Annotated in this window: 52 protein-coding genes (2 of these 52 running past the window's edge); 20 read left to right on the plus strand and 32 right to left on the minus strand. The window is 68.8% G+C overall.

Features of this window, described 5'->3' with window-relative positions; all coding sequences use genetic code 11:
- The 9 genes from AC1HFH_RS16205 to AC1HFH_RS16245 form a co-directional block, all read right to left on the minus strand.
- Positions 1-152, minus strand: partial view of an ESX secretion-associated protein EspG gene (locus tag AC1HFH_RS16205; RefSeq protein WP_480243612.1) — the 5' portion only. Its footprint begins 613 nt before the window's first position; the window shows 152 of its 765 coding nt (coding positions 1-152); it begins with the start codon at positions 150-152; the stop codon falls past the left edge of the window.
- Positions 145-1,329, minus strand: a complete 1,185-nt coding sequence (locus AC1HFH_RS16210; protein ID WP_480243613.1) for a WXG100 family type VII secretion target — start codon at positions 1,327-1,329, stop codon at positions 145-147. Before AC1HFH_RS16210 ends, AC1HFH_RS16205 begins: the two co-directional genes overlap by 8 nt.
- Entirely contained in the window at positions 1,326-1,811 is a 486-nt protein-coding gene (locus AC1HFH_RS16215) for a hypothetical protein (protein WP_480243614.1), read from the minus strand. The genes AC1HFH_RS16210 and AC1HFH_RS16215 overlap by 4 nt, the downstream gene beginning before the upstream one ends.
- A gap of 68 nt (positions 1,812-1,879) precedes the next feature.
- Positions 1,880-2,443: a DUF3558 domain-containing protein gene (locus tag AC1HFH_RS16220; protein ID WP_480243615.1), complete on the minus strand. Its 564-nt coding sequence runs from the start codon at positions 2,441-2,443 to the stop codon at positions 1,880-1,882.
- Between the two features lie 362 nt (positions 2,444-2,805).
- The gene (locus AC1HFH_RS16225) at positions 2,806-3,261 is read right to left on the minus strand and encodes a helix-turn-helix domain-containing protein (protein WP_480243616.1); all 456 of its coding nucleotides are present in this window, start codon (positions 3,259-3,261) and stop codon (positions 2,806-2,808) included.
- A 1-nt stretch (position 3,262) separates the two neighbouring features.
- A complete protein-coding gene (locus AC1HFH_RS16230; RefSeq protein WP_480243617.1) occupies positions 3,263-3,496 on the minus strand; it encodes a hypothetical protein in 234 nt (77 codons plus the stop codon).
- Positions 3,497-3,611: 115 nt separating this feature from the next.
- The gene (locus tag AC1HFH_RS16235) at positions 3,612-4,628 is read right to left on the minus strand and encodes an NADPH:quinone oxidoreductase family protein (RefSeq protein ID WP_480243618.1); all 1,017 of its coding nucleotides are present in this window, start codon (positions 4,626-4,628) and stop codon (positions 3,612-3,614) included.
- Between the two features lie 46 nt (positions 4,629-4,674).
- A complete protein-coding gene (locus AC1HFH_RS16240; RefSeq protein WP_480243619.1) occupies positions 4,675-5,040 on the minus strand; it encodes a MerR family transcriptional regulator in 366 nt (121 codons plus the stop codon).
- 450 nt (positions 5,041-5,490) lie between these two features.
- Positions 5,491-6,474 carry a GlxA family transcriptional regulator gene (locus AC1HFH_RS16245; protein ID WP_480243620.1) on the minus strand — a complete coding sequence of 328 codons (984 nt, stop codon included), beginning with the start codon at positions 6,472-6,474 and terminating at the stop codon, positions 5,491-5,493.
- Between AC1HFH_RS16245 and AC1HFH_RS16250 the strand changes: the two genes are divergently transcribed.
- Positions 6,461-8,311: a CDGSH iron-sulfur domain-containing protein gene (locus AC1HFH_RS16250; protein WP_480243621.1), complete on the plus strand. Its 1,851-nt coding sequence runs from the start codon at positions 6,461-6,463 to the stop codon at positions 8,309-8,311. The two genes, AC1HFH_RS16245 and AC1HFH_RS16250, sit on opposite strands and share 14 nt — an antisense overlap.
- A 45-nt stretch (positions 8,312-8,356) precedes the next feature.
- Here the strand turns inward: AC1HFH_RS16250 and AC1HFH_RS16255 are convergent, their stop codons facing one another.
- The 6 genes from AC1HFH_RS16255 to AC1HFH_RS16280 are packed head-to-tail and all read right to left on the minus strand — an operon-like array spanning position 8,357 to position 15,925.
- A complete protein-coding gene (locus tag AC1HFH_RS16255; RefSeq protein WP_480243622.1) occupies positions 8,357-9,859 on the minus strand; it encodes a flavin-containing monooxygenase in 1,503 nt (500 codons plus the stop codon).
- Positions 9,856-11,247, minus strand: a complete 1,392-nt coding sequence (locus tag AC1HFH_RS16260) for a cytochrome P450 (RefSeq protein ID WP_480243623.1) — start codon at positions 11,245-11,247, stop codon at positions 9,856-9,858. Before AC1HFH_RS16260 ends, AC1HFH_RS16255 begins: the two co-directional genes overlap by 4 nt.
- Before the next feature lie 9 nt (positions 11,248-11,256).
- Positions 11,257-12,285 (minus strand): NAD-dependent epimerase/dehydratase family protein, encoded by a 1,029-nt coding sequence (locus tag AC1HFH_RS16265; RefSeq protein WP_480243624.1) that lies wholly within the window; start codon positions 12,283-12,285, stop codon positions 11,257-11,259.
- 15 nt (positions 12,286-12,300) lie between these two features.
- Positions 12,301-13,983, minus strand: a complete 1,683-nt coding sequence (locus AC1HFH_RS16270) for a fatty acid CoA ligase family protein (RefSeq protein WP_480243625.1) — start codon at positions 13,981-13,983, stop codon at positions 12,301-12,303.
- Entirely contained in the window at positions 13,980-14,891 is a 912-nt protein-coding gene (locus AC1HFH_RS16275; RefSeq protein WP_480243626.1) for a beta-ketoacyl-[acyl-carrier-protein] synthase family protein, read from the minus strand. Before AC1HFH_RS16275 ends, AC1HFH_RS16270 begins: the two co-directional genes overlap by 4 nt.
- Positions 14,888-15,925 carry a 3-oxoacyl-ACP synthase III family protein gene (locus tag AC1HFH_RS16280; protein WP_480243627.1) on the minus strand — a complete coding sequence of 346 codons (1,038 nt, stop codon included), beginning with the start codon at positions 15,923-15,925 and terminating at the stop codon, positions 14,888-14,890. The genes AC1HFH_RS16275 and AC1HFH_RS16280 overlap by 4 nt, the downstream gene beginning before the upstream one ends.
- Positions 15,926-16,253: 328 nt before the next feature.
- On the opposite strand from AC1HFH_RS16280, the gene AC1HFH_RS16285 reads away from it, so the two are divergent.
- The 6 genes from AC1HFH_RS16285 to AC1HFH_RS16310 all read left to right on the plus strand — a co-directional run bounded on the left by AC1HFH_RS16285 (position 16,254) and on the right by AC1HFH_RS16310 (position 25,041).
- A complete protein-coding gene (locus tag AC1HFH_RS16285) occupies positions 16,254-17,636 on the plus strand; it encodes a cytochrome P450 (protein WP_480243628.1) in 1,383 nt (460 codons plus the stop codon).
- A 4-nt stretch (positions 17,637-17,640) separates the two neighbouring features.
- Positions 17,641-19,014: a wax ester/triacylglycerol synthase domain-containing protein gene (locus tag AC1HFH_RS16290; protein ID WP_480243629.1), complete on the plus strand. Its 1,374-nt coding sequence runs from the start codon at positions 17,641-17,643 to the stop codon at positions 19,012-19,014.
- Between the two features lie 163 nt (positions 19,015-19,177).
- On the plus strand, positions 19,178-20,542 hold the full coding sequence (locus AC1HFH_RS16295) for a hemolysin family protein (RefSeq protein WP_480243630.1): 1,365 nt from the start codon (positions 19,178-19,180) through the stop codon (positions 20,540-20,542).
- Positions 20,535-21,569 carry a hemolysin family protein gene (locus tag AC1HFH_RS16300; protein ID WP_480243631.1) on the plus strand — a complete coding sequence of 345 codons (1,035 nt, stop codon included), beginning with the start codon at positions 20,535-20,537 and terminating at the stop codon, positions 21,567-21,569. Before AC1HFH_RS16295 ends, AC1HFH_RS16300 begins: the two co-directional genes overlap by 8 nt.
- 240 nt (positions 21,570-21,809) lie before the next feature.
- Positions 21,810-23,435, plus strand: coding sequence for a GMC oxidoreductase (locus tag AC1HFH_RS16305; RefSeq protein ID WP_480243632.1), 1,626 nt, complete (start codon positions 21,810-21,812; stop codon positions 23,433-23,435).
- Between the two features lie 181 nt (positions 23,436-23,616).
- Positions 23,617-25,041, plus strand: a complete 1,425-nt coding sequence (locus AC1HFH_RS16310) for a sugar porter family MFS transporter (RefSeq protein ID WP_480243633.1) — start codon at positions 23,617-23,619, stop codon at positions 25,039-25,041.
- A 9-nt stretch (positions 25,042-25,050) separates the two neighbouring features.
- On the opposite strand, the gene AC1HFH_RS16315 is transcribed toward AC1HFH_RS16310, so the two are convergent.
- From AC1HFH_RS16315 to AC1HFH_RS16340, 6 genes are all read right to left on the minus strand, one after another.
- Complete coding sequence (locus AC1HFH_RS16315) at positions 25,051-25,752, minus strand: TetR/AcrR family transcriptional regulator (RefSeq protein ID WP_480243634.1); 702 nt, start codon at positions 25,750-25,752, stop codon at positions 25,051-25,053.
- Positions 25,753-25,851: 99 nt separating this feature from the next.
- Positions 25,852-28,056, minus strand: coding sequence for an acyl-CoA dehydrogenase family protein (locus AC1HFH_RS16320; RefSeq protein ID WP_480243635.1), 2,205 nt, complete (start codon positions 28,054-28,056; stop codon positions 25,852-25,854).
- A gap of 1 nt (position 28,057) precedes the next feature.
- A complete protein-coding gene (locus AC1HFH_RS16325; RefSeq protein WP_480243636.1) occupies positions 28,058-28,936 on the minus strand; it encodes an SDR family oxidoreductase in 879 nt (292 codons plus the stop codon).
- A gap of 29 nt (positions 28,937-28,965) precedes the next feature.
- Positions 28,966-29,847, minus strand: coding sequence for a MaoC/PaaZ C-terminal domain-containing protein (locus tag AC1HFH_RS16330; RefSeq protein WP_480243637.1), 882 nt, complete (start codon positions 29,845-29,847; stop codon positions 28,966-28,968).
- Positions 29,844-30,284: a type II toxin-antitoxin system Rv0910 family toxin gene (locus tag AC1HFH_RS16335; RefSeq protein WP_480243638.1), complete on the minus strand. Its 441-nt coding sequence runs from the start codon at positions 30,282-30,284 to the stop codon at positions 29,844-29,846. Before AC1HFH_RS16335 ends, AC1HFH_RS16330 begins: the two co-directional genes overlap by 4 nt.
- A 32-nt stretch (positions 30,285-30,316) precedes the next feature.
- On the minus strand, positions 30,317-31,507 hold the full coding sequence (locus AC1HFH_RS16340; protein WP_480243639.1) for a lipid-transfer protein: 1,191 nt from the start codon (positions 31,505-31,507) through the stop codon (positions 30,317-30,319).
- A gap of 499 nt (positions 31,508-32,006) precedes the next feature.
- On the opposite strand from AC1HFH_RS16340, the gene AC1HFH_RS16345 reads away from it, so the two are divergent.
- The 5 genes from AC1HFH_RS16345 (at position 32,007) to AC1HFH_RS16365 (ending at position 36,293) form a co-directional block, all read left to right on the plus strand.
- Positions 32,007-33,035, plus strand: coding sequence for an AraC family transcriptional regulator (locus tag AC1HFH_RS16345; RefSeq protein ID WP_480243640.1), 1,029 nt, complete (start codon positions 32,007-32,009; stop codon positions 33,033-33,035).
- Between the two features lie 74 nt (positions 33,036-33,109).
- Entirely contained in the window at positions 33,110-34,483 is a 1,374-nt protein-coding gene (locus tag AC1HFH_RS16350) for an Nramp family divalent metal transporter (RefSeq protein WP_480243641.1), read from the plus strand.
- Complete coding sequence (locus tag AC1HFH_RS16355) at positions 34,450-35,223, plus strand: helix-turn-helix domain-containing protein (protein WP_480243642.1); 774 nt, start codon at positions 34,450-34,452, stop codon at positions 35,221-35,223. The genes AC1HFH_RS16350 and AC1HFH_RS16355 overlap by 34 nt, the downstream gene beginning before the upstream one ends.
- 72 nt (positions 35,224-35,295) lie before the next feature.
- Positions 35,296-35,655 carry a DUF3703 domain-containing protein gene (locus AC1HFH_RS16360; RefSeq protein WP_480243643.1) on the plus strand — a complete coding sequence of 120 codons (360 nt, stop codon included), beginning with the start codon at positions 35,296-35,298 and terminating at the stop codon, positions 35,653-35,655.
- A 206-nt stretch (positions 35,656-35,861) separates the two neighbouring features.
- Complete coding sequence (locus tag AC1HFH_RS16365) at positions 35,862-36,293, plus strand: hypothetical protein (RefSeq protein WP_480243644.1); 432 nt, start codon at positions 35,862-35,864, stop codon at positions 36,291-36,293.
- A 133-nt stretch (positions 36,294-36,426) separates the two neighbouring features.
- On the opposite strand, the gene AC1HFH_RS16370 is transcribed toward AC1HFH_RS16365, so the two are convergent.
- Positions 36,427-37,917: a flavin-containing monooxygenase gene (locus AC1HFH_RS16370; RefSeq protein ID WP_480243645.1), complete on the minus strand. Its 1,491-nt coding sequence runs from the start codon at positions 37,915-37,917 to the stop codon at positions 36,427-36,429.
- A 100-nt stretch (positions 37,918-38,017) separates the two neighbouring features.
- Positions 38,018-38,896 (minus strand): LysR family transcriptional regulator, encoded by an 879-nt coding sequence (locus tag AC1HFH_RS16375; RefSeq protein WP_480243646.1) that lies wholly within the window; start codon positions 38,894-38,896, stop codon positions 38,018-38,020.
- Positions 38,897-38,974: 78 nt separating this feature from the next.
- Between AC1HFH_RS16375 and AC1HFH_RS16380 the strand changes: the two genes are divergently transcribed.
- Together AC1HFH_RS16380 and AC1HFH_RS16385 are read left to right on the plus strand one after the other, a co-directional pair.
- Positions 38,975-39,925, plus strand: coding sequence for an EamA family transporter (locus AC1HFH_RS16380; RefSeq protein ID WP_480243647.1), 951 nt, complete (start codon positions 38,975-38,977; stop codon positions 39,923-39,925).
- Complete coding sequence (locus AC1HFH_RS16385; protein ID WP_480243648.1) at positions 39,922-40,866, plus strand: SDR family oxidoreductase; 945 nt, start codon at positions 39,922-39,924, stop codon at positions 40,864-40,866. The genes AC1HFH_RS16380 and AC1HFH_RS16385 overlap by 4 nt, the downstream gene beginning before the upstream one ends.
- Before the next feature lie 140 nt (positions 40,867-41,006).
- Here AC1HFH_RS16385 and AC1HFH_RS16390 read toward each other — a convergent pair whose 3' ends face one another.
- Positions 41,007-42,053 (minus strand): alpha/beta fold hydrolase, encoded by a 1,047-nt coding sequence (locus tag AC1HFH_RS16390; protein ID WP_480243649.1) that lies wholly within the window; start codon positions 42,051-42,053, stop codon positions 41,007-41,009.
- A gap of 248 nt (positions 42,054-42,301) precedes the next feature.
- Here AC1HFH_RS16390 and AC1HFH_RS16395 point away from each other — a divergent pair, with 248 nt between their 5' ends.
- Positions 42,302-43,894, plus strand: a complete 1,593-nt coding sequence (locus AC1HFH_RS16395) for an FAD-binding oxidoreductase (protein ID WP_480243650.1) — start codon at positions 42,302-42,304, stop codon at positions 43,892-43,894.
- Between the two features lie 120 nt (positions 43,895-44,014).
- On the opposite strand, the gene AC1HFH_RS16400 is transcribed toward AC1HFH_RS16395, so the two are convergent.
- Positions 44,015-45,007, minus strand: a complete 993-nt coding sequence (locus AC1HFH_RS16400; RefSeq protein ID WP_480243651.1) for an LLM class F420-dependent oxidoreductase — start codon at positions 45,005-45,007, stop codon at positions 44,015-44,017.
- A 301-nt stretch (positions 45,008-45,308) separates the two neighbouring features.
- Here AC1HFH_RS16400 and AC1HFH_RS16405 point away from each other — a divergent pair, with 301 nt between their 5' ends.
- Positions 45,309-45,725: a hypothetical protein gene (locus AC1HFH_RS16405; protein ID WP_480243652.1), complete on the plus strand. Its 417-nt coding sequence runs from the start codon at positions 45,309-45,311 to the stop codon at positions 45,723-45,725.
- A gap of 59 nt (positions 45,726-45,784) precedes the next feature.
- Here the strand turns inward: AC1HFH_RS16405 and AC1HFH_RS16410 are convergent, their stop codons facing one another.
- Complete coding sequence (locus AC1HFH_RS16410; protein WP_480243653.1) at positions 45,785-46,657, minus strand: helix-turn-helix domain-containing protein; 873 nt, start codon at positions 46,655-46,657, stop codon at positions 45,785-45,787.
- Between the two features lie 93 nt (positions 46,658-46,750).
- Here AC1HFH_RS16410 and AC1HFH_RS16415 point away from each other — a divergent pair, with 93 nt between their 5' ends.
- Positions 46,751-47,542 carry an SDR family oxidoreductase gene (locus tag AC1HFH_RS16415; protein WP_480243654.1) on the plus strand — a complete coding sequence of 264 codons (792 nt, stop codon included), beginning with the start codon at positions 46,751-46,753 and terminating at the stop codon, positions 47,540-47,542.
- A 10-nt stretch (positions 47,543-47,552) separates the two neighbouring features.
- A complete protein-coding gene (locus tag AC1HFH_RS16420) occupies positions 47,553-48,647 on the plus strand; it encodes an NAD(P)H-dependent amine dehydrogenase family protein (RefSeq protein WP_480243655.1) in 1,095 nt (364 codons plus the stop codon).
- Between the two features lie 39 nt (positions 48,648-48,686).
- Here the strand turns inward: AC1HFH_RS16420 and AC1HFH_RS16425 are convergent, their stop codons facing one another.
- The 4 genes from AC1HFH_RS16425 to AC1HFH_RS16440 form a co-directional block, all read right to left on the minus strand.
- The gene (locus AC1HFH_RS16425; protein WP_480243656.1) at positions 48,687-48,875 is read right to left on the minus strand and encodes a hypothetical protein; all 189 of its coding nucleotides are present in this window, start codon (positions 48,873-48,875) and stop codon (positions 48,687-48,689) included.
- Positions 48,876-49,079: 204 nt separating this feature from the next.
- A complete protein-coding gene (locus tag AC1HFH_RS16430; RefSeq protein WP_480243657.1) occupies positions 49,080-49,763 on the minus strand; it encodes a type 1 glutamine amidotransferase domain-containing protein in 684 nt (227 codons plus the stop codon).
- A gap of 50 nt (positions 49,764-49,813) precedes the next feature.
- Positions 49,814-51,400: a succinic semialdehyde dehydrogenase gene (locus AC1HFH_RS16435; RefSeq protein WP_480243658.1), complete on the minus strand. Its 1,587-nt coding sequence runs from the start codon at positions 51,398-51,400 to the stop codon at positions 49,814-49,816.
- A gap of 33 nt (positions 51,401-51,433) precedes the next feature.
- A complete protein-coding gene (locus AC1HFH_RS16440; RefSeq protein ID WP_480247874.1) occupies positions 51,434-52,354 on the minus strand; it encodes an acetoacetate decarboxylase family protein in 921 nt (306 codons plus the stop codon).
- 236 nt (positions 52,355-52,590) lie between these two features.
- On the opposite strand from AC1HFH_RS16440, the gene AC1HFH_RS16445 reads away from it, so the two are divergent.
- Positions 52,591-53,871, plus strand: a complete 1,281-nt coding sequence (locus AC1HFH_RS16445; RefSeq protein ID WP_480243659.1) for an NADH:flavin oxidoreductase/NADH oxidase family protein — start codon at positions 52,591-52,593, stop codon at positions 53,869-53,871.
- Positions 53,872-53,881: 10 nt separating this feature from the next.
- On the opposite strand, the gene AC1HFH_RS16450 is transcribed toward AC1HFH_RS16445, so the two are convergent.
- The gene (locus AC1HFH_RS16450) at positions 53,882-54,652 is read right to left on the minus strand and encodes a hypothetical protein (RefSeq protein ID WP_480243660.1); all 771 of its coding nucleotides are present in this window, start codon (positions 54,650-54,652) and stop codon (positions 53,882-53,884) included.
- 240 nt (positions 54,653-54,892) lie between these two features.
- On the opposite strand from AC1HFH_RS16450, the gene AC1HFH_RS16455 reads away from it, so the two are divergent.
- Positions 54,893-56,194: a DUF2254 domain-containing protein gene (locus AC1HFH_RS16455; protein WP_480243661.1), complete on the plus strand. Its 1,302-nt coding sequence runs from the start codon at positions 54,893-54,895 to the stop codon at positions 56,192-56,194.
- Between the two features lie 37 nt (positions 56,195-56,231).
- Here AC1HFH_RS16455 and AC1HFH_RS16460 read toward each other — a convergent pair whose 3' ends face one another.
- Positions 56,232-57,187, minus strand: the 3' portion of a protein-coding gene (locus tag AC1HFH_RS16460) for a flavin monoamine oxidase family protein (protein ID WP_480243662.1). Its footprint extends 400 nt past the window's final position; the window shows 956 of its 1,356 coding nt (coding positions 401-1,356); the start codon falls outside the window, past its right edge; it ends in the stop codon at positions 56,232-56,234.

Raw genomic sequence — 57,187 nt, forward strand, 5'->3', positions numbered from 1 at the left:
CCGTATCGGGTTCGAACGGTGCTCCGGTGGTGGTGTACCTCGTCCAGGGTGGCGAACCGGCTGGTGTAGCCGAGCGGGAAGGGGAACCGGTCCCGGGCCCGGCCCAGCCAGAGCGCGGCGAAATCGTCTGGTTCCCAGGTCCATTCAGCCATCGTGGGCTTCCCCTCCGATCACGCCGCCCGGGACCGTCTTGGGGATCTCGCCCAGCAGTTCGTTCGTGTTCTCCATATTGCGCAGGTAGTCCGGCAGCTCGTGCTTGTCGTCGTCCGCGCCTTGTCCGCCCCGGCCGCCGCCCATACCGCCCATGCCCATCGGCATGCCGCGACCGGGTGCCCCGGCCGCCGCCGCGGCAGGTGCGAGCCCGCCCGGACCGCCGACACCGCCCGGCATGCCGGGCAGGGAGCGACCGGGCCCGGGTGCATTCGGGCCACCGCTGCCTGGGCCGCCTCCGCCCGGCAGACCGCCGCCCGGGCCGCTGCTCGGAGCGCTGGCCGGGGTACCCGCCGGGGTGGTGCTCGCCGGTGAAGTCTCGGTTTCGGAGGTGGCCGGTGTCGTCGATTCCGTGGAGTCGTCGGTTGTCTCGTTCTCGGTGCCGTCGTCGGTGCTCTCGTCGCCGGTTCCGTCGTCGGTACCGTCCTCGGCCGGATCCTCGGTACCGGGCTCCTCGGCCGCGGGATCCTCTTGGGTGAGGTTCGTCCCGGGCCCGGTGCCATCGCCGTTGCCGTTTCCGTCGTCGTCACCCGGCGCCGGACCGGATTTCGACGGATCGAACTCGAACAACGGCTCGGTCGGACTCACCGGGCTGGACAGCACCGGGATCTGCCCGTCCTGGGCGACGAACTCGGTGACGTAGTTGTTCTGCATGGCCTCGCGGGCCTCGTCACGCTCCCGCTCGATCCGATCCTTGGCCTTCGATCCCTCCCAGATACCGATGTCCCAGCCCTGTGGGTTGTACACCGACACCGAGTCGATCGGTTCGGAGACCCCGGCCTTGGTGCGGGTGATCCCGTCGATCGCCGCATTCACCCTGCCCGCGAGAGCATTCAGTTCCGTGGTGAACCCGGCGGACCGGGTGAGATAGTTGTCGATCGCCTGCCGCGACGCTTCGGCCGCCGGACCCTGCCAAGCCGAGGAACTGGAATGCCTGATCCGCGCCCGGAACTGCTCGGACGCATTACTCCACATATTCGAGAGCTCGGTGTAGTCGTCGGCCGACTGCCGCGCGGTATCCAGCACCAGCGGATCGAACGCCCGGAAAATCGGCCAGTGCTCCCAGCTCTGCGCATTCTCACCCGAGGTGATCTTCGCGGGCTCGTTCTCCCCGGTCACGGCTGACCCACCCCGACACTCGTGATCCCCGGCTGAATCGGGCCGCTGCCGGTGGAGATCCCGCTCTCCGGCATATCTGCCATCAGCCGGTCGTATTCGGCGGCGAAGGCTTCGTCTTGTTCGCGGTAGCGTTGGGCGATGGTGCGGTGGAGGGTTTTCAGGTCCTCGAGGATGACCTTGTGTTCCTCCAGAATATCGTACACGTTGTTATCCGAATCGAAACGTGATCCCGTATTCATAGCTTTGCTTCGAAAACGGCCCACCAGCACCTCCGCGGAAGTCAGACCCTCCACGAGTTCACCCAGACCCCAGTCTTTGCGGTCAGCGATATCTTGGGCAATCACTTGCATCTGCACGATTTCATCGATAAACGCCTGGCAATCTCGCTCTATATAGGCGAACTCCGCAGCGTTGACGACGACATCATCACTGAAACCTACCGACAAATTTCCGTTCGTAGCCTCGCCGATCAAGGCAGCCAACGGTGTATCATCCGACATCGTTCATTCCCCAATATCCAACATGCTAGCCAAACCTGACCGGTATCGAGTCACCGGCCATCAGAAATGGTCGGTGCTAGCATATTCCCCAGTTTCTCGGCGATGTCACACGAATGTCGACCCGCCGAAGCCCGACTTGATGGCGTGTTTGTAATCGAGATCTGCATCGAACCCCCCGCCATCTCGACGTTGAGCAGACAATGTTCTGAGCCACCATTGTCCACTGGTTTCCAGTAGGTGAGTGCAGGCCGTCCGTCCATCGTCAGTTCTTCACCCAGGACCCACTGATCGGACTCACGGATCATCGGTAGCGTGACAGTTGTCACGGTAATCCCGGCACCGAACCCGCTGGACTGCACCCACGTGCAACCCTTCCACTTCCGCTCCACACCGGGGGTGTTCCAATTGTCGTCGACCCGCCCCTTGGTGAGATCCTCCGCATCGATCACTTCCTGCGGCAGATCACACCCATCGAACCCCGTCGGCAGTGGCACGTCGGTCGTCGTAGCCTGACCGACCGCCGGATCCGGGTCTCCCGCCCCCTCCCCGCACCCGGTGAGCACCAGTGCACCCACTGCCAGCAGACCAGCCGTCAATCCGGAACCACGAAGCACGTGAAACCTCTCCCCGCTCACATCGAACAGCGGAACTCCCCGCCCGATCGGCGACCAGCCTACCCCACCGGCCCGCCCGGCACGCGCCGGCGCCGGCTTCCACATGGGTCCGATTCGCCACCGAGAAGGTTGGCAACTCGGCGGTCACAAGCGTCCGCGCCCGCAACTCCTTGCACGCCCTGCCCCGAGCGATCGGCAACAGTGAGAAAGACACTTCCGTAACAGGTTTCGGTAGCAACCATCGGCCGCGACCCGGACGGAGCGGTACCCACCAAGCCTCCGCCGCGGCGAACTCCGGCCGAGCGGGTCGCACGACGACGCGAGAGCGCGGCACGTGTTCGAACGCTTCGAGTCGTGCCCCATCATGCTGCGGAACGATGCCGGTCGGCGACCCGTCGGATCCGCACCATCAGGGCAGCCGAGGGAACCACCTTGCCGTTGAGATATGTGGACAACCGGGATCCGGAGGTGCCGATATCGGCCGCGAACTCGGCATTGCTCAGTCCCGAATCCGCTACGGCGCGGCGGATTTCCTCGGCGACCTGCCGGCGTTCGGATTCTTCGGCGCGACGGCGCGCACGGTCCAGCAAGCTGTCCATGATTTCGGCTACGCCGTAGGGGCGCGAGTACGTCAGGACTTCTTCCAGTTGCCTGGCGGTACGCCCCCATGGGTCGCGGCGCAGCTCCCGGCCTATGCGCCGCCAGTCGTCGAGATCGCCACGCTCCAATGCGGTGTGGATGGCTTCGGTCGGCCAGGTCGACACGGGCGCGGCCGGATCGATGTTCAGGTTACGGAAGTTCAGGGACATCGTCGCCATCTCATGCCATGCCAACCGCTACAGCTCGACACTGCTCGCGGACGCGTTGCCAGTCGTGCCATCGCCGATCGAGATTCCGATAGGCCGGCAGCTGGCCGGTGACCGAGGAATCCGCGGGCCGTGGGTCGGCGAGCTGGCGGGCGACCTGTGTCGAGACCGGGACACCGTCGATCCGCTGGTCTGCATAGTAGAGGTCGAGGTCGTCGAGCACTGCGGCCGCGGTCTCCGTCCCCATCCGTTCCGAGAGAGCCGCGACATCCAGGTAGTCGCGCGTCTGGTTGCGCCCCTTCGGACTCGATCACCTCGAGCGCCATGGGGCAGCGGAACATTGTGGTGAAGCGCAGGCGTTCCTATCGCCAGGGGTCGAGGGCCAGCTTGCCCTGGGTCCGGCCCGCTTCGAGGTGCTGGAGCACGGCCGGCCCTTCGGCCAGGGGGTACACATTGGGGGTGCCGGGCGGGTAGACGCCTCGGGCGATGAGATCCTCGATTTCGACGAGCAACGACTGGTAGATCGTTGGGGCCGCGACCGCCAGCGCGCCGATGTGCAGACCCTTGATCTGAACCTGGCGGGTGAAGACCAGGTCGTGCGTGGTCAGCGTGGCGTCACCGGAAGCGGCGCCGAACACGACGATGCGGCCGGTGAAGGGTTTGGTGACCGACAGGCTGGCCTCGAATGTGGCCTGCCCCACCGATTCCAGAACAAGGTCCACCCCACCGCTCAGCCGGGTGATCTCCTCAGCGAGGTCGGGGCGTCGACTGTTCAGAACCGCGTCGGCGCCGAGGGCTGCGACGGTGTCGTGCTTGTCCGGTGCGGCCGTGGCGACCACCCGCGCACCGTAGTGGCGGGCGAGACGAACGGCAGCCTGCCCGACGCCGCCGGCCGCGGCATGAACGAGCACCACCTCACCCGCCTTGATCTCGCCCAACGGCTTCAGTGCCGCCAATGCGGTAGCCCAGTTCAACACCAGCCCGAGAGCCTGGGCATCGCTCCAGCCGGCCGGCACGGGGAGCACCCCGGCGGCCGGCATCGTCATGTACTGCGCGAAGGCGCCCGGGCCGGCTCCGACGACATGGGTGCCGCGTGGCAGCGGAGCCTCGACGTCCGGGCCGACCCCCACGATCTCACCGGCCGCCTCGAAGCCCGCCACATAGGGTGCCTGCGGGCCTCCTCCGTAGGTGCCATGAGCCTGCATGACATCGGCGAAGTTGACCCCGGCCGCGCCGACGCGGATCAAGTACTCGCCGGGCCCCGGGGCAGGGCGGCGGTGATCCGCCACCAGAGTCAGGTCCTTCGGCCCACGGTTCGACTGCTGGACCAGCGCTCGAACGGTCTGCTCGGCGGCATTCTGCTGCTCGTTGATCTCCATGCACCGACCGTAGGAACCTCACACTTACGTCAAGGTCAAGCGGCAGTCAGAGATCAGCCCGGCGGGCCTCACTCAGGTAGGCGTCGAGTGCCGCCTGCTGATCGCTGAGCGTGGCAATGCGAGCAGCAAGCCGATCGCGGTACCCCTGCACCTCATGCAGGAACTCCGCACACACCACCTCGGCGGCGGCCGGAGAGCCGCCGGTGCGGCCGGGCAGGACTTCCCTGATCAACTTCAGGGGCAACCCGGACTCCAGCAGCGACCGGATGACAAGTACCCGATCGATCGTGGACGGGCAGTAGTCACGGAACCCGTTGCTGAACCGACCAGGGACGATCAACCCCTCGTCCTCGTAGTGCCGCAACGACCGCGCACTCGCACCGCTGACTCTGGAAGCCTCGCCGATCTTCATACCTGAATCCAACGTCCGGCCCCAGCGCAACCTTCCGGCACTCGCGGCGGCGAGTCGACGACCCGCTCGGACGTCGACAACCGCATGCCCCGCAACACCAGATCTCACGAAGCGTGCCGGTGTCCCGAATCGCCATCCCGCCGCGGAGATTCCGCTGAATCTCGCCGGCACACCGTGGCCCTCGACCCTGCGAACGCACAGTGGCGCCGAGTCTCACCGAAGTTCTGCCACGTCAGTCCCGTCCGAGCTTCGATGCGGCCCGGCACGGCATCCTGTTTTCGTCACCTCGGCCCGGTCGACGCGATCAAGCGGCGAACCCCGCCGGCAACGGCACATCGGTAGTCGTCGCCTGACCGAGCGAACTCCGGTTGCCGGTCCTGGCACGCCTGTCCGGCACCGGCTCCTCTGTCGGTGTGCATGAATGCTTCGATCGGCCGGGTCGGGTTCCGGTCATGACGAATACGGTCTCGACTGCGCCGGGCCGGTATGAAACGTCCGGCGGTAGGCCGACGGTGGTACTCCCAGTGTCTCGGTGAGGTGCCGACGCAGCGCCGCGCCGGTTCCGAATCCCACGGCAGCGGCGACCTGATCGACCGGCAGATCAGTGGTTTCCAGCAGGTGACGAGCGTGATCCACGCGCTGCTCGGTCAGCCATCGCCCCGGCGGGACGCCGACCTCGGCCCGAAACCGCCGGCAGAATGTGCGCACGCTCATCCGGGCATGCGCGGCGAGCACGGCGAGTGGCAGGGGCCGGTCCAGGTGCCGGAGTACCCACTCCCGGGTGGCGGCAGTGGTAGCAGCATCGGACTCCGGGACAGGACGTTCGATGAACTGCGCTTGGCCGCCGGGCCGCCACGGAGAGACCACACAGTAACGGGCGACCGCGTTGGCCACCTTGCTGCCGTGATCCCGCCGCAGTAGATGCAGGCACAGGTCGATGCCGGCGGCAACGCCCGCCGAGGTCAGGATCTGCCCGTCGTCCACGAAGAGCACATCCGGGTCGACCTGTACCCGGGGAAACCTCTGCTGGAAATCGGCGGCGTCGCGCCAGTGCGTAGTTGCGGGCCGCCCGTCGAGCAGCCCCAGGGCGGCGAGTGCATACGAGGCGCCACACAGGGACACGAGGCGGGTAGCCGGGCGGAGCCGGTCCAGCGCTTGCGCCAACCCGTCCGGTACCCACACGCGGCCCTTTCCGCTACCACACCGGAAGGGTGGGATCACCACCGTATCGGCCTCGGCCAGTTCCTCGGCGCTGTGCCGAACCGCGATGACGAAGTCCGCATCGGTACGGACCGGAGCACCATCCAGGCTGCAGGTTGCGACCTCGTAGAGCCGCGTGCCGTCGGCACCGGCTGCAGCGCCGAAGATTCGGACCGGAATGCTCAGCTCGAACGGAAACACGCCGTCGAGAGCAAGGACCATGACCCGATGCATTGGCAAGATTGTTGCACATAAAGTCCTTCTTGCCACTCGTCCGAAGGGCGCCGATCTGGAAATCTGCGCAGACGTCGGTGATCTCATGATGGGAACAACAATGCGTACAGAGCTGGAGTCGGTCTTGTCCGGCGCCGCCCGACTGGACCGGCGCCTGGCCCAGTCGATGACCGAGGATTCCGCGGCCGGCACGACCCCCCTGTGGGATACCGTGCTCCGCCCGCTGACCCAGGCCTACCCCGAATCCGCGCAGGCAGCAACGCCGGAGAATCCCGACGACGCTCCAGCCGGCGCCGATATCGCCACCGAGCTGTTCGAACTGGCGTGTGCTCTCACCCGAATCCGGGTCACTGTCGCCGATCCGGCGCCAGGACTGCTGGAAGCGACCGCGGCTGTGCAGCATCTCGCGTTGCTCGCCGCAGCGGACCCCGATATCTGCCGAGCGGAGCTGGCGCGACTGCAGGCCGGGTCGGAACCTCAGATTCGAGTTGCCCCGGACGGGCCGTACCTGGTGACCAACCCCGCCAGGATCACCAACTGGCTGGGCGAACCGCTACCGACGGCCCCGCAGATGGCGTTGTGCCGCTGCGGCGCCTCGGAAACCAAGCCGCTGTGCGACGGCAGCCATGCCCGAGTCGGCTTCACCGGGGACAAGAGCCCGCAGCGCGTGCCGGATCACCGTGACTCCTACGAAGGAGTCGCCGGGACGGTACTCGACAACCGCGGCTTGTGCGCGCATTCGGGGTTCTGCACCGACCGCCTGCCCACGGTGTTTCGAGCCGATGCCGAGCCGTTCGTGGCACCGAGCGGCGGCCGGTCCGACGAGATCCGCCGCGCCGCGCGCACGTGCCCGTCCGGGGCGCTCGCCTACGCGGTCGACGGCCTCGAGGACGAGGTGCCGGTCCGGGCACCCGCCATCGAGGTGTCCAAGGACGGCCCGTACCGGATCACCGGTGGCATCGCGCTCGTCGATGCCGGTCCTCGCAATGCAGGGGCCGCCGCCGAACACTACAGCCTGTGCCGATGCGGTCACTCACAGAACAAGCCGTTCTGCAGTGGAATGCACTACTACGTCCAGTTTTCCGACCCACCACCGGCCGACGAGCCGACACTGTTCGAATGGGCGGGAGGTCTGCCGGCACTGACTCGGATGACGAAGTACTTCTACGAAAAGCATGTACCTTCCGACCCGCTGTTGGGGCCGCTGTTCGCCCGGATGTCACCCGATCACCCCGAGCGCGTTGCGGCTTGGCTCGCCGAAACCTTCGGAGGTCCCGCGCTCTACACCGAACAGTACGGCGGCTACGACCACATGGTCGCAGAGCATGCCGGCAAGTCGCTGACCGAACAATGGCGGGCCCGCTGGGCTCAACTGATGACGCGCGCGGCCGACGACGCCGGGCTGCCGACCGACCCGGAATTCCGCGCCGCGTTCGTCGGCTATATCGAATGGGGTTCCCGCATCGCCGTGGAGAACTCCCGCCCCGGCGCAACACCGCCGGCACACATGCCGGTGCCGCGGTGGTGGTGGGTGTGCAACGCGACACCGGGATCACGAATCTCGGCACTCACGCCCCGGGAATCCGAACCGATGCCCGACCTGCCGCTCCCGGACGAACCGGTGAGCTTCGACCGTCATATCCGGCCGCTGTTCCGGGAGACGGACCGCCGCTCGATGAGCTTCGCCTTCGACCTCTGGTCGCACCGAGACGTCGCCGAACATGCCGAGGCCATTCTGCAGCGGCTCGAGGACGGCTCCATGCCCTGCGACGGTCCGTGGCCCCGAGCCCGTCTCGATGTCTTCGCCCGCTGGATCCGGCAGGGCAGTCCCGGATGACACCCCGTGCCCGGCCGGTGCAGTCGCCGCACCCGTCCTACCGGGTCACCGTCCGGCCATGTCACCGGCCGTCGCCCAGTCCCCCGGCCGCAGCTGCCGCCGGTCGCGGCGCACACTCCACGTCCCGCCCGGCCAGGTCAGGGTGTTGGTGCCGGTTTCGGTGACGAAGTAGCTGGAACAGCCGCCGGTGGACCAGACGCGGTCGGCGAGGATGCGGCGGGCGCGGGCGACGAAACGTTGCTGGGCCGCGGCGGTCGGGGTGTAGCGGGTGACACCGCGGGTGCGCATATGGGTGATGGTGCGGGCGATCAGGCGGGCGGTGGGTTCGATGGCCAGGAATTGGGAGGTGTGCGGCAGGGCGGTGTTGGGGCCGGTGACGCAGAACAGGTTCGGCAGGCCCGCGAAGGCGATGCCGCGGTAGGCGGTGAAGCCGTCGCGGCGGTAACTGCCGTGCAGCGAATGCTGCGGGGTCCGGAAGTCCGGGAAGTTCGGGACGGAGTCCTGGACGTGGTAGCCGGTCGCCCACACGATGGCATCCACTTCGTGTTCGATGCCGTCGGCGGTGCGGATCCCGGACGGGGTGACCGCCACGATCTTCTCGGTGACGAGGTCGACATTGTCGCGGGCGAAGGCGGCGTAGTAGGCGTCGGAGACCATCGGGCGCTTGCAGCCGAACCGATAGTCGGGCCGCAATGCCGCCCGGGTCCGTGGGTCCGGCACCTGCCGCCGCAACGCGCGCAAACACACCGCCTCCAGCACCGGCAGCAGCCGGGTGTGGAACTCGGCCAGGTGCACGAACTCGAGCAGCGTGAAGACCAGGCCGCGCAGCGCCAGCCGCGCGGGCGGGAATCGGCGCAGCAGAGCACGGACCGGGCGGGGGAACGCGCGATCCCCGCGCGGCAGCACCCAGGCCGGGCTGCGCTGCAGGGACACCACATCCGCACCGGATTCGGCGAGTGCGGGCACGATCTGCACGGCGCTGGCACCGGAGCCCACCACGGCGATCCGGCGCCCGGCAGGTTCGAATGCCGGATCCCAGGCGCCCGAGTGCAGCTGTGGTCCGGTGAACGAGTCCCGGCCGGGCACATCCGGATAGGCCGGGACGTGTAGCGAGAAGTAGCCCATGACCACGGCGCGGGCGCTGATCACCCGGCCGTCGGCCAGCCGGACCCGCCAGCGGTGATCGGTCTCGTCGAAATCGGCGCCGACCACGTTGCTGCGCAAGCGCACCTTGTCCCGCAGGCCGAACCGGTCCACCACGTCCTCGGTGTAGGCGCGCAGTTCCGGCTGGGTGGCGAACAGCCGCGACCAGTCACCGGGGAAGAACGAGTACGAGTACAGCACCGAGGGCACATCGACGGCACAGCCCGGATAGACGTTGTCGCGCCAGGTTCCGCCGATCGCATCGGCTCGTTCCAGCAGCAGGACGTCGTCGATGCCGCGACGGCCCAGATCGATGGCGACGGCGAGCCCGCTGAATCCGGTGCCGATGACGGCCACCTCGCAGTACTCGGCGATCTCGCGGTCGATGGAATCGTGATCGCTCACTGCTGGTGTCCTGCTCCCCCGGCAGCCCGCCGGGACTCGATCTGCATCGGCAGGCTCCGCGGATGCACCAGAGCCCCGATCACCGTCTCCTCCGCCACGAATCCCGGTTCGGTGCGCAGCCGCCAGCGCCCGCACAGGGTGGCCAGCTGCAGGGCGACCTGGGTGAGCGCGAAGACATTGCCGGGGCACTGCCTCGCTCCCATACCGAACGGGATGTGCGCACCGCGCGACCGACCGGCCGTCGCTTCTGGCAGCCATCGGTCCGGGTCGAATCGGTCCGGGTCGGCGTGCACGGCCGGGTCGCGATGCACTCCGACGGGGCAGACGAACAGCATCGATCCCTCGGGCAGCCGGTGTCCGCCGAGCGAATAGTCCTGCGGCACATGCCGGACGGTCAGCCATGGCGAATAGACCCGCAGTGTCTCCAGCACGATGCGCTTGGTCACCGGTAGACGGTCCAGGTCGGCGAATTCGGCCGGGCGCCCGGCCAGTACCTCGTCCAGCTCGGCATGCAGTGCTCGTTCGACGTCCGGGTTGCGGGCGATCTCGTACAGCGCCCAGGTGAGCGTCATGCCGATCGCTTCGGTCCCGCCGACGAGGAAGTTCACCAGTTCGTCGTGGACGTGGTCGTCGGTGAGCGGTTGCCCGTCGGCATCGCGGGCCCGGACCAGGGTGTCCAGCAGGTCGCCGTGGTCGAGATCCGGGTCGGCGGCGACATCGGCCCGGTAGGCGGCGATGATGTCGCGGGTGGCGTCGCGGAGTTCGGCCACCAGCGCCAGGAATCGGCGGTTGGCCCGGGTGGGCAGCCGGTCCAGCCAGGCGGGCCGGGCGACCCGGCGCGCCTGCAGTGTCATGACCTCCGGCAGCAGCCGGTGGATCCGTTCCGCGGTCGCTTCGCCGAGGTCGCCCCGGAACAATGCGGCGGCGACGGTCCGCAGCGCGAGGTCGTGCATCTCGTCGTTCGCGGCGATCCGGGCACCGGCATACCAGCTGTCGGCGCGGCGGGCGCCCAGTTCGGTCATCACCGCGGCGTACTGCGCGATCCGCGCCTTGGCGAACGCGGGTGCGAGGAGCCGCCGGGACCGCCGGTGGGCGGCGCCGGAGACGGCGGTGACGCCCTGGCCGAGCAGGAGTTCGGCCCGCTCGATCATCGCCCCCTGATCGGACAGCCCCACCAGGGCTTCCCGGATCAGTTCCGGTTCGGTGACGACATAGGTGCGGTAGCCGGGGATCCGGATCCGGACCAGCGGCCCGATGCCGGACAGGGTGCCCAGATAGTGGTGCGGGTTGGCACCGAACCGGTACCAGTGACCGACCAGGGGTAGGGCGCGCGGGGCCTGGGGAACGGTGTCGGGCCGGTTCCGGACCCGAGTGGCGACGGTACTCACGATGTCTCCTCAGCCCCGGGCCAGCACCGCGTCCACGCCACCGACCGAGTTCACCCAGTCCACGTATCGGGCGAGGCCCTCCGCGCGGCCGACGGTCGGACGATATCCGAAATCCGTGGCAGCGGCGGTGGTGTCGTAGGTGCTGGATACGGTCAGCGCCGCGGTGGTCCAGCTGGACAGCGGCGGCGACCATCGCTGCGCGATCGCCGGCACCCGCCAGATCGTGTCGAACACGGTGATCGCGGCGTCGAGGACCGGTTGCGGCACGGTGCCGGTCGGCGGGGTCAGGTCCAACGCTTCGGCGAGTTCCCGGACGAACGCCCACAGATCGATGTCCTCGGCATCGGCCAGGAAGTAGGCGTTGCCGCCGACCCGATCCGAACGCGCCGCCTGCAGGCATGCCTGCGCGGCGTGCTCGCAGTAGGTGATGGAGGCCAGCACCGGGCGGCCGCCGGACAGGTCCGGCAGCCGCCCGCTCTTCAGTTTCCGCAGCAGCAGGCTCATCCAGCCCGCCGAGCGCGGGCCCCAGATCATCCGGGGCCGCAAGGCGCAGGTGGTGAACTCGGGCGTGTTCGCGGCGAGCACCTGCTGTTCGGCGACCACCTTGGTGGCGACGTACTGGCTCTTCGGCGCGGTCACATACGGTTCGGACTCGTCGATGCCGAACCGGTCGGTCTCGTAGGAGGTCGCCACCGAGGGGGTGCTCACGTAGACGAACCGGCCGACACCCGTTTCCTGCGCGGCCCGCAGCAGTTGCCGAGTGCCGGCGACATTGGCCGCCCAGAACTGTTCGCGGGTACCGATCTCGGCGACCCGGCCGGCACTGTGGTACACCACGTCGACACCGCGGCAGGCCTCCCGCAGCGATTCCGCGTCGGTGAGATCACCGGCGACGGTGCGCAGCCCGGGCACGGTGGACAGGTAGCCGAGGTCGCTGGTGGGCCGGACCAGCGCAGCCACATCGTCGCCGGCCGCAGTGGCCGCGTCGATGATGTGACTGCCGAGGAATCCCGAACCGCCGGTGACGAGAACCTTCATCGTTGTGTTCCTTCGTTATCGGATGGTGCGGCCGGTGACGGGTGCAACGGCGCCGAGTTCAACGGCGGCCCAGCCCGCCAGCTCCTCGCGGCCGATCTTGGCGTTGTGCCGGATGTCCACCGGGAATCCCGGATGCGGCAGGAAGGTCCGGATCGCCCGGGTCCCGGCGCTGCCGCGCGCCAGCGTCCACAGTTCGCGCTGCACCCGGGCCAGCTCCGCCGTGGACAGTTCGGTGCGGGTTTCGAAGCACAGCACCGGAATCTGTTCCCCGGGCGCGCCGACACCGACCAGCGCCGAGCGCGCCACCTCCGGATGGGTGTCGAAGATCTGTTCGCACTGCACCGTGTACAGATCGCCGGCGGCGGTACGGACCCGCTGCGAGATGCGTCCGCAGAACCACAGCCGCCCCTGATCGTCGCGGTGGGCCAGGTCGCCGAGGCGGTGCCAGCGCCGGATCGTGCCGTCGGGCAGCTCCTCGTCGATCTTGTGTGCCGCGTCCGCGGCGGTGTTGCCGTGGTAGCGGCGGCTCACCTGGGTGCCCGAGGCGACGATCTCGCCGATCTCGCCGTCGGGCAGTGCCAGCCCGTCGTACCAGCGGGCGATCGGTTCGTCACCGATGCGGATGATCCGCACCAGTGTGTCGGGTGCCGGGCGGCCGACGCAGACACCCGCACCGATGGTGGTCGCCGCCCGGGTGCTGTCCAACTCGGACCATTCCAGGGTGGTCAGCGGCAGGGCTTCGGTGGCGCCGTAGGTGGTGTACACCCGGGCCTCGGCACCCAGTGCCGACCGGATGTGCTGCAGTGCAGCCAAGTTCGCCGGTGCGCCCATGGAGATCACCCGGACCAGGTCCGGCAGTGTTTCACCGGTCTGATGCAGATGTTCGCCGAGGCGCCGCAGCAGTGCCGGTGAGGCGGTCAGATCGGTTGCCGCGAAACGGCGGGCCACCGTGGTCAGCACGGCCGGGTCGGCCTCGGCGACCCGGACCGGATCGACCGGCCCGAGTACCACGTGCGCACCCTGCAGCAGGTCGAAGATGCCGAACAGCGGTACGGAGGTCAGCGAGACGAACCCGGACGGCCGGGCGTGCAGTTCGTTGACCACCCGCAGCGATGCGGCGAACGCCTCCCGGGTGAACTCGACGCCCTTCGCCGGGCCGGTGCTGCCGGTGGTGAAGGCGATCATCAGCAGTTCGTCCGGCGCCGGGACCGGCATCGGACGTTCCGGTTCCCGGCGCAGCCCGGCCAGTGTCGCGCCGCCCCACAGCGACCGCCCGGCGGTGACGGCGACGCGCACCGAGCCGAAGGTGCGTCGCGCCGCCAGCCGCACCAGATGTGCTTCGGGCACCCCGATGAAGGCTTCGGCGCCGACGCTGCGGAAGCAGTGCAGCATCCGGCGCACACCCATCCCGGGATCCACCACGACCGGCACCGCGCCGATCCGGAACAGCGCGAAGATCACCGCGAACAGGTCCGGGTCGGGCCGCACCATGACGATGGTGCGGGTACCCGTTGTGATCCCGATGCGCAGGAATCCGGCGGCGTAGGAGCGAATCCGGTCGCCGAGCTCGGCGTAGGTCAGGGTGCTGAACTCGGTGCTGCCCGCCGGGCGGCTCACCGCCGGAGCATCGGGGTGCTCGGCGATCTGCCGGTCCAGCCGGGCGGATACGTCCAGGTATCCGATGGCGGCGCCGGTCACCCGTTGTCCCCGGCCGGAATCCGATAGGAGACACACCCGGCCACCGGCCCGGATCCGGCCGCGACCAACAACAGCTGATCCCCGGCACCGACGGTTCCGGTCTGCAGCAGCTGGTGGAAGCCGAGCATCAGCCCGGCGCTGACCGCCGGACGATCGCCGGTATCGGCCTGATGGCAGCGGTCGAATCCGAATTCGGCCGCCAGCGTCGCCGCGAAACCGGGAACCGGATTCCCGGTCACCAGCACGGTTTTACCCGGATCCAGGTCGGGCCGGGTCGCCGCATGGTTCCGCAGCGCGGTGCGGCCTGCTGCGAGGATCCGGTCGCCGTAGTCGTCGGCCACATCCACGGTGATGGTGCGGGCGCCGTCGCGGCCCATCCCGCGCAGATCGAGGTATCCGGCGACACCCGGATGGGTGCCCTCGGCCCGCCGGGCGGGTTCGAGGTGCACCGTGCCGAAGCCCGCTTCCCGGTCGACGCCGGCGGCGATCAGGAACGCCCCACCGGCCGAGGCGAACGGGAACTCGTCGCTCCGGCCGCCCGGATGCGCATCACTGCCGACGATCAGGATGTGCTCCGCGGTGCCGTTGGCGACCAGGGCCCCGGCGGCCTGGATCGCGTTGAGCACGCCACAGGCCCCGTTGCGCAGATCCAGGGAGAATCCGGGCCGTGCCGACCCGTCCTCGTAGTCCGGGTGCATACCGAGTTCGCGCTGGATCAGCGCGGAATTCGCCGGTTCGACGATATTGCTGTCCCGATACACGCCGACATTGATCAGCACGTCCACATCGGCGGCGGTCAGCCCGGCCCCAGCCAGGCAGTCGCGCCCGGCGGACACCGCATGCTCGATGGAACCGGCGGCCGGTTCGACACTGACCGCGCAGTTGCGGATGACGGCTGCGTTGCTCATTTCACCACCTCGCCGATCGTCGCCGACAGCACTCCGAAGACCATTCCGGAGGCGGTGGGAACGAAACAGATCTTGGACCCCGGCGGTACCTCACCGCGGGACATGTAGTCGTGCAGAACCAGGAAATGGGTGCTGGCGCCGGTGTTCCCGTAGCGCTCGACGCGGGCGAGCCGCGGCGGCATCGGCGCGCCGTGGATCTTGCTGCCCGATTCGGCGAGCTTCTCGGTGAAGCCCACACCGAGTTGATGGAAGACGATGTAGTCGAACTGTTCGTCGGCGAAGCTGCTACCGCGCTCGGTCAGCACATCGCGGTGGAAGCGGGCCCAGGTCTCGCGGCGCGGCGCGGCCTGCATGGTCAGGTTGTCGGTGAGCATGATCATGTTCTCGGTGGCGTCGCTCGGCTTGGCGATGCACAACGGCGAGTATTCGGCGCAGGTGATCAGGTCGACGTAGTGGATCGCCTCGGATTCGTCGACGGCCCGGTCCAATACGACGGCGACCGCCGCATCGGCGAGGGTCAGGGCCGCGAACTGGGGATCCCGCGCATCCACCGCCTCGGCCAGCGCACCCTCGGTGACCGGGGAGATCACCTCGGGCGTCACCACCATGCCGTTACGCACCACACCAGCCCGAATCAGGTTGTCGAGCAGGTAGATTCCGGTCATCGTGCCGCCGCAGGCATTTGCGACGTCGTAGCCGGTGGCGTTGTCGGCGCCGATCCGGCGGGCGATCTCCTGCGCCGCCGAGGGTTCGAAGACCATGTGGTGGCCGTCGTGCACGGTGGTACCGCCACAGATGACGACATCCAGGTCGGCGGCGGTCAGGTCCGTACCGGCCAGGCAGTCCCGGGCGGCCGCAGCACCGAGGGTCAGGGTGTCCTCGACAGCACGGTCGACCATGTGCCGGTGCCGGATCCCGGTGATCCGTTCGACGTCGAAATCACCGCCGCTGGACATGCGTTCCAGTACTTCGGATGTGGAGTACTCCCGTGCCGGGAGCGCCGCGCCGAGCGCGCGGATACGCGATTTGTTCATGACAGACTTCCTTCGACAGCCGTGCGGTAGCGGCTCCGGACGGCGGTGGCACCACACCTGTCCCGGGGCTCGAACGCGCATCGATCGGACTGCACCACAAAAGAATCCGATTCGAACCGGGCTACTGACCGGTAGTGCCGACCCTACGGTCGAATCTACGGCGCAGCAAGCCGAACACCGGCAGAATCACCACCCAGTGACCGGCGTCACGGAAAATCTGCAATCGATTGCTCCCCTGAGCCAAATTCCCTACCGGGCATTTCATTTCGAAGCACGAACTCCGGCGTCGGCACTGGTGATCGACCACCGGACGGATACGCTGAATCGGGTGTCCGACCCGCACCACACAGTCCGATCCCTGGACGATCTGCCCGGTCCCCGGGGGCTTCCGCTGCTCGGCAATCTCACCCAGCTCACACCGTCCCGGCTGCATCGGCAGATCCACGATTGGTGCGACGAGTTCGGTACCGTCTTCCGGCTCGGCATGCCTGGCCGTCGCATCTTGGTGGTGGCCGAACCCGCCACGGCCCGCGATGCCCTCCGCCGCCGACCGGACGACTTCCGTCGCCAATCCGATATCGAGTCGATCATGAGCGAGATGGGCGCCGACGGCCTGTTCTCCTCGGAAGGCGCCGCCTGGCGCCGGCGCCGCCGGCTGGCCATGCCGGCCTTCAACGCCGGGCAGCTGTCCCGGTTCGAACCGGCGCTGGCGGAGATCACCGACCGGCTCCGCCGGCGCTGGCTGGCCGGGGCACCGGCGGACCTGCGCGCCGACCTCACCCGCTACACCGTCGATGTGACCGCCCGGCTCACCTTCGACTACGACATCAACACTCTCGAACAGTCCGGCGATGTGATCCAGCAGCACCTCGAACACATCTTCCCGATGCTGAACCGGCGGCTCAACCTGCCGATTCCCTACTGGCGGTTCCTGAAACTGCCGGCCGACCATGCCCTCGACCGCGCCCTCGCCGCACTGCGCACCGAAGTCGATGCGGTCATCGCCCGCGCCCGGTCGGCGGCCCGTGGTGCGCCGACCAATTTCATCGAGGCCTTCCTGCTCGCCCAGGACGGCGGCGAGACGTTCACCGACGACGAACTGTTCGCCGAGGCACTCACCATTCTGATCGCCGGTCAGGACACCACCAGCAACGCGCAGGCCTGGCTGCTGTATCACCTTGCGGGGGCACCCGAGGTGCAGGAGCGGATCCGCGCCGAGGTCGAACGCATCCCGTCGGTGCTGGAGCGCCAACCGTATCTGGAGGCCGTGGTCGCCGAGTCGATGCGCCTGCAGCCGACGACACCGCTGCTGCTGCTCGAGGCAGTGCAGGACACGATGCTGGACGGAATCGCGGTGCCTGCGGGGACATGGGTGGTCATCGATGTCGGTCATCCGGTACGCCAGGCGGCGAACTTCGCCGAACCGGAGACGTTCGACCCGGATCGCTGGCTGGGTGCGGACGACCGCACCCACCGGCCGGAGGTGTCGATTCCGTTCGGTTCGGGTCCACGGTTCTGCCCCGGCCGCGGACTGGCGATGCTGGAGATGAAGAGCGTGACCGCGATGGCGTGCCGGACCTTCGAGGTCGCCGTGCCGTCCGGAACCGAGCCGCCGGGTGACCGATTCGACTTCGCGGTCATTCCGGTCGGATTGCGACTGGATTTCACTCCCCACGCCGACGCCCACCGACCCGCCTCCCAGGAGCACTGAAACCATGCCGCTGGAAAGACTGTCCGCCACCGATGCGACCTGGTTGTCGCTCGAGTCGCCGGATATGCCGATGCACGTGACGTTCGTGCTGGAGTTCGGCTGCCCGGACGCGGAACAGTTCGTGCATCGCGTCCAGGCCCGGTACACCACCCCGCGCCCGGCGGCGCGGCCCTGGAATCTGGTCCCGGTCCCCGGCCGGTTCGCGCGGGCAGCGGCCCTGGTCCGCACCGTCGACGAGATCGATCCGGCGCAGCATTTCCACCGCTGGGAACTGCCGGCGGGCTCCGGACCGGACACGTTGCAGGAGCTGGTCACCCGGATCCACCGCCGGCAGGTGCCATTGCATCGGCCGCCGTGGGAACTGCATTTCGTCACCGGTCAGACACCGGATCGGTTCACCGTGGTGGTCAAGGCCCACCACAGCCTGGTGGACGGGGTCACCCTGCACGACGCCCTCCTCGGCGGGCTGTCCACCGAGCCCACCGAGGATATGGCGGATCGGCCGCTGTTCTTCGAGGTGCCCGCCGCGGCGCCGGCTCGCCGCCGGGCGGTACGGCGAATCGGCGCGGCCACCGGAGTACTGCGCGGGATCGCCGCCGCCGCTCGCGACAACCGCCGCCGCCGGCGCGGCCTGCCGGCCACCACCCAGTTCGGCTACCGGCAGCCGCCGTCGCTGCTCGACGGGCCGATCACCGGCGACCGCGACCTCGCGCTGCGCCGCTACCCGCTCGACGAGTTCCGGCGAGCCGCCCGGGCGGCCGACTGCACGGTCAACGACCTGCTGCTCTACCTGGTGTCGACCGCCCTGCGCGAATGGCTCGGTGCGCACGATGCCCTGCCGCACCGACCACTCACCACCGGAGTTCCGACGGACCTCCGCGCGGGCACCGACCAGCGGGCCGGTACCCGGGCCGGGTTGATGTTCACCTCGCTGGCCACCGATATCGCCGACCCCCGCGAGCGGCTCGCAGCCGTCACCGCCGCCGTCGCACAGACCAAGGCGCACTACGCGGCCATGACCGCGGACGAGATCATCGGCTACGGACTGGCGACCACCGCGCCATGGATCATCGGCCTGCAGCGGGGCCGCGCACGCACACCCGCCTCGCATCCGATGGGCATCTCCAATATTCCCGGGCCACCCGAGCCGCGCTACTGGGGGCCCGCTCGGCTCGACTCACTGCACCCGGTGTCGTTGCTGCTGCACGGCAACACGCTCAACATCACCTGCGCGGGCTACGGTGGCGAGCTGTTCCTGGGCATCCTCGCCGCCACCGACCGGCTGCCACCGGTCGGCCTGCTGGCCGACGCCCTGGACACCGCGCTCGCCGAACTACCCGCCGCGGTGGCGGCGGCTCCCGGATCACGACACGGCTGACCCTCGTGCCGGTGCGGCCTCGCGATCGATCCACTGCCATGCCATAAGCTCGACCGGGTTATCAGTCGATCGATCGAGAAGGGCCGATGAGAGGCGCGCGGCGCAAACCCCGAATACCCGACCCCTCCTGTAGGAGACCGGTGCCGATTGCCGGGGAGGGGCTGTGCTGACCACGGCAAGCATTCTCCTCGGGATCCTGGTGGTCCTGCTGATCACCGCCTTCACCGGCTACTTCGTCGCCCAGGAATTCGCCTATATGGCAGTGGACCGGTCCCGGCTCAAGGCCCGCGCCGAGTCCGGCGATCGGGGCGCGGCCCGGGCCCTGACGGTGACCCGCCGCACGTCGTTCATGCTCTCCGGCGCCCAGCTGGGCATCACCGTCACCGGGCTGCTCGTCGGCTACGTGGCCGAACCGTTGATCGGTGCGGGCTTCGGTGATCTGCTCGGCGGGGTCGGGGTGCCGACCGCGGCCGGAATCGCCATCGGGACGGTCCTCGCCATCGGGTTCTCCACAATCGTGCAGATGGTCTTCGGTGAGTTGTTCCCGAAGAATCTCGCGATCGCCCGGCCCGAGCCGGTCGCCCGCCGGCTGGCCGCCTCCACCACCGCCTACCTGCGGGTCTTCGGATGGTTGATCCGCCTGTTCGATCAGGCGTCCAACCTGCTGCTGCGCGCGCTGCGCATCGAACCGGTCCACGACGTGGAGCATTCTGCGACCCCGCGGGATCTGGAACACATCGTCGCGGATTCGCGCGAGGCCGGGGAACTGCCCCGGGAACTGTCCACCCTGCTGGACCGGATCCTGGACTTCCCGGGCAGTACCGCGGAGCACGCCATGGTCCCCCGTTCCCGGGTCGACACCGTCTGCGCCGACGACCCGGTCGCCGAGGTACTGCACCGCATGGGCACCGGACACACCCGCTACCCCGTGGTCGGCGATTCCGGCGACGACCTGCGCGGCGTGATCCACCTCCACGATCTGCTCGGCAGTGCGCCCACCGGCACCGCCGCCGACCATCTGCGGCCCGCGGTCGTCGTCCCCGATTCACTGCCGCTGCCCGAGGTCGTGACGCAGCTCGGCCACGCGAAGGAGGAAATGGCCCTGGTCATCGACGAGTACGGCGGCTTCGCGGGCGTCGTCACCGTCGAGGACATCGCCGAGGAACTGGTCGGTGAGATCGCCGACGAACACGATGCGACCCCGGCGCCGGAGATCGTCCCGTCCGGCGACGGCTGGCTCGTCGACGGTGGTCTGCACCTCGACGAGGTGGAGCGGCTCCTGGATCTGCACCTGCCGGCCGGTGACTACGAGACCGTGTCCGGCCTGGTCATCGCCGAATTCGGCGGGTTGCCGGAACCCGGCGACCGGGTGGCGATCCCGTTGGACCCCACGGGCACCGACTACGTGTCCGATCAGCCGCCGGTCCCCCGGACCCTGCTCGCCGAGGTCCGGGCAGTCGGCAACCATGTGCCGGCGTCGGTGCTGCTCACCGTCCGGACCGAGCAGGAGGTGAGCACCGATGAGTAACCCGTGGGTCGTGCTCGTCGTGACGATCGGCCTGATCGCGGCGAGCGCCTTCTTCGTGGCGGTCGAGTTCTCGCTCATCGCCGCCCGCAGACACCGGCTCGAGGATGCGGCGCCGGCCAGCCGCGCGGCCCGGGCCGCGCTGCGCAGCTCGGGTGAACTGTCGGTGCTGCTCGCCGGGTCCCAGCTCGGCATCACCGTCTGCACCCTGGCGCTGGGTGCGATCACCAAACCGGCCGTGCACCACTGGATCACGCCTGTGCTCGAACATGTCGGCGCACCGCTGTGGCTCGCCGACATCGCGGGCTTCGTGCTGGCTCTGATCGTGGTGACCTTCCTGCACCTGGTGGTCGGCGAGATGGCGCCCAAGTCGTGGGCGATCGCTCATCCGGAACGGTCGGCCACCATGCTCGCCCTGCCGATGCGGGCTTTCATGGCCCTGACCCGGCCGCTGCTGGTGGCGCTGAATCACACCGCCAACTGGTGCCTGCACAAGGTGGGCGTCGACCCGGTCGACGAAGTCGAGTCCGGACAGGATCCGGATGCCCTCCGGCATCTGGTCGAGCATTCGGCCACGACCGGAACCCTGGACGAGCGATATCACGGTCACCTGATCAGTGCGCTCGAACTCGAGCAGCTCACGGTCGGCGATATCGTGCGCCCGAACCCCGACCCGAGCGCGGTCGCACCGGACGCCGGAGCCGCCACGATTCAGGAGACCTCCCGGCGGACCGGGCATCTGCGGCTGCTGGTGCGCGACCGCCGCGGAGCCGTACACGGCGTGGTGCACGTCCGGGACAGCCTCACCGCGCCGGACGGTACCACGGCGGCCCAGTTGCAGCGCCCGGTGCTGGCGCTCACCGCCGCCACCCCGGTCTACGAGGCACTGCGGATCATGCGGGAATCGCGCAGCCATCTGGCCGTCATCGGCGACACCGAATCCGGTGAGCTGGTCGGTCTGGTCACCATCACCGATGTGCTCACCCGCTTGCTGCCCACGGTCGGCGGCGAGCCGGCCGCACTGCGCTGACTGCAACGGACCGTCCCGGGCGCTCCTCGGGGCGGCCCGTTGCCCGGCGTACCGGAACTCCTTCGGCTCGATCGCCTTCCGTCCATCGGACCTATCCGTGCGACAGTTCCCCGGTGGCAGCTCCACGAGGTCGCCGGAAGTTCTCCGACGTCTCGGCAACTCACCGCCGGGGCACGGTGGCGCGAACTATAACAAGTTCCTGAATCTTTCGAATCGGGAGCTCGTACATTGCGCGAATCGATGACAAAACCGGCAGGTAGCAACCACTCCTATCGCGGCCTTTCGCGTCGCACCTTCCTAGCAGCAACAGGTTTCACTCTGGCGGCCGGTGGCCTGGCCTCGGTCCGGCCCGCCGCGCACGCCGCACCGGCCGACGGCGACCGGGTACCGGCGTTGGTGATCGGCAGCGGATACGGCGGCGCGGTCACCGCACTCCGGCTCGCCGAGGCCGGTGTCGATGTCACGATCGTCGAGATGGGGATGTCGTGGACCCAGCCGGGTTCGGACGGCAAGGTCTTCTGCAAGGTCACCGAACCCGATCGCCGCTCCTACTGGCTGCGCACCCGCACCGATCAGCCGATCGGCTATTTCGTCGGCGGCAGCTACAACCGGGATATCGAGAAGTACACCGGGATCCTGGATTCCGAGGACTTCGGCGGCATCCGGGTATATCAGGGCCGCGGCGTCGGCGGCGGATCGCTCGTGAACGGCGGGATGGCCGTCACCCCGAAACGGGAGAACTTCCCGGAGATCCTGCCGACGGTGAATGCCGCCGAGATGTACGACGTGTACTACCCGCGCGCCAATGCCGGCCTCGGCGTGAACCATATCGACCAGGACTGGTTCGAATCCGCCGACTGTTACCAGTTCGCCCGGGTCGGCCGGAAACATGCGCAGCGCTCCGGATTCGACTACACCTTCGTCCCGAACGTCTACGACTTCGAATACATGAAGAAGGAACAGGCCGGCACGGTGACTCGTTCGGCGCTCGACGGCGAGGTGATCTACGGCAACAACCACGGCAAGCGATCCCTGGACAAGACCTACCTCGCGGCGGCCCAGGCCACCGGGCGGGTCACCATCACCCCGATGCACGAGGTGACCGAGGTGCGTCCGGCCGCGGGCGGGTACCGGGTGACGTTGACCGAACTGGACACCGTCGGCAACCCCGTCGCCACCAAGACGGTCACCGCGGAACGGGTGTTCTTCGCCGCCGGCAGTGTCGGAACCAGCAAACTGCTGGTGGCGATGAAGGCCGGCGGCCAACTCCCCGACCTGCCCGACACTGTCGGCGCCAACTGGGGCAACAACGGCAATGTGATGGTGGGCCGGGCCAATCACATGTGGGACGGCACCGGCACCCTGCAGTCGGGCATGCCGTGCCTGGGCATCGACAACTGGAACGACAGCGATGGCCCGGCCTTCGCCGAGGTCGCTCCCTTCCCGGCCGGGCTGGAAACCTACGTGAGCCTGTACCTGGCGATCACCAAGAACCCGAACCGTGGCACCTTCGGTTTCGACTCCGGCAGCGGCCGGGCCACCCTGGACTGGCAGACCTCCTGGAACCAGCCCTCGATCGACGCCGCCAAACGCATCTTCGACAAGATCAACAAAAAGGAAGGCACGATCTATCGCACCGACCTGTTCGGTGTCTACAAGACCTGGGGCGACGATTTCACCTATCACCCGCTGGGTGGCTGCGTTCTCGACGAGGCCACCGACAACTACGGCCGGCTGCCCGGCTATCCCGGCCTCTATGTCAACGACGGCGCCCTGATCCCGGGCAACACCAGTGTGAACCCGTTCGTGACGATCACCGCACTGGCCGAACGAAATATCGAGCGGATCATCGCCGACGACCTGTGAGCCCACGTCCGGCCGGTGCGCACCCACCGGCCGGACCGGTGACCCGGGACGGCAGTTCGGCATACTTCCGCCGAGTCGCACGTGCCGCGGGCATCCGGACCGATAACCTTCAGGCACGCTCATCGCCTCGGCAGCAATGCCGAGGCCGGGCAAACACCGAGCGCCCGTGCAGGAGGATGCCATGTCCGATGCCGCCACCACCGAACCGGAGGCCCCGGGAGGCCGCCCGGCGCACTTCCGCCGCGTCGTCTTCCTCGCCGCCTCGGCCGCCATGGGCGGGTTCCTGTTCGGCTACGACAGCGCCGTCATCAACGGCGCTGTCGAAGGTATCCGCGGCCGGTTCGACGTCGGATCGGCCACCCTCGGTGCCGTCATCGCGGTGGCATTGCTCGGTGCCGCACTGGGTGCGATGACCGCCGGTCGGCTCGCGGACCGGATCGGCCGGCCGCGGGTCATGCAGATCGCCGCGGTCCTGTTCGCGGTCAGCGCACTCGGCTCGATGCTGCCGTTCTCCCTGTGGGACCTGGCGTTCTGGCGCACTCTCGGCGGCGTCGCCATCGGTATGGCGTCGGTGATCGCCCCCGCATACATCGCCGAGGTCGCGCCCGCACAGTATCGCGGCCGGCTGGCCTCCTTCCAGCAGGCCGCGATCGTGCTCGGCATCGCGGTCTCCCAGCTGGTGAACTGGGGGCTGCTGACGATCGCGGGCGGCGACCAGCGCGGTGAGCTGTTCGGCCTGGAGGCCTGGCAGATCATGCTCGGTGTCGAAATCGTCCCGGCACTCGTCTACGGCCTGCTCGCGCTGCAGCTGCCCGAGTCGCCGCGCTACCTCGTCGCCCAGGGCCGGTTCACCGACGCCAAGGCGGTGCTCGCCGAGATCGAAGCGCCCGGAACGGATCTGGATGCCGAGGTGAACCGCATCGATGAGCGGATGCGTGGTGAGCACAAGCCGCGACTGCGGGATCTGCTCGGCGGCCGGTACGGGCTGCTACCGATCGTCTGGGTGGGCATCGGGTTGTCGATGTTCCAGCAGCTGGTCGGGATCAACGTCATCTTCTACTACAGCTCCTCGCTGTGGCAGTCCGTCGGCATCGACCCGGAGAGCTCGTTCTTCTATTCGTTCACCACGTCGATCATCAATATCGTCGGCACGGTGGTGGCGATGGCGCTGGTCGACCGGATCGGGCGCAAGCCCCTCACGCTGATCGGCTCGACCGGAATGGCGCTGTCCCTCGGCACCGCTGCCTGGGCTTTCTCATTCAAGGAGGGCTCCGGCGACGATATCCGGCTGCCCGATACGCAGGCCCTGGTGGCGCTCATCGGGGCGCATTCGTTCGTCTTCTTCTTCGCGATGTCCTGGGGCGTCGTCGTGTGGGTGATGCTGGGCGAGATGTTCCCGAACCGGATCCGGGCGGCCGCGCTCGGGCTCGCCGCCTCGGCGCAGTGGCTGACCAACTGGCTGATCACCGCGAGCTTCCCGACCCTGTCCGACTGGAACCTGTCCGGCTCCTACATGATCTACGCGGCGTTCGCGGCCCTGTCGATACCGTTCGTCCTCCGGTTCGTCCCCGAGACGAAGGGCAAGACCCTCGAACAGATGGGCTGACCACGACGGTCAGGTGCCCGCCGTGGCGTCGGCCGCCGGAACCAGGTCACCGATCTGGGTGAGCGGATTGAGCATCACCCCGGCGCGGCGCAACCCGCCGTCGATCACCGCCCAGATCGCCTCCTGCAGATAGGCGGACAGTTCGGCCGCGGTCAGCGGTTGCATCGACCGGGTCAGCCAGCGGTTCACGCTGCCGTCCACGAATCCGACCAGGCCGAACGCCATGGACTCGGCGGTGCGCGCATCGGCGCCCTGAGCCTGCATCACCGCCTCGAAGACCTCGGTCACCCGGACCGCGATGGCGGTCCGGGTACCGGTGACGACCGGGGTGTTGCGCGCCGGATGGCTCGCCGAGCCCGTGCCGAGGAAGTGGTGCAGCCGGGGATTCGCCGCGATCCACCCGATGTAGGCGTCGACGGAACGGGCGATCGCCTCGGCGATGGTGCCCTGCGGATTCAGTGTCGGCGCCAGTTCGGCCATCAGCTCTTCGACGATTCGCGCCCGCACCTGTTCGTCGAGGTCCCGGCGATCCTTGAACAGCCGGTACACCACCGACCGGGGGACGCCGGCCCGGTCGGCGATCTCCTGGACGCCGACATCGGGCCCGCCTTCCTGGACCGCCTCCAGCGCGACCGCCAGGACGCGTTCCCGGCGATCGGCACGGTGCCGGTCCCAGCGGCTGGACCGCCCGTCGGCGGACTCCCCGGTCACGTTCGCTCCATTCGGCCGTCCTATCAGCAGTTTTCCAGCTGTCGACTATATCGGTGCCGCATGCCGGGCCGGACCGGGCCCGGCACGGACCCGCGACGCCTACGCTGCCGCGTCCCGGGGCAGCCCGAGCATGCGTTCACCGATCACGTTGAGCTGTACCTCGGTGGTGCCGCCGTAGATGGTGGTGGCCCGGCCCGCGATCAGTTGCTCCATCGCGTGGTCGCTGCGTTCACCGGGCACCGACACCACGCCGGCGACGCCGAGCTCGGCGACGACGAACTCCGAGATAGCCTGCCCCAGCGCCATTCCGAGCAGCTTGCCGACACTCGAGGTGGTGCTGATATCGCTGCCGGACAGCTGTTTCAGTACCACCCGGGCGCCGATCACGTCGACGGCGCGGCTCTCGGCGATCAGTTCGCCGACCCGGGCCCGCGCCACCGGCGACAGGTCCCGGCCGACGGCGAAGCGCAGCAGGTCGGTCTCGGTGGCGTAGGCCGCCATCTTCTGGCTCAGCGCCACCCGCTCGCCGGCCAGGGTGGTGCGGGCCACCCGCCAGCCGTCGTCGACCGCCCCGACCACATTCTCGTCCGGGATGAACACATCGTCGAGGAACACCTCGTTGAACAGTGCCGAACCGGTCATTTCGCGCAGCGGCCGCACCGTGATCCCCGGGGAGCTCATATCGAGGACGAAATAGGTGATGCCCTGATGCTTCGGCTTGTCCGGGTCGGTGCGGGCGATCAGCATCGCCCAGTCGGCGAACTGCGCGACCGTGGTCCAGATCTTCTGGCCGCTGATCCGCCAGCCACCGTCGACCCGCACCGCCTTGGTGCTCAGCGAGGCGAGATCCGATCCGGCACCCGGCTCGCTGAACAGCTGGCACCAGACCAGCTCACCGCGCAGGGTCGGCACCGCCAGCTCCTGCTTCTGCTGCTCGGTGCCGTGCCCGACGACGGCCTGTACCGCCCAGGTGCCCATCAGCAGTTGCGGCATCGCGATCCCGGCGGCCTTGATCTCCTCGGCGATCACGATCTGTTCCAGCGGCGCCGCACCCCGGCCGTACGGCCGGGGCAGGTGCGGTTGCACCCAGCCGCCGTCGCCGAGCGCGATCAGCTGCTCGTCCTCGTCGGTGACCGCTGCGATCGGCGCCAGTTCGGCACGCACTGCCGCCCGGATCGTCTCTGCTTCCGGCGGCAGCTCGAGCTCGGTCGGCAGCTCCCGCCCGTTCAGCGCGTGGCCGGCCACGGCCGCCGCCCGTTCGGCGTGCCCGCCCTGGACCGCCCGGTCGGCCAGGGCGCGCCGGTAGTACAGGTGCGCATCGTGTTCCCAGGTGAAGCCGATGCCGCCGTGCACCTGGATACAGTCCTGGGCGACCGTCACCGCAGCGTCCGGCACGAGCAGGGCGGCCACGGCGGCCGCATAATCGGCGGTGTCATCGGCGCGGTCGAGGGCGGTCGCCGCATCCCACAGCACCGCGCGGGCCTTCTCCAGGGCGATGCCCATCTGGGCACATTTGTGCTTGACGCCCTGGAACTGCCCGATCGGGCGGCCGAATTGGATCCGGGTGTTGGCGTATTCGGCGGCGGTCGAGACGCACCAGGACATCACGCCGACCTGTTCGCCGCCCAGGATCACCGCGGCCACCGACTGCACCCGTTCCGCGGTGATGTCGAGAATCCGTTCCGCCGGGACGGTCACGCCGGAGACATCGATGCGCACCGAACCGCGGAGCACGTCGATACCGTCCTGGGAGGTCACCGCGATCTCGTCCCGGTCGAGAACCACCCAGCGGGTCGCCTGCGCCGTCGTCGCGGCCACGACGAAGACATCGGCGTGCGTTCCACCGAGCACTCCGTCCACCGCACCGGACAGCACCAGCGTGTCGCCGTCGGCGACACCGGAACAGCTCCCGGACAGCGCGACCGCGCCCAGCCGGGTTCCGTCGCCGAGCCCGGGAGTCAACCGGGCCGCGGCGGGACCACCGGCGGCCGCCAGTACCGCGGACGTGAGCACGCTCGGCACGAACGGTCCCGAATACACCGAACGGCCCAGGGCTTCCAGGGCCACCGCCAGGGTCAGCAGCCCGGCGTCCTGACCGCCGTACTCCTCGGGCAGGTGCAGGTTCAGCAGATCCTGGCCGACCAGGGCCGGCCAGAATTCCGGGGTCCGGGGCTCGGCAGCTTCGACCGCGCCCCGCAGCAGCTCGGCGGTGATCTCGCGTTCCGCCAGCCCGCGCACCGACTCGGCAAGTGCCCGATGGTCCTCGTTCAGCCCGACCCCGAGGTCATATCCGTGGTGCGCCATATCAGTTCCCCTCGCCGAGCTGCTTCGCCACGTCGTCGATGGTCCAGGGGCCGTCGGTCTCCACAGTGCGCACGTCGTGCCAGCCGGCCAGTTCGGTGATCGCACCACCCTGGACGGCGAACACCTTTCCGGTCAGGGTGCAGTCGGCCGTGGCGAGATGGGCCACCAGCGGCGAAATGTTGGCCGGGGCGAACGGATCGAATTCGCCCTCGGGGACTTCCGCGGCGAACAGCGCGCTCATGCCGGGGGTCGCCAGGGTGAGCCGGGTCCGCGCGATGGGCGCGATCGCATTGACCCGCACCCCGTACCGATCCAGCTCGTCGGCGGCCACCTGGGTCAGCGCCGCGATCCCGGCCTTGGCCGCGCCGTAATTGCTCTGGCCGGCATTCGGCATGAAGGTGCCCGAGGCGGAGGCGGTGTTGATCACCGAGGCCTGCACCGGCGTTCCGGCCTTGGTCTGCGCCTTCCAGTAGGCGGCGGCATGCCGCAGGCAGGCGGCGTGCCCTTTGAGGTGGACGGCGAGGACGGCATCCCATTGGGATTCGTCCATACCGGCGATGAAGGCGTCGCGCAGGATGCCCGCATTGTTCACCAGCACGTCCAGCCGGCCGAACTCACCGACGGCCTGCTCGATCAGCCATTCCGCGCCCTTCCAGGAGGAGACGTCGTCGGTATTGGCGACCGCGGTGCCACCGGCGGCGCGAATCTCGTCGACCACCTGCTGAGCCGGTCCGGCATCGGCGCCGCTGCCGTCGTTGGCACCACCGCGATCGTTGACGACCACCCGGGCACCCTCCCGGGCGAACAGCAGCGCATGCTCGCGGCCGATGCCGCGACCCGCGCCGGTGACGATCGCGACGCGATTATCCAGCTTTCCCATGGATTCGGTACTCCTCGTTGATGTTCGACTCACCCGACGGCGAGTTCGACCCGGCCGTCGGTGATGGCGATCGCGCCGTCCGCTTCGGTTTCGAAGACGTAGGCGGCCACCCCGTCAGCGGGGCCGTCGGTGGGCCGAAAGGTGGTGGTGATGTCCTGTCCGGGCAGGACCGGTTTCGCGAACCGCACCGCGAGCCGCCGCAGCCGCTCGGTCTCGGCGCCACCCAGTTCGGTGAGGGCGGCCCACGAGGTGAAGGCCATGGTGCACAGGCCGTGGTTGATGATGCCGGGCAGCCCCGCCATCCGGGCGATCTCGTCGTCGAGGTGGATCGGCATCGGGTCGCCGGATGCCGGTGCGTACCGGAAGGTCTGGTCGGCGTCGATACGGGCGACGACCTCGGCGACCGGGTCGTTGTCGCGTTCGGCTTCGATCCGGTGCCCCGGCGCCTGCTCACCGACCGTCTTCCCGGCGTCGACCTTGCGGAAGAAGGCGGTGAGCCACTGCTCGTTGACCAACTCGCCGGCCGCATCCCGGGTTTCGGCGTAGACGGTGACCGTGGAACCGTTCGATTGTCCGCGGTAGCCGATCGGTTTCGCCCGCACCACCAGTTCGTCGCCGGGCCGGATCGGCCGGTGGAAGCGGAAGTCCTGTTCCCCGTGTACCAGCTTCATCAGCAGTTCGACCGGCGCCACCGACAACGCCGCCGGCGCCATCGAGGAGAACACCGGCACCACCGCGAACACCGGCGGCGCGACCTCGCCGTTGCGATGGCGGGCGATCGGGTCGTTGGTCGCCGCCGCGTATTCCGCGATGCGTTCGGCGGTGACCGTGAACCGTTCCTCGTCGGTCCAGACGCCGAGGCCGGAATCGTCGAAGACGACGGCCTCGGCGTCGCGCTCCGAAGTGGTCACGATGCGGCGGCGACGAGCTCGCCGAACTTGTCCATCGAGGCGCGCAGATCGGCGTCGCAGTGCTTGGCGACTGCCTTGCCGATCGGCCCGACGATCATCGTGCCCTTGAACTCGGCATCGAACACGGCCGCCGAGCCGGTGTCGGTGGGTTCCACCTTGAGCACGAATTCGACGGTGACTCCGGCCATCCCGGTGCCGGTGATCCGCAGGAACTTGTTGGGTTCGACCTCGGCCACGGTCCATTCGATCTTGTTTGCCATATTCATCACCGATACGACCTCGATGAACCGGCTGCCCGCGGCGAGTTCGGCGGGCAGTTCGCTGCGCCAGCCCTGGTGGATGGTCAGCCAGTTCTCCCAGCCGTCGAGGTCGCTGAGCATGCTCCACGCCTTCTCGGGCGCGACGGGCAGTTCGGTGGAAACGGAAACAGTTGCCATGGGACTCTCCTGATGAGTGGGTGGTGGTCGGGTCAGCGGACGGCCGGGCGGTAGGCGGTGACGACCACCGCACCGCCGAGGCCGATGTTGTGCTGCAGCGCGAGCCGAGCGCCCTCGACCTGGCGCGCATCCGCGCGGCCGCGCAACTGCCAGGTGAGTTCGCTGCACTGGGCCAGGCCGGTGGCGCCGAGTGGGTGCCCCTTGGAGATGAGCCCGCCGGACGGGTTCACCACCCAGCGGCCGCCGTAGGTGGTGGCGTCGTCGTCGACGAGCTTGCCGCCCTCCCCCGGGGCGCACAGGCCGAGTGCTTCGTAGGTCAGCAGTTCGTTGGTGGAGAAGCAGTCGTGCAGTTCGATCACGTCGATGTCCTCGGGCGCGATCCCGGCCTGCTCGTACACCTGCCGCGCCGCGGTCCGGGTCATATCGGCGCCGACCAGGTTGATCGCGCTCTCGGTGTCGAAGGTCGACGCCAGGTCGGTGACCATCGCCTGGCCGACGATCTCCACCGCACGATCGGCGAGATCGTGTGCGTCGACGAATGCTTCGTTCGCCACGACGACGGCACCGGCGCCGTCGGAGGTCGGCGAGCACTGCAGTTTCGTCAGCGGCCCGTAGATCGGCTTGGCGGCGAGCACCTCGTCGAGGCTGTACTCGTCCTGGAACTGGGCGTAGGGGTTGTTCATCGAATGCCGGTGGTTCTTCACCCCGATCTTCGCGAACTGTTCGGCGGTGGTGCCGTACTTCTGCATATGCTCCACGCCGGCCGCCCCGAACATGTACGGCGCGGGTGGCATCGCGAATTCGTGCAGTTCGGCGAGTGCCATCAGGTGCCGCATCATCGGCTGTTCGCGGTCGTCGAATGTCGAACCGAGCGAACCCTTCTGCATCTTCTCGAAACCGAGCGCGAGCGCGCAGTCCACGGTGCCGCCGCGCACCGCCTGTGCCGCCAGGAACAACGCCGTCGATCCGGTGGAGCAGTTGTTGTTGACGTTCACCACCGGGATACCGGACAACCCCAGTTCGTAGACCGCCCGCTGACCGGACGTCGATTCGCCGTAGACGTACCCGACATAGGCCTGTCCGATCCGGTCGTAGTCGATCCCGGCATCCGCCAGTGCCTTCGTTCCCGCTTCCCGCGCCATATCCGGGTAATCCCACTCCCGGGCGCCCGGCTTCTCGAACTTCGTCATGCCGACGCCGACGACGAACACCTTCTGTGCCATACCAGAGCTCCTGTGCAACTCGTCCATCTATGTGGGACTCCGTGTATCAGCAATCTATGTTGGACATGACGTCCAAGTCAATAGCCGATCACTCGTCGATCCAACTTCGCCGATCCCCGGAGTTCGAACACCCTGAGGCTGTTGCCCGCATCCCCGGCCACACCACCGGCACGAACGTCGTCGCCGCACAGATCCGCACTGCTACCCACTCCGAGACGAGGCCTCCGTCAAGTCGGTTGGATATCGAGGCAGGACATCGGCAGCCTCGATGCCCCGATTCCGAGACGACTGCGACGGAGCCGCTCGGACCACCCCTCAGCGACCGAATACACCGCGCGACACCACATCAATTTTTCGGGACATGTGTCCCACTTACTTGGTTGTGTGGTTCGCCGGGCCGCCCATGCCGCAGGTCCGGACCGTCCGGCTGTGGCGCCACCCCCGGTCGGCGCGCCGAGCCCCGGTCCGCGGCCTGCGTGACCGGGTAGTTTGGTCCACCGTGGTCCACTGGGATATTCCGCGCACTCCGATGGGGGCACTGCTCACCGTGCACCTCGGCCGTGCCTACGGGATCACGTCCGAAGAATGCCTGCAGGGCACCGGCCTCACCGAACAGCGCCTGACCGATCCCGCGGCCGAGATCGGGGCAGACGCCGAACTGGCCGTGATCGCCAACCTGGTGGCCCGGCTCGGGGCACCACCCGGCCTCGGCGTCGAGGCCGGGAGCCGGTTCCGCCTCAGCGCCTACGGGATGTGGGGGTTCGCGCTCATCAGCAGCCCCACCCTCGGTTCGGCCATCCGGACCGGATTGCAGTTCATCGAGCTGACCTTCGCCTTCAGCACGATCACCCTGCGGCACCGCGGCGACGAGACCCACCTGATCCTCGAGGCACCCGGTATCGCTGCCGAACTGCAGCGCTTCGTCGTCGAACGTGATGCGGCGGCGATCCAGGTCCTGCGCCGGGACCTGCTGGCCGACCCCATCGCCATTCGGCAGCTGGGCTTCGCCTTCCCGCCGCCGCCGGCCGACCGGCTGCCGATCTATACGGAGCTATTCGGTACCACCCCGGACTTCGATACACCGCACACCTCGGTAGCCTTCGACCACCGGGTGCTCGAGCTACCGCTGCCGCAGGCCAACGAACAGACCGCCGCCGTCGTGCTCGCGCACTGCCGGGAGCTCCTGGAGCGCCGCCGGGCGCGCAGCGGGCTCGCCGGCCGGATCCGCGATCTGCTCCTGGAACGGCTGCCCGCGTTCGGCGATGCCGCTACGCTCGCCACCGAACTACATATGAGCGAACGCACGCTGCGCCACCGTCTCGCCGCCGAGGGCACGACCTACCGCGCCCTGGTGGACGAGGTGCGCGAACGCCTGGCCGAGGAGATGCTGCTCGTCCATCGGCTGCCGGTCACCGAGGTGGCCCACCGCCTGGGCTACGCCGAGGTGTCGGGCTTCTCGCACGCCTTCCGCCGCTGGAAGGGGATGGGCCCCCGCGCCTTCCGGCAGGAGCGCCGCATCGATGGCTGACCGGGGCGGCGCCGGGTGGATCGACCGGCCGCGATCGGGTACCTTCCCTGCGTTTGCCTACCCGAAAGTGAACTATGACCGCCCAGCCGACCGATGCGGTACGTGCGCTCGACCGCGCCGCCGCCGATCCACCCGACCTGCGCAGCCTCCGCGCCTTCCGCTACCTCGGCCCCGGCCTGCTGGTCGCGATGGCCGGGGTCGGGACCAGTCACCTCGTCACCGCGCCGCTGGCGGGTGCGCATTTCGGATACGCGCTGCTGTGGGTATTGCCCCTCGCGTTCCTGTGTAAATGGCAGGGATTCGAGCTCGCCATGCGCTACACGGCCGCGACCGGCGAATCGGTGGTCGATGCCTACGCCCGGATTCCCGGACCGAGGAACTGGGCCGTCTGGGTGACCATGGCGGCGACCGTCATCGTGTCCGGCACCGCCATCGGCGCCATCGTGGCGGCCGCCGCGGCCGTGCTGTGGGCGGTGTTCGGCGCCGGATACCTGCTGCTGTACGGATTGCTGCTGTCGCTGCTGGTCATCGGGCTGCTGTTGTCCGGGCGCTATCGCGGACTGGAGGTGGTGAACAAGGCCCTGGCGGTGGTGCTGGTGCTGGCCACCGTGGTGGCGTTCGCCGGCGCCGACGTCCCGGCCGCGGCCTACCGCGAGCTCGTCCTGGTCACGGTGCCGGCCGGGTCGGCGGTGCTGATCGCGGCCCTGCTCGGGTGGATGCCCACCGACCTCACCGTCGGGGTATGGGGGTCGCTGTGGATCCGGAACAAGGGCGACGGCATGGTCCGCATCCGCGAAGCGCTGGGACCGGATGCGGTGCGCGAGGTCCCCGAACGGTACCGCGCCTATGCCGACGGCTGGTTCCGCGCCGCCCTGTACGACTTCCGGCTCGGGCACATCGCGTCCTGGGTGATCGCGACCATGTACCTGATGCTCGGCGCCGCCGTACTGTTCGACCTGGACGAGAAGCCGGCCGGGGCCCGCACCATCGTGGTCGTGTCGAACATCTTCACCGATACGGTCGGGTCCTGGATGTACCCCGTGTTCCTGGCCGGGGCCTTCGCTGCCCTGCTGTCCACGGTGATCATCTGCTTCGACGGCTTCCCCCGGGCCTTCGCCGCCGCCGCGGTGAAGGTACTGCCACCGCGGCCCGAGCGCCCCTGGTGGAGCGAACGCTCGGCCATGCTCGGCTGGATGGGCGTAATGGTCCTGTGCGTCGCGGTCGCGCTGACCGTCCTGCCCGACCCGGCCTTCCTGGTCCCGGCCGCCGCCACCGTCGGTTTCGCCATCGGCCCGATCCTGTTCGCACTGAACCTGTACGTGGCCCTGAAGTTCATTCCCCGGCGCTACCGGCCCGGCCGCTTCGTCACCGCCTGGAGCTGGGTGAGCCTGCTGGTCCTCACCGGCCTCACGGCATGGCTGGTACCGCAGACGATCGGCCTGGTCTGAGTACCGGCGACCACGGCGTGAACGACTGGGCGGGGACCGGGCTGCTGCGGCCCGGATTGATGGTACTGACCGGCGATGTCGGGACGACGGCGCTGCATGCCCACCACACCGTGCAGGTGCTGACGAGCGAGTCCACCTTCTGTATCGGCGACGGCCACGGAGCGACGGCGAGCTGCCGCTCCGTGGTCATCCCGCCCGACACCGGCCACCGCGTGGTGCGGGGTGCAGCCGCATCGACGGTGGTCCACGTGGCGCCGGAGGCCGTGATCGCGCCGACCCTGTGCCCCGACCCGGGTGACACGGTCGATGCCTGGGTCCGCAACGGGACGTTGCTCGGCGCCGATGGCGAGGCGACGACGGCGATCGTTGCGGGTCTGGCCGAACCCGTACGCACCGACGGGCATCCGGCCGTCCGGCAGGCGCGGGCGGAACTGCCCGGCCTGGTGGCCGACGGCCCGGTGCGGCTCGCCGACGTCGCCCGGCGGGTGCGGCTGTCCCACAGCCGGTTCGCGCACCTGTTCTCCGCCGAGGTCGGACTTCCGTTCCGGGCGTACGTGCGCTGGCTGCGGATGCAGCAGGCGATCCGGCTGGTCGCCGCCGGCCGGCCGCTCACCGAGGCGGCCCACGGCGCCGGGTTCGCCGACAGCGCCCATCTGAACCGGGCCTGCCACAGCATGTTCGGCGCGGCACCCTCGGATTTCGGGCGGCTGCACTGGGTGGACGAGGCCGATTCTTCGTAGCAGGTTTGTTCAAGCCGGGGCCGGACACCTCCTGCCACGCTGGTACGCAGGCACGACAGCTCAGGAGGTTCCATGTCCCGCATGCCTGCCACCGTCCGATCCGCATTCGAAGCCGAACTGCGCCATGCGCAGCAGGCCACCGACATCGACGAGATGTGGCATGCACTCGAACGCGCCCACATTCTTTCGCAGCAGTGGGCCTGGCCGCACACCCGGGCGCACTGGGCGATGCTCCGGCTCGCACTGCACTGCCGCGACCGCCGGGAAGCCCTCGGCCAGATCACACGGCTGGCGCTGGGCGGCGTCGTGTCCGCGATCGGCCGGGCGCCGATCGGAAACAACGGGCGGGCATCCATCGGCGCATTGACGCCGATGCCGCTCCCCGACGATCTCGCCGCGATCCTGGCCGCGGATGCGAGGACCGCACCGTGACGCCGCCGGACCGAGCATCGAGCGAGTGGGCCGACCGGCATCGTCGCACCGCCCCAGCCGGTTCCCACGAGATCGGCGAGCTGCGCTCGCCGTTCCGGGCGTACGCGTTACACAGCCACGAACGCCGGGCCCCTCCCGCACGACCTCCCCGCCCCGGACGCGACGACGGCCGCAGTGCCGCCCCTACCGCGAACCCGTGGGAGGCAGTGGGCGGCGGATGGACCGCCTTATGGGTTGTCGACCCGTGGGGTGATCCGCTGCACCAGGACATCAAATACGCCGACGGCACGTTCACCACCTTCGACGAGGCGCGCGATTGCGATCTCGTCTTCTGGTGCATGAACCGCCCCGAAGCCCACACCGGCGACCCCAACGCCTACCACCTGCTCCGGCGCAGCCGCCCCGACGACCTGCTGCTGTGCTTCGGCGAACGCAAAGAAGCCGTCATCATCTGCCGCGTCCCACCCGGCGACGACCACCGCACCGCCGGGTACGGCTTCTTCGCCGACTGGCGGCAGGCGGACCTGCCGCAGCTGCATCACGTCATCGACGGGTCGCCGGGGCCGTTCGTCTGGCGTGGGGTGCGGCCGTCGCTGCGCGATCCGCGGTCGAAGTTCTGGGCCGACGGATACGGATAGAGCCACACCCGATCCGGATGCGGGCCGCAACCCGATCGAACCGAGCGTTCCCCGCACCGCGGAACGCTCATCGGCATCCACCGGCTTCGAGGGGTCTCCTTCGGCAATCGGGGCACCGAGAGCACCGGGGAGTTCAAAAGGACACTCGCTCCCCGCTGCCGGTGACGAGGTAGTCCCGGGTATCGAAACGTCGCACGCGGCGACGGTAGTCGAAGGTGAAGCCGGGCCAGTTGTTCGTGTTGCGGCCCGCAGCGTTGGTGTACCAGCTGTGGCACCCGCTGTTCCACACGGTGGACCGGATCGCCGCCTGGACGGCGCGGTTCGACCGTTGCTGCACCTCGGCGCGTACCTCCACGGCCCGGGCGCCCGACCGCAGCTGCGCCAATGCCTGCACCACATAACCGAATTGGGATTCGAGCATGTAGACGATGGAATTGTGGCCCAGGTTCGTGTTCGGTCCGTACAGGATGAACATGTTCGGGAAGCCGTGCACGGCGATCCCGTGGTGGGCTTGCGCGCCGTCGCGCCACTCCCGGTCCAGGTCACGATCGTCGCGGCCGGTGATCCGCATCGGCGCCAGGAAGTCGTTGGCGCGGAAGCCGGTCCCGAGCAGCACCGCGTCGGCTTCGTGCAATGTCCCGTCGGCAGTACGCAGCCCCGCCGGTTCGATGCGCTCGATTCCCGCGGTGACGACGTCGACATTCGGACGGGTCACGGCATCGTAGAAGTCGTTGGAGATCAAGATCCGCTTACAGCCGATCTTCGTCTTCGGGGTCAGCCTGGCCCGCAACTCCGGGTCGGTGACCCGGCGGGCCAGATGCCGCTCGAAGCGCCACTGTACCCACGCCATCGCCCGTGGGTACTTCGTGAATGCCAGCGCCCGCGGCTCCAGCGACAGGTACGTCATGGCCCGGGACAGCCGCAGCAGACCCGGAACCCGCCGGAACAGTGCCCGGACCCGATCTCCGTAGGGATAGTCCGGTTTCGGGATCACATGCGCGGCATCGCGCTGGAAAACGGTGAGGTGCTCGGCCAGCTCGGCGACCGGCGGAACGAACTGGATCGCCGAGGCACCGGTCCCGATCACCGCGACGCGTCTACCGGTGAGGTCGTAGTCGTGGTTCCACGCCGCGGAATGGAAGATCTCCCCGGCGAACTCGTCGATGCCGGGGATGTCCGGCACGGCCGGGCGGCTGAGCTGGCCGGTTGCCGCGATCAGGGCGCGCACCCGGAACTGCGCCCCGTCCGCGATCCGCACGACCCATTCCCCACCGGCCTCGTCGTATTCGGCGGCCACCACCTCCGAATCGAAGCGGATGTGCCGGCGCAGGTCGAACCGGTCCGCCACGCCGCGCAGATACCGCAGGATCTCGGGCTGGGTGGCGAACCGGCGCGACCATTCGGCGGTCGGGGCGAACGAGAACGAGTACAGATGTGAGGGCACATCGCACGCCGCGCCGGGGTAGGTGTTGTCACGCCAGGTGCCGCCGACGTCCCCGGCACGTTCGAACATCACGATGTCGTCGTATCCGGCGGCCTTCAAGGTCGCCGCCATTCCGAGCCCGCCGAACCCGGTCCCGATGATCCCCACCGAGATCGATTCTCCGGTGCGCCTGTCTGCCATTCGTCCCTGACCTCCTCGTCGTGTCGTGTTCACGGTAGGTCTGGTACGGATGTGGCCACAGGTCGCCGACGGACAAATAGTTGTTCGTTCCGGCAATCGGCTATCTGCCGTCCGCGATGTCGAGCGCGTCGAGAAACGCCGTCGCCGCCGGAGTCCGGCCGACCCGATTCCACACCACGTACTCGACGCGGTTCGGCGCATCGGTCACCTCGACCGCCACCACCCCGGGCAGCTGCGGCGCGTAAGCGGACGGCACCATGGCCACGCACAATCCCAGGGTGACCAGCCGCGCGAGGTACTCGGCGGTGCTCACTTCGAACGCCACATCGCGGTGCAGGCTCGCAGCAGCGAAGGCCAGATCGGACTGGGCACGTCCGGCCGTCCCCGCGGGCAGATCCGCGAACACCTCCGCCGAGAGCCGGTGCAGATCCACCGCCGGCTCCCCGGACAGGGGGTGATCCGGTGCGACCAGTGCGACGAGGCGATCCCGGGCGAGTTCCCGGCTCGCGACCCGGTGTGGCGACACGGTGGTGGGCAGGCCCAGGAAAGCGACATCGAGGCGGCCGTGTTCGACCTGTTCGACCAGGTCGTCGCTGCCGCCGACCCGCAGGTCGATCCGCACCTGCGGATATCGGCGGTGAAAAGCCTGCAGCGCGGCCGGCACGTCGACTGCTGCGACGGTAGGGATGATGCCCACCGCGAGCCGGCCACGCACCTCCCCGACTGCCGCGGCCACCTCGGCCGCGGCCCGATCGGCGGCATCCAGGCACTGCCGCGCGGCCGGCAGGAACGCCGTACCGGCCGGGGTCAGCCGCACCCGGCGGCTGGTGCGCTCGAACAGTTTCGCGCCGAGTTCACGTTCCAGGCGCGCGATCTGGTGGCTCAAGGCGGACTGAACGACCAGGCATTGTTGCGCGGCCCGGGTGAAGTTCCCGGTCTCGGCGACGGCGAGTACATACCGCAGTTGCTGCATCTCCACCGATCAATCTTGAGCCACGATCATTACGCTGACAAACATGCATTGGATTCATAGATCATCGCCGATGACACTGAGAACATGACCACGCGGACCACTCAACGGCCTTCCGGTGCCGCCGACTCCGATACGCGGCGCGGGCCGCTGTCCCTCACTGCGGTAACCGCACTCGCTCCCGCAGTGTGGGGCACCACCTACATCGTCACCACCGAATTCCTGCCATCCGGCTACCCGTTGGCGTCGACGGTCATCCGGGCCCTGCCGGCCGGCCTCATCCTGCTCGCGATCACCCGCAGCCTGCCCCGCGGCGTGTGGCTGTGGCGGGCCCTGGTCCTGGGCACCCTCAATATCGGCGCATTCAACGCCCTGCTTTTCGTCGCCGCCTACCGGGTGCCGGGAGGTATCGCTGCCACGCTGAACTCCCTGCAGCCGCTGCTCGTGGTCGGCCTGGCGTTCCTCCTGCTCGGCGAAGCGCCCACCCGATGGCGCCTGGGCTGGAGCCTCGCCGGTCTGGCCGGAGTCGGATTGATCGTGCTGCGCGGCGAGCTGACCTTCGACCCGTTCGGCGTGCTCGCCGGTATCGGTGCGGCGACGGCTATGGCGACCGGCATCGTGGCCACCAGGCGCTGGGGGCGGCCCGCGGGTGTCGGTCCGGCCGCCATGGCGGGATGGCAGCTCACCGCAGGCGGGCTGGTGCTGCTACCGCTGGCCCTGCCCCTCGAGGGCATCCCCACCGGAGTCGACCTTCCGGCGATCGGCGGCTATGCGTGGTTGTGTGTGGTCGGCGCCCTGCTCACCTACCCGCTCTTCTTCCGCGGCATCGGTGCCCTCCCGGTCGTGGCGGTGTCCTTTCTCGGACTGCTCTCCCCGACCGTCGCGACCCTGCTGGGCTGGGTGTTCCTCGGCGAATCGCTGACACCGTGGCAGCTGGCCGGCGTCGCCCTGACTCTGACCGCCGTCACCGCAGCCCAGCTGTCTCCCGCCACCGTCCGTGGCCTCGTTCCGGCCACTCGCACAGGAGTAGCGTCATGACCCGCACCGTATTGATCACCGGACCGACCGGCACCGTGTCCACCGCCCTGCTCCACACGCTCACCGGCACCGGCACCGGCACCGGCACCGGCCCGAACCTGCGGGTCCTGGTCCGGGACCCAGCCCGCGCGACGACCTTCCGGCAGCGCGGGATCGAGGTGGCCGTCGGCGATCTGGACCGGCCCGCCACCCTGTCCGCCGCGTTCGACGGCGTCCAGGATCTGTGGTTGCTCACCCCGAACGGTCCACGCGGACCGGAGAACAGCATGAATGCGGTGTGGGCGGCCCGGCAGGCCGGTGTGGAGCGCATCGTGCGACTCTCCGCGGTCGGGGCGGCCCACGACGCACCCACCCGCAGTGGCCGCCTGCATGCACTCTCCGATCGCGAGCTCGAACACAGCGATATGCGCTGGACCGTGCTGCGCCCGCACTGGTTCATGCAGAACCTGCTGAACGAGGCGCCCGATATCGCTGCCGACGGCACCTTCGCCCTGAATATGGCCGCGGCCCGGATCGGCATGATCGATGCCCGCGATATCGCCGAATGCGCGGCCCGCATCCTGCACGACGGACCGGACCGTCACCACGGTCGCAGCTACACGCTGACCGGCCCGCGCTCACTGACCTTCGACCAGGTCGCCGATCAGGCCACCCGGGTGCTCGGCAGAGCCATCACCTATCTGCCGGTCTCCGATGCGGTCAAGAATCGAGCGCTGCTCGGCTACGGCCTGTCCGAATGGCTGGTCGACATGCTGGCGGAGTACGCCGGTGCCTATGCGGCCGGCTGGGGCGACATCACCACCGACGCGGTGGCCACGCTGCTGGGGAGACCGCCACGCGATATCGCCGACTTCCTCCGCGATCACCGAGCGGCGTTCGGCGAGGCCCGGGCGACGGCGATAGGACACCCGCCGCCTACCCGGTGCTCCGGGACGGCGTAGCCGGAGAACAGTTCGCCGAACGCACCGAACTCGTGGGTACGAGAACCTCCGCGGCCGCGATCACCGGACTCCGATGTTGCCGCCCGGAAGCCGGACTCGGCAGCAACAGACGCCGGGCAAGGAGACCGGCCCCGCGGCGATCAGGCAGGAACGGGTGCGGTGTCGGCGAGGAAATCGGCGATGGCCGCCCAGGTCGAATTTCGCGCGTCCGGCCCCGCAATGATGCCCAGGTGGCTGCCTTCGACGCCGACGAACCGCACCTGGGCGGCGCCGGTCAGCACCTCGGCGCCCGCGGCCACCGATGCGGCGGAAGCCAGCTGGTCGCGGCTGCCGCCGACCAACAGCACCGGGGCGGTGAGCTTCTCCAGCTCGACCGCGTTGTTCGGACCCAGATGCACGGTGCCCGACCACATCTCGTTGCGCACGATCAGCTGGCGATAGGCCTGCCGGTAGAACCGGCCGGGATAGCCGGGCATCTCGTCCATGAACCGGTCCACGGACTGCATCCGGGCCAGTGCCTCCACATCGGTGATGTTGCGCGCAATGTACCAGGGCTTGGTCAGCTCCCGGTCCAGTGACTGGGCCCGGAAACCGGCCCGCACCAGGTACTTCGGGATTCCGCCGGTCACCCGCGTCGGCAGCGTCACCTCACGGCCGCCGGTGAGCCGCCCGAGCCGGCGGACCAACGAGATCGGCCCGTTGCGGCGCTGGTCGAACGGGCTCCCGACAGCGGTGACGGAGGCGATCGGCAGGTCGGCGTGCGCGGCCGCGGTGAGCAGGCTCATCGTGCCGCCGAACGACCAGCCGATCAGATCGACCGGCGCATCCCCGTGCACCGCGCTCACCTCGCGGACCGCCGCCGGCACGATGGTGTCCACCCAGTCCTCGAAGCCGAGGCGGCGATCGGCGTAGGTGATCTCCCCGTAGTCGACCACATGCACTTCCCGGCCGAGGTCCAGCAGGTACCGCACCAGGCTCTGCCGCGGACGCAGGTCGTAGCAGGAGATCGTGACCGCCAGCGGTGGCACCAGCAGCACCGGATTGCCGGTACCCGGTGTGGATCGGCGGTACCGCAGCAGCCGCCGGTGCGGCTCGTCGCTCAGGACGTCGGCCGGGGCCGGCGCGTAGGGCTCGATCCCCGGCCCGAAAAGCGCCCCCGCATTGCGCAATACGACCTTCGGATCCACCACAGCACCCTCTCGACAGTGATATCGGCGTACCGCACCCCGACCCGAAACCAGCCCGGGCCGTACGCCACCAGACTTACCCTGGACATGGTGTCACAGTTTCTACCCGGCCCCCAACCCGGCACGAGGTGATAGATCCCACTCACAACCGGCGACCACGCCCGCAATCGACCGCGCCTGCTTGCGACCGCACTGCGGCACCGCTAGTAATTAACTAAAGAGTCAATTCGATGCGGAAGGGATTCGGGATGCCGACGAGATCATGGTGGGGCTGGGGCACCATCGAGGACGCCGTGACCGGCACGGAGCGCGCCGCGCTGAGCCGGCGGATCGCCGCACTGCTCCCCGGCACGGATCTCACCGTCCACGAGCCGCCCGAACTCGACGAACTCCCGGTTCGGCCGCCACGCATCCGAGTACCGGACAGTCTCGCCGCGTTCGCGTCCTTCGCCACCCGCGACCGGGTGGCGCACAGCCACGGTCAGGCCTTCCGGGACGTCGTGCGCAACCTGCTGGGCCGGGTCGGCGAGATTCCGGATGTCGTGCTGCGGCCGCCGGACGAGCAGGCCGTCACCGACATCCTGGACTGGTGTGCGGCGGCCGGGCTGGTCGTGATCCCGTTCGGCGGCGGGACCTCCGTCGTCGGCGGGGTGGAGGCGCGCGGCTGCGCCGAGTACGGCGGGATCGTGGCCCTCGACCTCACCGCGATGGCCGGTGTCGTGGAGATCGACCGCACCAGCCGGGCCGCCCGAATCCAGGCCGGAATCCTCGGCCCGGCATTGGAGAACCGGCTGCGCCCGGCAGGCCTGACGCTGCGGCACTTCCCGCAATCCTTCGAGTTCTCCACGCTCGGCGGCTGGCTGGCGACCCGCGCGGGCGGCCACTACGCAACCGTGTACACCCACATCGACGACATGGTCGAATCGCTGCGCGTGGTCACCCCGGTCGGTGTGAGCGAATCCCGGCGGCTCCCCGGATCCGGTGCCGGTCCCTCCCCCGACCGGATGTTCCTCGGCTCCGAGGGCACACTCGGCATCATCACCGAAGCGTGGCTGCGGTTGCAGGATCGCCCGGCCCACCGGGCCGGTGCGTCGGTCACCTTCGGGGATTTCGACCGGGCCGTCGCTGCGACCCGCACCATTGCGCAGGCCGGGCTGTTCCCGGCGAACTGCCGCCTGCTCGACCCAACGGAGGCCTACATCAATGCCGGAATCGCCACCGCCGGCGGTGTGCTGGTGCTCGGATTCGAATCCGCGGACCATCCGGTCGAGGCATCGTTGCGCCGCGCCGTCGAGATCTGCCGCGACCCCGGCGGCACCGTCGCCGACGATCCCGGCACGCAACCGGCCGACGGTTCCCGCTCCGGACCCGCCGGTACCTGGCGCTCGGCGTTCCTGCGGATGCCGTACCAGCGCGATGCGCTCGCGGCACAGTCGATGGTGGTGGAGACCTTCGAAACAGCGTGCACCTGGGACTCGTTCGACCGGGTGCACGCGGCGGTGCGGTCCGCCGCGACCGAGGCGATGCGCACCGCCGGGGTCACCGGCGTCCTGACCTGCCGGTTCACCCATGTCTACCCCGACGGACCGGCCCCGTACTTCGGCGTTTTCGGGGCGGGCCGCTGGGGCCGCACCGTGGAGCAGTGGGACGAGATCAAATCGGCGGTCTCCGAGGCGATCGCCACCGAGGGCGCCACCATCACCCACCATCACGCCGTCGGCCGCGACCACCGCCCCTGGTACGACCGGCAGCGCCCGGAACCGTTCGCTCTGGCGCTGCGCGGCGCCAAACGCGCCCTGGACCCGTCCCGCATCCTCAACCCGGGCGTCCTGATCGACTGACCACCTGGGATCCTGCGATGGTCGCCGCCGCCTGCGCGACCCGGGCACTGCGCACCGCGGTGGCCGAGGTGCCGGCCGACCGGGGCCACGCCGGCGCAGCGCCTTCTCTCGACGCCGGCGTCAGTCTCGGTGTACGAGGGGCCGTAGGGCATTGCCCGCCAGGTCCAGCATGCCGGGCTCGTGGCCGTTGGCGACCATGTTGACGATCACGCCGGAGACGCCGTGGTCGAGCACCCGCCGCTGGATCTGGTCGGCCACGTCGTCGGGGGTGCCGACGAACTGCCGGTCGGCCTGGCCGTCGCGCAGCGACTGCACGGGCAGGCCGGCGGCGTCCTGGGCCGCCTGTTTCTGCAACAGTTCGTCCTGCAACTTGCGCGCCCGGTCGCCGTCCTCGTCCACGATCACGAAGGCCAGGAAGCTGGTTTCCAGGGTCGCCGGATCACGTCCGGCTTCCTCGCACCGGCGCTGCAGGGCCGCCATCTTTCCGGGCAGCTCGGCGGCATTGCAGATGATGTTGAGGTGGTCGGCGAACCGGGCGGCCAGCCCGAAGGTCTTCTTCTCCCCGCCACCGCCGAGCAGGATCGGCAGATCGTCGCGGATCCGCGGCTCATTGATGGCTTCCCGGGCGCTGTACCACCGGCCGTCGAAGGTGGGGCGCTGCCCACGCAGCATCGGCCGGATGATCTGCAGGGCCTCTTCGAGCCGCTGGAAGCGATCGGTGAAAGTGCCGAACTCGAAGCCGTAGCCGCGGTGTTCGAGCTCGAACCAGCCGGCACCGATGCCCAGCACCGCCCGCCCACCGCTGACCGCATCCAGGGTGGTGACCGTCTTGGCCAGCATCGCCGGATTCCGGTAGGTGTTCCCGGTGACCAGGGTGGACAGCTGGATCCGGTCGGTCGCGGTAGCGAGGGCGCCCAGCGCCGTATAGGCCTCGAGCATCGGCTCGTCCGGGGCACCGAGCACCGGCAGCTGATAGAAGTGGTCCATCACGAACGCGGCGTCGAAGCCGGCCGCCTCCGCCGCTCGCGCCTGCTCGATCACCGACGGGAACAGTTCCCGGGGCGATGCCGCGTGGCTGAAGTTCGGCATCTGGTAGCCCAGTCGAATACTCATGAGCGGCAGGTTATGGGTTGGAGTGCGCTCCAAGTCAACCGGAACGACACTCCGAACGGCCGCTACTCGATCGCGGCACCACCCGTGACCACACGGCACGAACGTCCACTTTTCGGCCGACTACGACAATTCGGATGAATCACATAACGGTTCCGGAACAGTTCCCGGAAATGTCGGCGAGGCGACACTATTCGGAACCGTATTCGATCTCGAACGGTTCCGTGCGCTCGTAAACTCGTGCGCGATACCGATCGTCGAATTCTTTCACAGTCCGGAAAAACTACGACGAAAGACCGGAACAATGGCACGTTTCCTCACCACAGGCGCCGGACGCGCCCTGACCGCCGCCACCCTGCCGTTGGTGGCGGCAGCAACGTTTGCCGGCGCTGCCGCCGCCGAACCGGCTGCGGTACCGGGCCCGGCGCCGGTCGTCCAGGATGCCGGCGGCGGACTCCCCCTCCAACCGGCAGCCACCGACCCCAATGCCCAGAATTCCGATCCACGGGCCAACGGCATGGCGGCCGGCGCCGCGGCCGGCGCACTGGGGTCGGCCATGTTCGGAGCCGGGACCTGCGCGCTCGCCCTGCCGCTCGTCGGTTCCGCACTGTCCTCGGGTTGCGCGATGAACGGCGCCATCCAGGGAGCCATCCTGGGCGCCCTCGGCGGCTTGCTGGTCGGCGCAATCGCACCGGATGCGGTCCCGCAGATCCTACCCTGATCCGACGATTCGGCGCCGTGGCCGTGGCTGCCCTGCCGCAGCCGGGCCGCTCGGCCGGATCAGCATTCGGTACGCGACCGAAGCGCCGCCGAGATCGCCTGCGCACCGGTGCGAATCGCATCGATGTAGGAATTGCGCCGTCCGGGTCCGACGGCGGCTTGCAACGGACCGATTTGTACCTCGTACGGGGCCCCGATTCCCTCGAATACCGGTGCCGCCAGGTAGCTCACCGGCAACGATTCCGCAGCCTCGATCTCGGTTCCGGTATAGGGCCGGCCGGTCAGCCGCATCATCTGCCGGAGCACCCGGGCCCGCAGCTCCGGCTGCAGCAGTTCGGGCCCGGCGGTGGCGAGCAGGTCGGCCAGGACATCGACCAGACCGGCATCGTCGGTGGCGGGCCGAAAGATCGCATATCCGTTCTCCTCGACGAAACGCAGCAGCGGCGCGGCGGATCGGCGTGCCGACTCGGGTGCCGTCCGCTGCCAGGCGCGCCGCTCCGCCTCGGGCCGCCACGGCATGACAGCAGCCCCGGCCGGATACGCCAGGGGCAGCGACTGCCCCACATTCAGTCCCGCCACCACCCGCTCCCCGGCATGATGTTTGCCCACCACGGTGAGCCTGCCGTCCGCGATCCGGCTCAGGGTGGCGCCGCAACCCGCCGCGGCCGCGAGGGCACCCAGTTCGGCGGCCACCGCCGCACCCGGCAGCTCGACCGGCAGCCGTGGCAATCCGGCACCCGGCCGATAGCGCAGCTCGCTGTCGCGCTCCAGCCAGCCCGCCCGGTCGAGTTCCGCGAGCACCGCGCTGACCGTGGCGCGGGGCACGGACAGTGTCGCCGCGATCTCGGATGCGCTTCGGGCGCGGTCGGATCCGGTGAGCAGCTCCACCACCGCGATCACTCGCCGCGTCGGTGGTGAACCGAGTTCCGGCATGACCTCCCCTTGTCGCGGGGCCCCTCGACCCCTACACTGCATCGACTATTCGTCGGAGTGTAGTCGAATATTCGACACGAGAGGGATGTGGCGATGATTCTCGATCGATTCCGCCTCGACGGCCGAGTCGCCGTGATCACCGGCGCCGGCCGCGGGCTCGGTGCCGCGATCGCGGCCGGTTTCGCGGAAGCGGGTGCGGATGTGGTGATCGCCGCCCGCACCGAATCGGACCTCGCGTCTGTGGCCGACCAGGTGGCCGCGATCGGCCGACGGGCCCAGATGGTCGTCTCCGACCTCGGCGTGCCGGGAGCCGCGGAGACGCTTGCCGACACCGCGATCGACCGATTCGGCCGGCTGGACATCGTGGTGAACAATGTCGGCGGGGCGATGCCGAAGCCGTTGCTCGACACCACCGCCGACGACCTCGCGGATGCGTTCACCTTCAATGTCGGCACCGCACACAGTCTCATCCGAGCCGCCGTACCGAAGATCCTGGAAACAGCGGACGGCGGCTCGATCATCAACGTGACCTCGACCATGGGCCGGCTTCCGGGCCGGGCCTTTGCCGCCTACGCCACCGCCAAGGCGGCGCTGGCGCATTACACGCGCAACGCGGCCATGGACCTGTGTCCCCGCATCCGGGTGAACGCGATCGCGCCCGGATCGATCCGGACCTCGGCACTGGAGGCCGTTGCCGCAGACGAGAAGATGCGCACCCGGCTGGAACGGGCGACACCACTGCGCCGCATCGGCGATCCCGGCGATATCGCTTCGGCCGCCTTGTTTCTCGCAGCACCAGCAGGCAGCTTCCTCACCGGCAAGGTGCTCGAGGTCGACGGCGGCCTGATCGCACCCAACCTGGACATTCCCCTTCCCGATCTGTGAGGTGACGACGATGGCATATCGCGTAGTGCAATGGGGCACCGGCAATGTCGGACGACATGCCCTGGCGGGCCTGCTCGACGATCCCCGGCTGGACCTGGTGGGCGTGCGGGTGTCGGGCCCCGAGAAGGCCGGGCGCGATGCCGGGGACCTCGTCGGCGCCGGACCGACCGGTGTCCTGGCGACCACCGACACCGAACGGATTCTGGCGCTGCGCCCGGATTGCGTGGTCTACACCGCGATGACCGACAACCGACTGATGGAGGCGCTCGACGAACTACGCACCCTGCTCGCCGCCGGAATCCATGTGGTGGCCAGCGCGCCGGTCTTCCTGCAGTTCCCCTGGGGCGTGCTGCCCGAGGACCTGCTGACCCCCTTGGAAACAGCCGCCGCCGAAGGAAACGCGTCACTGTTCGTCAACGGGATCGATCCCGGCTTCGCGAACGACCTCCTCCCGATGGCGCTGCTCGGCACCTGCCGCCGGGTCGATCAGGTGCGCTGCCTGGAGATCGTCGACTATTCGACCTACGACAATCCGGCCGTCATGTTCGACATCATGGGCTTCGGAAAACCCCTCGACGAGACCCCGTTGCTGTTGCAGCCCGGTGTCCTGTCGCTGGCCTGGGGTAGCGTCGTGCGCCAGCTCGCCGCCGGGCTGGATATCGAACTCGACACGGTCACTCAGACATTCGAACGGATTCCGGCGCCGGAGACCTTCGACATCACCTCGGGCACGATCCCGGCGGGAACCGCGGCGGGCCTGCGTTTCGAAGTGCGCGGGATGGTAGGCGATCGGGCCGTCACCGTCCTCGAGCATGTGACCCGGTTGCGGGCCGATCTCGCCCCGGACTGGCCGCAACCGGCCCGCGCGGGCGGCTCGTATCGGGTGGAGGTCACCGGAGAGCCGCACTACACCCTGGACCTGGCCATGTTCAGCGACCACGGCGATCACAACCACGCCAGTCTGGTCGGTACCGCTATGCGCCTGGTCAATGCCATCCCGGCGGTGATCGCCGCGCCACCGGGAATCCGCACCACACTGGATCTGCCGCTCTGCACCGGGACCGGCCGCGCCGACGCCGCGCGCGACCGGCCAGGCATGCCGTGAGGATCGGCGGCACGGCCGGCAGGCGCGCGCTCCGGCAGACTATGCGCCCGGGACCGGCACACCGGCCGGCCGGGACAGGCCGCCGTACCGTGGCCGGAGCTCCCGCCACACCCCGCAGGTTGCGTATGTGAAGAACCCCCAGACTCCGAACCAGATGAGCAGATTGAACACCCATTGCGGCAGCGCGCAGAAGACCAAGACGGCGCCGACGACGACCACACACCTCATCGGTTCCTCCTCTCACCGCGGCCGCCGCACCGTCACCGAAGTGACCGGTGCGCCCAGCCGACCGCGACAGCCCGAAGTGGTGTGTTCGATTGGAGCACGAGTCCGTTTACCCCGAAACGGAACTCGTTGATCGCAACCGGGACGATATCGCTGTTGCGGCATCGTCACGTATCGCCGCCCAGTGAGCAGCTGCGGCATTCACGGTCACAGTAGTTCGGCGACCTTCTTCGCGGTTTCTTTGGCGGACCCGGGGTTCTGCCCGGTCACCAGGTTCTCGTCGACCACGACATAGGAGACGAACGGCAGCTTCGCCTTCTCATAGCGGGCGCCGCGTTTCTTCATCTCCGCTTCGACGTTGTACGGCACCAGCTTGTCGACCCCGGCCAGGACTTCCTCGCGCCAGGAGAACCCGGTCAGCTCGCGTCCGGCAACCAGCCGGGTGCCATCGGAGAGTTCGGTGTTCAGCAGGCCGCAGTAACCGTGGCAGACCGTTGCGACGATGCCGCCGCGTTCGAAGATCTCCCGGGTGATGCGCTGCAGGCCGGAACTGTCCGGAAAGTCGTACATCACTGCATGGCCACCGGTGAAATAGATCGCGTCGTAGTCGGCCGAGTCGATCTCGTCGGGCGAGGCGGTCTTCTCCAGCAGCGCCATCCGGGCCGGATCCGCCCGCCACGCCTTGGCGGTCTTGTCGTAGCTGGGAAACTTCAGTGACCGTGGCTCCAGCGGACACGGCCCACCCGCCGGACTGACGAGGGTCTGTTCGAATCCGTGCTCTTCGAAGACCTGCCAGGCGTGGGTGAGCTCGGACAACCACAGGCCGGTCGGGTGGGAGGGGTCGTCGTAGTGGCCGACATTGGTGACGACGTTCAAGATGCGCTCGGTCATGCGTTCATCGCCTCTCTGCTGATCTGATCGCTGCTGCGCACTCGCTCGATTCAGTGTGCACCCACTCGGCGCCATATCCGCAGCGCGACGGTGATAATCCGGGACCATCGATCGTGGTCGATGCCGGGCGGCGGGCCGAATCCCTGCAGCCGTTGCTGCGCGACGGTCTGGGGCTCGGTGTATTTCAACAGCCCGTCGGCGCCGTGCCGGCGGCCGAGACCGGAGTCGCCCATGCCGCCCATCGGCGCGTCGACACTGCCCCAGGCGGCGGCGAACGCCTCGTTGACATTCACGGTCCCGGCGTGCAACCGGGCCGCGACGGCGCGGCCCCGTGCACCGTCCCGGGACCAGACGCTCGCATTGAGCCCATACGGGGTGGCGTTCGCCATCGCAATGGCGGTCTCCACGTCACGGAACGGGTAGATCGATACCACCGGCCCGAAGGTCTCCTGAGCGAAAAGCGTCATCTCGGGTGTGACTCCGGTCAGGATCGTCGGTTCGTGGAACAGGGGCCCCGAGTCGGGGCGCGCATGCCCGCCTGCCAGGACGGTCGCCCCTTTCGCCACGGCATCCGCCACATGTGCCTCGACCGTCTCGAGCTGGGCGAGGTTGGTCAGTGAGCCGACATCCACGGAGAAGTCGTACGTGGCCCCCAGCCGCAACGCGCGGGTCCGCTCGACGAAGGCCGCGACGAACTCGTCACGGATCTCCTCGGCGACATAAAGCCGCTCGATCGACACGCACAGCTGACCCGCGGACGGGAAGCAGGCGGCGACCGCTCCGTCGGCCGCGCGATCGATATCCGCGTCGGCGAGGACGACCATCGCGTTCTTGCCGCCGAGTTCCAGGGATGCCCCGATCAGTCGTTCACCGGCCCCCTGGGCGATCCGGCGGCCGCTGGCGGTGGATCCGGTGAACATCAGGTAGTCGCCACCCGCCAGCAACGTATCGCCGATGGCACTCCCCCGCCCGATCACCATCTGCCACACGTCCGCCGGCAACCCGGCTTCCCGCATCAGCTCCATGGCCCACAGCGCGGTGAGCGCGGTCTGGGTGTCGGGCTTCTGGACCACCGCGTTGCCGGCCATCAGCGCGGGGATCGCATCGCCGGCCGCCATGCTGAGCGGGTAGTTCCACGGCGAGATCACGGTGACCACGCCTTTCGGGTGGCGCAACTCGGTGGCGCGGGTGAGTATCGGGATCGCGCCGCGTCGCCGTTTCGGGGCGAGCAGACCTGCGGCGGTGCGCGCGTAGTAGCGCGCCGTGATGGCGATATCGGTGACCTCGAGGAAGGCGTCGCGACGTGTCTTGCCGCTTTCGGCCTGCATCAGGTCGAGCGCTTGGTCCTGCCGCTCCAGGACGAGATCGTGGAAGCGCAGCAGGATTCGCTTGCGCTCACGGACCGGCACGGCCGCCCAGTGTTCCTGCGCGGCCCGCGCGCGGTCGAAGGCTTCCTCGACCGCGACGGGGGTGGAGATCGGGAATTCGGCCAGCGGCGTGCCGGTGTACGGGGCGTGGGTGGTCGTCCGGTCGGCGTCCGGGGTGGCGGCGACCAGCGCGGGCAACCGGCCGACCAGCGGTGAGGCGAAGGTGGCGGGCAGACCGGGGCCGCGCACCGTGGCGTGATCAATTGTCATGGGGAGCTCCGTTGTGGGTAGGTAGACGTCCGGTCATCGGGCTCGGGCCGGTACGGATGTCGGGACCGGCATGTGCAGTGCGTTCTGCCCCTCGGTCAGGACATCGAGCTGAATGGTGCGGATCGGCCGGAGCGACCGGATGTCGTCGGATACGCGGCCGGCGCCGAGCCGGAGATCCGTCCCCCGGGGCAGCCGGGCGCTCCCGGCGGCGAGGATGTTGGTCTGGCTCAGCGTCGAATGCCATGCCCCGTCGATCGTGGTGTAGGAGGTCAGGCTCGCCACCCGCTCTCCCGACGGATGCACGACCTGTCGGGGAGTGCGGGCGGAGAACGCCACATCGGTACCGCCGGCGTCGTTCGCGACCCGCGCCGTGGCGCGCCGGTCATCGATGTCGACCTCGATATCGGTCACCCATTTCGGAAAGCCGTATCCATCGTGGCCGCGGACCTGGGCGATATCACTGTCGACGGGCAACGACAGCACGTAGGAGTGCAGGTCGTCGTTCTTCAGACCGGCCGCCAGATCGACGAGTCCGAGCCCGCCATGGCGTGCGGGCCGGACGGCGATGCCGACCGCTGCTTCGGTGTAGAAGTCGATATCGCACACGTCGTACCGGAAGAACATCACCGAGACGAGCCCCAGTCCGGGGGCGAGCTCGAGCGGTTCCAGTTCGCTCGGCAACCGGGAGCGGACGGCACGGGTGGGCGCGATCATGGTCAGCCGCGCGGTGGAGATCCGATAGTAGAAATTCGGTGTCCAGGTGGGTCCGATCGGCGAGTCCACCCTCGTTTTCGGCAGCCGCCGGAAGAAGTCGACGCTGCTCACCCGAGGATCGGCCGCGACCGCGTCCAGGTCGGTATCCATCCGGTAGCGGTCGTACAAGCCCCCTTCGGGGACATCGACCGACCGGCCGCCCAGGTCGACGGTGACCGTCTGTTGCGTAGTCGGCGCCATAGCCAGCTCCTGAATGTTTACACTGCTTACTCCGGCGAGGATATGCCCCTGGGTAAGCACTGTCAACATCGAATCCGCACCAGGGCTCATCGATTCGAATCCGCCACCGACCCGAAGACGAGCCACACCCCCGGCATCGCCGTGACACCAAGCACCCACCCCCACGTTGACACTGCTTACATCCACCTCCTACGCTCTATGTAAGCAATGCAAACATTCAACGTTCAGGAGAAGCGATGCCCGCGACCGACCCCACCCACCTCCGCACCGGCGACCCGGAGCTCTCACCGGTCTTCACACCGTTCCGGCTCCCGAACGGCACGGTGATCCCGAACCGGCTCGCCAAAGCCGCGATGGAGGAGAACATGGCCGCCCCCGGCCAGCTGCCCGGCGAGCCCTTGTTCCGGCTCTATCGGCGCTGGAGCCAGGGCGGAGCCGGCCTGATCATCACCGGCAACGTGATGGTCCACGCCGAAGCGCTCACCGGCCCGGGCGGAGTCGTCCTCGACTCCCGGTCGCCCCTGGAACCGTTCCGCCGGTGGGCCGATGCGGCGAAGAGCGGCGGCGCGCAGGTGTGGATGCAGATCAACCACCCGGGCCGGCAAGTACGAGCGGATATGCCCGGTGTCGCCTGGGCACCGTCGGCTGTCCGGGTCGACGTCGGCAAGAACAGCAAACGGTTCGCCGAACCGGTGGAGATGAGTGCCGAGCAGATCCGGGAGACCGTGGCGCGGTTCGCCGAAACAGCTCGCCGCGCCGAGGAGGCCGGCTTCGACGGCGTCGAAATCCATGCCGCGCACGGCTACCTGCTGTCGCAGTTCCTCTCCCCGATCGCCAACCGGCGTACCGATCAATGGGGCGGCAGCCTGGACAACCGGGCCCGAATGCTCCTCGACATCGTCCGGGCCGTACGGGCCACCGTCGACCCTGCGTTCGCGGTCGCGGTGAAACTGAATTCGGCCGATTTCCAACGCGGCGGCTTCGACGCCGACGACGCCGCTACGGTGATCGCGATGCTCGCCCCGCTCGGCGTGGATATCGTCGAACTGTCCGGCGGCAGCTACGAGGCACCCGCCATGACCGGGCAGGCCGGCGATCCGCGGACCCGGTCCCGCGAAGCCTATTTCCTCACCCTCGCCGAGGAATTGGCGGCCACCAGCCCGCTGCCGTTGATGCTCACCGGCGGTGTCGTCCGGCTACCCGTGGCCGAGGAGATCCTCGCCGGCGGTGTCGATCTCGTGGGCATGGGCAGCGCCCTCGCCGTCGACCCCGACCTGCCGAATCGCTGGCGGCGCGACACCGGCTCGACGGTCGCACTTCGTCCGGTGACCATCACGGACAAGGCCGTGGCATCCGCCGCGAGCATGGCCCGCATCCGGCAACAGCTGCGCCGCCTCGGCTCCGGCCGGCGCACCCGCCCCGACACCGACCCCAAGCTCGCCCTCTTGAAGGAGACCGTGCACCAGCAGCGCGCCCTCCGCCGCTACCGCACCTGGTTGCACCGCCGGGCGGCGTGAGCGGCCGGATTCAGCACCAGACCAGGCGCACCCCCTCCAGTATCGGCGTCCCGAGAATCGCCTCCACCAGGCCGGTCGGACCTGCAACCTTCGTCCCGCACAGGTCCCAATCCGACCAGATTGCCCAGGACCTGTCGGCCGCCCACAGGTTCGACGGCGAGCCGAGACCGCTGGGGTGGTCGTACAGACCTGGTGCGGTCCCCAACACCCCGGTCAGATTCACGCCGGAGGTTTCGCCGCCGCTCACCGCCGGACAGAAGTGGGCGAGGCACTCGGTCTGCGCACCGTTCGGGCACCATGCGATCAGCACTTCGATCAAAGCCTGCCAGGACTCGCGGTCCAGGGACCCCTCGGTCGGCGGCCGGATACCCACCGGCCAACTGCCGCCGATCAATGCGCCGGGCGGGCACCGATAGCTCGGATAGTCCCCTTCGGGAACCACCGGCGACCCCAGCCGGTCTGCCAACTCCGCCCAACGCAGCCTCGTCCACCCAGCGCCCGGATGCTCCGAACGGCCGAGCTCGTGTCCGATCACGACCGCACCGGCACCGAGATCGATGCCGCCGACCACCGGATTCTCGCTGAGCCCCGCCGCCCGGCGTTGCTGCCGGTACTCGTGGTCGACCGTGACGCCCTGAGGCAACGAGGTGTTCTCGTACATCGCATGCAGCAACCACACCGCATCGGGGTCGGACCCGATCGGATACCCGCACCACTCGAACGCGTCTGGCGACACACCCAACCACGCCATCGGATTCCAGTCGGCCACAACCCAGCTCACTGCACCAGCGTAGCCCGATCCGAGGGTCCCGCAGGACCTCCGGGAGACCGAGGGCCCGCGATCTCATCCGGTAGCGACACCGTGCCCCCCGGTGTCGCTACGCCACGATTGGCTCACCGGATGCAACACTCGGGAAAACACGCCCCAGTGGCCGGGCCCACGCCTGGCGTGGGCATCCCACAATCCGGAGCGCGGCCGCTCCACGGCAATGTGGGCCGAGAGCGAACAGGGGACGCACCGATGTCACGTCGAATGTCCTGGCGGGAGCGCTGGCACGCGATCGAGTATGTGCGCAACAGCATCTGGATCATTCCGGCGGTTTTCACCGTGGTGGCGATCATCGCCGGAATCGTCGTCCCGATCATCGATGAGAAGGCCGAGCTCACGATCGGGGTCGCGTTCGGAGCGGAAGCGGCCCGCAGTCTGCTCGGCGCCCTGGCGGGCGGCATGATCACCTTCACCGGCTTCGTCTTCTCGGTCCTGCTGGTCGCGGTGCAGTTCGGTTCGAGCCAGTTCTCGCCTCGCATGCTGATCCTGTTCCTGCGGGACCCGGTCACCCAGGCGGCCCTCGGCACCTTCATCGCGACTTTCGTCTATTCGCTGCTCGTGCTGATCGCCGTCGGCGGGCCGGAGCATCCGGATTTCGTTCCCGACAGCGCGGTCGCGATCGCCCTGTTGCTGCTGCTGGCGAGCATGTTCATGTTCCTGCGCCTGATCACGAATACGACCTCCGGCCTGGAAGTCGCCTCGGTGCTGGCGGAGCTGGGCCGCGAGGCGCACAAGGTGATCGATCTGGTGTACCCCGATCCGGCCCCGCCGGACGAGAGCGGCGAGCACGCCCTGCCACTGCTGCCGCCGGACGCCGCAGTGGTCACCTACCAGGGGCCGCCCGGGGTCGTGCAGAGCGTCGACCGGCCGGGGTTGCTCGACCTTGCCACCACCACAGATGTCGTGCTCGAACTGGTGCCCTCGATCGGCGATCCCGTGGTGCCCGGCGACCCGCTGTTCCGGATCCACGGTCGGCAGGAACCCACGGAGGCTGCCCTGCGCGAGTCGGTCGCCGTAGGCGATGAACGTACTGTGGACCAGGATCCACGATTCGCGTTCCGCCTGCTCGCCGATATCTCGGCCAAAGCCCTCTCCCCCGGAATCAACGACCCGAGCACCGCCACTCAGGTGCTCAACCAGATCGAGCCCTTGCTGCGACGCATCGCACACCGTCGGCTGACGCCCGGTGTGCTGTCGGATCACGAAGGCGTCATCCGGCTGCGCTGGCATGCCCCGTCCTGGGCCGACTACCTAGCCCTCGCTCTCGACGAGACCCGGCTGTTCGGTGCCGACTCGATCCAGGTTTCCCGCCGACTCTGCGCCCTGCTCCGGCGACTGGACGAAACCGTTCCGAGCTATCGCCGGCCGGCCGTCGCCGAGCACCTCGAGTTGGTCCGATCGGGGGCCCGCCGGGCGTTCGATGCGGAAGCGGACCGAATCGCCGCGATCACCACCGACGCCCAGGGACTCGGCTCGTCCCGCGAACCCGGCTGAGCGGCAGTCCGGCGATGCGGACCGCGCTCGCCTTCGGCTAGCGCCGGCCCAGGCTCGCCAGTACCGCCTTCCCCGCTCGCTCACCTGATGCCGCGGCATCCGCCAGGGACGGCATATCGAGCTGGTAGTCGCCGGCGAGGTAGACGGATCCGAGAGGTTCACGCAGCGTCGGTAGCGAGTTCCGCCGTCCGGGCGCCCAGAACGGTACGACCCGGCGGTGCCGCCGCACGATGCCCTCGCCCAGCTTCCCGGCCAGTTCGGGGAATACGGTCAGCAGATCTTTCGTGAAGCGCGAAACGATCTCCTCGTCGGGCAGGTCCAGGAGTGCATCGGCGTGACCACCGCCGGCGAAGCACGCCAATGCGCCGCCCGGCTTGCGCTCACCTCCTCGCCGCAATGCCGCGGCGTGGTTGAACATCGCTTGAAAAGACAACTGTGGCGTGGAGGCGCCGAAGTAGTCGTCCCAGCGTTGTCGCCCGACCTCGTCGGTGAAGAAGCCGACGATGACATACCTGCCGTAGGTGAGGTCGTTGAACGCATTTCGATACTGCTGCGGCAGGTCGGTGATGATCCGTTCGGCGATATCACCGGGTGCGGTCACAATCGCCCGTTTCGCCCGCAGACGCGCGGGACGGTCACCGTCGAAATAGTCGACCACTACGTCGTCCCTGTCGCGTCGCACCGTTTCCACCGGTGAGTTCAACCGAATCCGGCGGCCGAGATCCTCGGTCAGCACATCGGTCAAGGTCTGGTTGCCGCCCACCGGCAGTGAAAAATTCGGGATCTTCTCGGGATCCGCCAGCGCAATGCCCACCGAGGTGACGAACTGGGTGGCCGCCGTCTCCTCCGCATCACACCCCATCCACTGCGCCGACCACGATTGGACGATCTCGTGGGCCAGCTCCGACCGGACGCCCCGGAGCAGGTACGAGCCCAGCTTCCTGTCGAGTTCGGCGCGAACCCGCTGGGCGTAGCGGCTCTGGGACTCGAGAA

It is taken from the genome of Nocardia sp. KT25-26 (assembly GCF_056627695.1).

Excerpts from the sequence above, each read along its gene's own strand:
- AC1HFH_RS16430 (WP_480243657.1), bottom strand. The coding sequence starts at position 49,763 with ATGACCGAGCGCATCTTGAACGTCGTCACCAATGTCGGCCACTACGAC.
- AC1HFH_RS16305 (WP_480243632.1), top strand. The coding sequence starts at position 21,810 with ATGACAAAACCGGCAGGTAGCAACCACTCCTATCGCGGCCTTTCGCGT.
- AC1HFH_RS16415 (WP_480243654.1), top strand. The coding sequence starts at position 46,751 with ATGATTCTCGATCGATTCCGCCTCGACGGCCGAGTCGCCGTGATCACC.
- AC1HFH_RS16265 (WP_480243624.1), bottom strand. The coding sequence starts at position 12,285 with ATGAAGGTTCTCGTCACCGGCGGTTCGGGATTCCTCGGCAGTCACATC.
- AC1HFH_RS16440 (WP_480247874.1), bottom strand. The coding sequence starts at position 52,354 with ATGGCGCCGACTACGCAACAGACGGTCACCGTCGACCTGGGCGGCCGG.
- AC1HFH_RS16310 (WP_480243633.1), top strand. The coding sequence starts at position 23,617 with ATGTCCGATGCCGCCACCACCGAACCGGAGGCCCCGGGAGGCCGCCCG.
- AC1HFH_RS16300 (WP_480243631.1), top strand. The coding sequence starts at position 20,535 with ATGAGTAACCCGTGGGTCGTGCTCGTCGTGACGATCGGCCTGATCGCG.
- AC1HFH_RS16400 (WP_480243651.1), bottom strand. The coding sequence starts at position 45,007 with ATGAGTATTCGACTGGGCTACCAGATGCCGAACTTCAGCCACGCGGCA.
- AC1HFH_RS16385 (WP_480243648.1), top strand. The coding sequence starts at position 39,922 with ATGACCCGCACCGTATTGATCACCGGACCGACCGGCACCGTGTCCACC.
- AC1HFH_RS16250 (WP_480243621.1), top strand. The coding sequence starts at position 6,461 with ATGACCCGATGCATTGGCAAGATTGTTGCACATAAAGTCCTTCTTGCC.
- AC1HFH_RS16425 (WP_480243656.1), bottom strand. The coding sequence starts at position 48,875 with ATGAGGTGTGTGGTCGTCGTCGGCGCCGTCTTGGTCTTCTGCGCGCTG.
- AC1HFH_RS16245 (WP_480243620.1), bottom strand. The coding sequence starts at position 6,474 with ATGCATCGGGTCATGGTCCTTGCTCTCGACGGCGTGTTTCCGTTCGAG.
- AC1HFH_RS16225 (WP_480243616.1), bottom strand. The coding sequence starts at position 3,261 with ATGGCGACGATGTCCCTGAACTTCCGTAACCTGAACATCGATCCGGCC.
- AC1HFH_RS16290 (WP_480243629.1), top strand. The coding sequence starts at position 17,641 with ATGCCGCTGGAAAGACTGTCCGCCACCGATGCGACCTGGTTGTCGCTC.
- AC1HFH_RS16275 (WP_480243626.1), bottom strand. The coding sequence starts at position 14,891 with ATGAGCAACGCAGCCGTCATCCGCAACTGCGCGGTCAGTGTCGAACCG.
- AC1HFH_RS16325 (WP_480243636.1), bottom strand. The coding sequence starts at position 28,936 with ATGGGAAAGCTGGATAATCGCGTCGCGATCGTCACCGGCGCGGGTCGC.
- AC1HFH_RS16370 (WP_480243645.1), bottom strand. The coding sequence starts at position 37,917 with ATGGCAGACAGGCGCACCGGAGAATCGATCTCGGTGGGGATCATCGGG.
- AC1HFH_RS16445 (WP_480243659.1), top strand. The coding sequence starts at position 52,591 with ATGCCCGCGACCGACCCCACCCACCTCCGCACCGGCGACCCGGAGCTC.
- AC1HFH_RS16280 (WP_480243627.1), bottom strand. The coding sequence starts at position 15,925 with ATGAACAAATCGCGTATCCGCGCGCTCGGCGCGGCGCTCCCGGCACGG.
- AC1HFH_RS16410 (WP_480243653.1), bottom strand. The coding sequence starts at position 46,657 with ATGCCGGAACTCGGTTCACCACCGACGCGGCGAGTGATCGCGGTGGTG.
- AC1HFH_RS16420 (WP_480243655.1), top strand. The coding sequence starts at position 47,553 with ATGGCATATCGCGTAGTGCAATGGGGCACCGGCAATGTCGGACGACAT.
- AC1HFH_RS16235 (WP_480243618.1), bottom strand. The coding sequence starts at position 4,628 with ATGGAGATCAACGAGCAGCAGAATGCCGCCGAGCAGACCGTTCGAGCG.
- AC1HFH_RS16455 (WP_480243661.1), top strand. The coding sequence starts at position 54,893 with ATGTCACGTCGAATGTCCTGGCGGGAGCGCTGGCACGCGATCGAGTAT.
- AC1HFH_RS16350 (WP_480243641.1), top strand. The coding sequence starts at position 33,110 with ATGACCGCCCAGCCGACCGATGCGGTACGTGCGCTCGACCGCGCCGCC.
- AC1HFH_RS16230 (WP_480243617.1), bottom strand. The coding sequence starts at position 3,496 with ATGGGGACGGAGACCGCGGCCGCAGTGCTCGACGACCTCGACCTCTAC.
- AC1HFH_RS16360 (WP_480243643.1), top strand. The coding sequence starts at position 35,296 with ATGTCCCGCATGCCTGCCACCGTCCGATCCGCATTCGAAGCCGAACTG.
- AC1HFH_RS16435 (WP_480243658.1), bottom strand. The coding sequence starts at position 51,400 with ATGACAATTGATCACGCCACGGTGCGCGGCCCCGGTCTGCCCGCCACC.
- AC1HFH_RS16355 (WP_480243642.1), top strand. The coding sequence starts at position 34,450 with ATGGCTGGTACCGCAGACGATCGGCCTGGTCTGAGTACCGGCGACCAC.
- AC1HFH_RS16335 (WP_480243638.1), bottom strand. The coding sequence starts at position 30,284 with ATGGCAACTGTTTCCGTTTCCACCGAACTGCCCGTCGCGCCCGAGAAG.
- AC1HFH_RS16395 (WP_480243650.1), top strand. The coding sequence starts at position 42,302 with ATGCCGACGAGATCATGGTGGGGCTGGGGCACCATCGAGGACGCCGTG.
- AC1HFH_RS16380 (WP_480243647.1), top strand. The coding sequence starts at position 38,975 with ATGACCACGCGGACCACTCAACGGCCTTCCGGTGCCGCCGACTCCGAT.
- AC1HFH_RS16405 (WP_480243652.1), top strand. The coding sequence starts at position 45,309 with ATGGCACGTTTCCTCACCACAGGCGCCGGACGCGCCCTGACCGCCGCC.
- AC1HFH_RS16240 (WP_480243619.1), bottom strand. The coding sequence starts at position 5,040 with ATGAAGATCGGCGAGGCTTCCAGAGTCAGCGGTGCGAGTGCGCGGTCG.
- AC1HFH_RS16320 (WP_480243635.1), bottom strand. The coding sequence starts at position 28,056 with ATGGCGCACCACGGATATGACCTCGGGGTCGGGCTGAACGAGGACCAT.
- AC1HFH_RS16340 (WP_480243639.1), bottom strand. The coding sequence starts at position 31,507 with ATGGCACAGAAGGTGTTCGTCGTCGGCGTCGGCATGACGAAGTTCGAG.